General features: G+C 59.1%; 49 protein-coding genes and 1 pseudogene (1 of these 50 cut by a window edge). 22 read left to right on the top strand and 28 right to left on the bottom strand.

Features of this window, described 5'->3' with window-relative positions:
- Positions 1–217, top strand: a pseudogene (locus RMR13_RS06095) (transposase); the annotation flags it as partial.
- A 50-nt stretch (positions 218–267) separates the two neighbouring features.
- On the opposite strand, the gene RMR13_RS06090 reads toward RMR13_RS06095, so the two are convergent.
- Entirely contained in the window at positions 268–1,161 is an 894-nt protein-coding gene (locus tag RMR13_RS06090; protein WP_310599748.1) for a hypothetical protein, read from the bottom strand.
- Between the two features lie 105 nt (positions 1,162–1,266).
- On the opposite strand from RMR13_RS06090, the gene RMR13_RS06085 reads away from it, so the two are divergent.
- Positions 1,267–1,653 (top strand): DUF1992 domain-containing protein, encoded by a 387-nt coding sequence (locus tag RMR13_RS06085; protein WP_310599747.1) that lies wholly within the window; start codon positions 1,267–1,269, stop codon positions 1,651–1,653.
- A 14-nt stretch (positions 1,654–1,667) separates the two neighbouring features.
- On the opposite strand, the gene RMR13_RS06080 is transcribed toward RMR13_RS06085, so the two are convergent.
- The 4 genes from RMR13_RS06080 to RMR13_RS06065 are packed head-to-tail and all read right to left on the bottom strand — an operon-like array spanning position 1,668 to position 6,378.
- Complete coding sequence (locus tag RMR13_RS06080; RefSeq protein ID WP_310599746.1) at positions 1,668–4,601, bottom strand: insulinase family protein; 2,934 nt, start codon at positions 4,599–4,601, stop codon at positions 1,668–1,670.
- Between the two features lie 12 nt (positions 4,602–4,613).
- A complete protein-coding gene (gene dtd / locus RMR13_RS06075) occupies positions 4,614–5,063 on the bottom strand; it encodes a D-aminoacyl-tRNA deacylase (RefSeq protein WP_310599745.1) in 450 nt (149 codons plus the stop codon).
- Positions 5,060–5,815 carry an RsmE family RNA methyltransferase gene (locus RMR13_RS06070; RefSeq protein ID WP_310599744.1) on the bottom strand — a complete coding sequence of 252 codons (756 nt, stop codon included), beginning with the start codon at positions 5,813–5,815 and terminating at the stop codon, positions 5,060–5,062. The genes dtd and RMR13_RS06070 overlap by 4 nt, the downstream gene beginning before the upstream one ends.
- Positions 5,816–5,868: 53 nt before the next feature.
- On the bottom strand, positions 5,869–6,378 hold the full coding sequence (locus tag RMR13_RS06065; RefSeq protein WP_310599743.1) for a dihydrofolate reductase: 510 nt from the start codon (positions 6,376–6,378) through the stop codon (positions 5,869–5,871).
- Between the two features lie 41 nt (positions 6,379–6,419).
- On the opposite strand from RMR13_RS06065, the gene RMR13_RS06060 reads away from it, so the two are divergent.
- The gene (locus tag RMR13_RS06060; RefSeq protein WP_310599742.1) at positions 6,420–7,376 is read left to right on the top strand and encodes a ketopantoate reductase family protein; all 957 of its coding nucleotides are present in this window, start codon (positions 6,420–6,422) and stop codon (positions 7,374–7,376) included.
- Between the two features lie 27 nt (positions 7,377–7,403).
- Here the strand turns inward: RMR13_RS06060 and RMR13_RS06055 are convergent, their stop codons facing one another.
- From RMR13_RS06055 to RMR13_RS06030, 6 genes are all read right to left on the bottom strand, one after another.
- Positions 7,404–8,093 (bottom strand): glutamine amidotransferase-related protein, encoded by a 690-nt coding sequence (locus RMR13_RS06055; RefSeq protein WP_310599741.1) that lies wholly within the window; start codon positions 8,091–8,093, stop codon positions 7,404–7,406.
- A 57-nt stretch (positions 8,094–8,150) separates the two neighbouring features.
- The gene (recA, locus tag RMR13_RS06050; RefSeq protein WP_310599740.1) at positions 8,151–9,182 is read right to left on the bottom strand and encodes a recombinase RecA; all 1,032 of its coding nucleotides are present in this window, start codon (positions 9,180–9,182) and stop codon (positions 8,151–8,153) included.
- A 24-nt stretch (positions 9,183–9,206) separates the two neighbouring features.
- Entirely contained in the window at positions 9,207–10,439 is a 1,233-nt protein-coding gene (locus RMR13_RS06045; protein WP_310599739.1) for a nicotinamide-nucleotide amidohydrolase family protein, read from the bottom strand.
- A 110-nt stretch (positions 10,440–10,549) separates the two neighbouring features.
- Positions 10,550–11,884 (bottom strand): tRNA (N(6)-L-threonylcarbamoyladenosine(37)-C(2))-methylthiotransferase MtaB, encoded by a 1,335-nt coding sequence (gene mtaB / locus RMR13_RS06040; protein WP_310599738.1) that lies wholly within the window; start codon positions 11,882–11,884, stop codon positions 10,550–10,552.
- The gene (gene mnmA / locus RMR13_RS06035; protein WP_310599737.1) at positions 11,881–12,933 is read right to left on the bottom strand and encodes a tRNA 2-thiouridine(34) synthase MnmA; all 1,053 of its coding nucleotides are present in this window, start codon (positions 12,931–12,933) and stop codon (positions 11,881–11,883) included. The genes mtaB and mnmA overlap by 4 nt, the downstream gene beginning before the upstream one ends.
- A gap of 85 nt (positions 12,934–13,018) precedes the next feature.
- Positions 13,019–13,390: a helix-turn-helix transcriptional regulator gene (locus tag RMR13_RS06030; RefSeq protein WP_310599736.1), complete on the bottom strand. Its 372-nt coding sequence runs from the start codon at positions 13,388–13,390 to the stop codon at positions 13,019–13,021.
- A 225-nt stretch (positions 13,391–13,615) separates the two neighbouring features.
- Between RMR13_RS06030 and RMR13_RS06025 the strand changes: the two genes are divergently transcribed.
- Entirely contained in the window at positions 13,616–13,987 is a 372-nt protein-coding gene (locus RMR13_RS06025) for a diacylglycerol kinase (protein WP_310599735.1), read from the top strand.
- A 37-nt stretch (positions 13,988–14,024) separates the two neighbouring features.
- On the opposite strand, the gene RMR13_RS06020 is transcribed toward RMR13_RS06025, so the two are convergent.
- Together RMR13_RS06020 and RMR13_RS06015 are read right to left on the bottom strand one after the other, a co-directional pair.
- The gene (locus tag RMR13_RS06020) at positions 14,025–14,963 is read right to left on the bottom strand and encodes a stomatin-like protein (RefSeq protein ID WP_310599734.1); all 939 of its coding nucleotides are present in this window, start codon (positions 14,961–14,963) and stop codon (positions 14,025–14,027) included.
- Positions 14,963–15,430 carry an NfeD family protein gene (locus RMR13_RS06015; RefSeq protein WP_310599733.1) on the bottom strand — a complete coding sequence of 156 codons (468 nt, stop codon included), beginning with the start codon at positions 15,428–15,430 and terminating at the stop codon, positions 14,963–14,965. Before RMR13_RS06015 ends, RMR13_RS06020 begins: the two co-directional genes overlap by 1 nt.
- Positions 15,431–15,755: 325 nt before the next feature.
- Here RMR13_RS06015 and RMR13_RS06010 point away from each other — a divergent pair, with 325 nt between their 5' ends.
- On the top strand, positions 15,756–17,624 hold the full coding sequence (locus RMR13_RS06010) for a L,D-transpeptidase family protein (protein ID WP_310599732.1): 1,869 nt from the start codon (positions 15,756–15,758) through the stop codon (positions 17,622–17,624).
- Complete coding sequence (locus RMR13_RS06005; protein ID WP_310599731.1) at positions 17,605–17,799, top strand: hypothetical protein; 195 nt, start codon at positions 17,605–17,607, stop codon at positions 17,797–17,799. The genes RMR13_RS06010 and RMR13_RS06005 overlap by 20 nt, the downstream gene beginning before the upstream one ends.
- Before the next feature lie 105 nt (positions 17,800–17,904).
- Here RMR13_RS06005 and RMR13_RS06000 read toward each other — a convergent pair whose 3' ends face one another.
- The 6 genes from RMR13_RS06000 to RMR13_RS05975 all read right to left on the bottom strand — a co-directional run bounded on the left by RMR13_RS06000 (position 17,905) and on the right by RMR13_RS05975 (position 23,533).
- Positions 17,905–19,128 (bottom strand): LL-diaminopimelate aminotransferase, encoded by a 1,224-nt coding sequence (locus RMR13_RS06000; RefSeq protein WP_310599730.1) that lies wholly within the window; start codon positions 19,126–19,128, stop codon positions 17,905–17,907.
- A gap of 41 nt (positions 19,129–19,169) precedes the next feature.
- Positions 19,170–19,739 (bottom strand): LPS export ABC transporter periplasmic protein LptC, encoded by a 570-nt coding sequence (gene lptC, locus RMR13_RS05995; RefSeq protein WP_310599729.1) that lies wholly within the window; start codon positions 19,737–19,739, stop codon positions 19,170–19,172.
- Positions 19,736–20,377 carry an HAD hydrolase family protein gene (locus RMR13_RS05990; protein ID WP_310599728.1) on the bottom strand — a complete coding sequence of 214 codons (642 nt, stop codon included), beginning with the start codon at positions 20,375–20,377 and terminating at the stop codon, positions 19,736–19,738. Before RMR13_RS05990 ends, lptC begins: the two co-directional genes overlap by 4 nt.
- Complete coding sequence (gene kdsA / locus RMR13_RS05985; protein ID WP_310599727.1) at positions 20,370–21,218, bottom strand: 3-deoxy-8-phosphooctulonate synthase; 849 nt, start codon at positions 21,216–21,218, stop codon at positions 20,370–20,372. Before kdsA ends, RMR13_RS05990 begins: the two co-directional genes overlap by 8 nt.
- Before the next feature lies 1 nt (position 21,219).
- Complete coding sequence (locus RMR13_RS05980) at positions 21,220–22,881, bottom strand: CTP synthase (protein WP_310599726.1); 1,662 nt, start codon at positions 22,879–22,881, stop codon at positions 21,220–21,222.
- 181 nt (positions 22,882–23,062) lie between these two features.
- Positions 23,063–23,533, bottom strand: coding sequence for a hypothetical protein (locus tag RMR13_RS05975; RefSeq protein WP_310599725.1), 471 nt, complete (start codon positions 23,531–23,533; stop codon positions 23,063–23,065).
- Positions 23,534–23,744: 211 nt separating this feature from the next.
- Between RMR13_RS05975 and pal the strand changes: the two genes are divergently transcribed.
- The 5 genes from pal to rd all read left to right on the top strand — a co-directional run bounded on the left by pal (position 23,745) and on the right by rd (position 26,573).
- Complete coding sequence (pal, locus tag RMR13_RS05970; protein WP_310599724.1) at positions 23,745–24,368, top strand: peptidoglycan-associated lipoprotein Pal; 624 nt, start codon at positions 23,745–23,747, stop codon at positions 24,366–24,368.
- A gap of 185 nt (positions 24,369–24,553) precedes the next feature.
- Positions 24,554–25,204 (top strand): transcriptional repressor, encoded by a 651-nt coding sequence (locus RMR13_RS05965; protein WP_310599723.1) that lies wholly within the window; start codon positions 24,554–24,556, stop codon positions 25,202–25,204.
- 46 nt (positions 25,205–25,250) lie between these two features.
- Positions 25,251–25,844 carry a peroxiredoxin gene (locus tag RMR13_RS05960; protein ID WP_310599722.1) on the top strand — a complete coding sequence of 198 codons (594 nt, stop codon included), beginning with the start codon at positions 25,251–25,253 and terminating at the stop codon, positions 25,842–25,844.
- Between the two features lie 171 nt (positions 25,845–26,015).
- Complete coding sequence (locus RMR13_RS05955; RefSeq protein WP_310599721.1) at positions 26,016–26,390, top strand: desulfoferrodoxin; 375 nt, start codon at positions 26,016–26,018, stop codon at positions 26,388–26,390.
- 24 nt (positions 26,391–26,414) lie between these two features.
- Positions 26,415–26,573 (top strand): rubredoxin, encoded by a 159-nt coding sequence (gene rd, locus RMR13_RS05950; RefSeq protein ID WP_310599720.1) that lies wholly within the window; start codon positions 26,415–26,417, stop codon positions 26,571–26,573.
- Positions 26,574–26,888: 315 nt separating this feature from the next.
- Here the strand turns inward: rd and RMR13_RS05945 are convergent, their stop codons facing one another.
- From RMR13_RS05945 to RMR13_RS05910, 8 genes are all read right to left on the bottom strand, one after another.
- On the bottom strand, positions 26,889–30,200 hold the full coding sequence (locus RMR13_RS05945; RefSeq protein WP_310599719.1) for a response regulator: 3,312 nt from the start codon (positions 30,198–30,200) through the stop codon (positions 26,889–26,891).
- Between the two features lie 540 nt (positions 30,201–30,740).
- Positions 30,741–31,442, bottom strand: coding sequence for a (d)CMP kinase (cmk, locus tag RMR13_RS05940; RefSeq protein WP_310599718.1), 702 nt, complete (start codon positions 31,440–31,442; stop codon positions 30,741–30,743).
- Positions 31,429–32,547, bottom strand: a complete 1,119-nt coding sequence (gene hisC, locus RMR13_RS05935; protein ID WP_310599717.1) for a histidinol-phosphate transaminase — start codon at positions 32,545–32,547, stop codon at positions 31,429–31,431. Before hisC ends, cmk begins: the two co-directional genes overlap by 14 nt.
- Before the next feature lie 2 nt (positions 32,548–32,549).
- Entirely contained in the window at positions 32,550–34,010 is a 1,461-nt protein-coding gene (gatA, locus tag RMR13_RS05930) for an Asp-tRNA(Asn)/Glu-tRNA(Gln) amidotransferase subunit GatA (RefSeq protein ID WP_310599716.1), read from the bottom strand.
- A gap of 40 nt (positions 34,011–34,050) precedes the next feature.
- Entirely contained in the window at positions 34,051–34,338 is a 288-nt protein-coding gene (gene gatC / locus RMR13_RS05925; RefSeq protein WP_310599715.1) for an Asp-tRNA(Asn)/Glu-tRNA(Gln) amidotransferase subunit GatC, read from the bottom strand.
- Positions 34,339–34,394: 56 nt separating this feature from the next.
- On the bottom strand, positions 34,395–35,450 hold the full coding sequence (locus RMR13_RS05920) for a response regulator (RefSeq protein ID WP_310599714.1): 1,056 nt from the start codon (positions 35,448–35,450) through the stop codon (positions 34,395–34,397).
- A gap of 208 nt (positions 35,451–35,658) precedes the next feature.
- The gene (locus RMR13_RS05915) at positions 35,659–36,282 is read right to left on the bottom strand and encodes a 5-formyltetrahydrofolate cyclo-ligase (RefSeq protein WP_310599713.1); all 624 of its coding nucleotides are present in this window, start codon (positions 36,280–36,282) and stop codon (positions 35,659–35,661) included.
- Between the two features lie 87 nt (positions 36,283–36,369).
- Positions 36,370–37,638: a YeeE/YedE thiosulfate transporter family protein gene (locus RMR13_RS05910; RefSeq protein ID WP_310599712.1), complete on the bottom strand. Its 1,269-nt coding sequence runs from the start codon at positions 37,636–37,638 to the stop codon at positions 36,370–36,372.
- Between the two features lie 318 nt (positions 37,639–37,956).
- Here RMR13_RS05910 and RMR13_RS05905 point away from each other — a divergent pair, with 318 nt between their 5' ends.
- The 4 genes from RMR13_RS05905 to RMR13_RS05890 are packed head-to-tail and all read left to right on the top strand — an operon-like array spanning position 37,957 to position 39,148.
- Positions 37,957–38,214, top strand: a complete 258-nt coding sequence (locus RMR13_RS05905; protein ID WP_309413372.1) for a sulfurtransferase TusA family protein — start codon at positions 37,957–37,959, stop codon at positions 38,212–38,214.
- Between the two features lie 40 nt (positions 38,215–38,254).
- Entirely contained in the window at positions 38,255–38,587 is a 333-nt protein-coding gene (locus tag RMR13_RS05900; RefSeq protein ID WP_310599711.1) for a hypothetical protein, read from the top strand.
- Positions 38,588–38,599: 12 nt separating this feature from the next.
- Positions 38,600–38,947: a hypothetical protein gene (locus RMR13_RS05895; protein ID WP_309413374.1), complete on the top strand. Its 348-nt coding sequence runs from the start codon at positions 38,600–38,602 to the stop codon at positions 38,945–38,947.
- Between the two features lie 27 nt (positions 38,948–38,974).
- Complete coding sequence (locus RMR13_RS05890) at positions 38,975–39,148, top strand: hypothetical protein (RefSeq protein ID WP_309413375.1); 174 nt, start codon at positions 38,975–38,977, stop codon at positions 39,146–39,148.
- Between the two features lie 81 nt (positions 39,149–39,229).
- Here RMR13_RS05890 and RMR13_RS05885 read toward each other — a convergent pair whose 3' ends face one another.
- On the bottom strand, positions 39,230–40,342 hold the full coding sequence (locus tag RMR13_RS05885; RefSeq protein WP_310599710.1) for a serine hydrolase domain-containing protein: 1,113 nt from the start codon (positions 40,340–40,342) through the stop codon (positions 39,230–39,232).
- Between the two features lie 283 nt (positions 40,343–40,625).
- On the opposite strand from RMR13_RS05885, the gene dnaN reads away from it, so the two are divergent.
- From dnaN to RMR13_RS05850, 7 genes are all read left to right on the top strand, one after another.
- Entirely contained in the window at positions 40,626–41,756 is a 1,131-nt protein-coding gene (gene dnaN, locus RMR13_RS05880; protein WP_310599709.1) for a DNA polymerase III subunit beta, read from the top strand.
- Between the two features lie 45 nt (positions 41,757–41,801).
- Entirely contained in the window at positions 41,802–44,210 is a 2,409-nt protein-coding gene (gyrB, locus tag RMR13_RS05875; RefSeq protein ID WP_310599708.1) for a DNA topoisomerase (ATP-hydrolyzing) subunit B, read from the top strand.
- A 51-nt stretch (positions 44,211–44,261) separates the two neighbouring features.
- On the top strand, positions 44,262–46,754 hold the full coding sequence (gene gyrA, locus RMR13_RS05870; protein ID WP_310599707.1) for a DNA gyrase subunit A: 2,493 nt from the start codon (positions 44,262–44,264) through the stop codon (positions 46,752–46,754).
- A complete protein-coding gene (locus tag RMR13_RS05865) occupies positions 46,747–47,763 on the top strand; it encodes an NAD(P)H-dependent glycerol-3-phosphate dehydrogenase (RefSeq protein WP_310599706.1) in 1,017 nt (338 codons plus the stop codon). The genes gyrA and RMR13_RS05865 overlap by 8 nt, the downstream gene beginning before the upstream one ends.
- A gap of 78 nt (positions 47,764–47,841) precedes the next feature.
- Positions 47,842–48,483: a rubredoxin-like domain-containing protein gene (locus RMR13_RS05860; RefSeq protein ID WP_310599705.1), complete on the top strand. Its 642-nt coding sequence runs from the start codon at positions 47,842–47,844 to the stop codon at positions 48,481–48,483.
- 126 nt (positions 48,484–48,609) lie between these two features.
- Positions 48,610–49,110 carry a rubrerythrin family protein gene (locus tag RMR13_RS05855; protein WP_310599704.1) on the top strand — a complete coding sequence of 167 codons (501 nt, stop codon included), beginning with the start codon at positions 48,610–48,612 and terminating at the stop codon, positions 49,108–49,110.
- A gap of 111 nt (positions 49,111–49,221) precedes the next feature.
- Positions 49,222–49,230, top strand: the 5' portion of a protein-coding gene (locus RMR13_RS05850) for a hypothetical protein (protein WP_310599703.1). 1,302 nt of this gene lie beyond the right edge of the window; the window shows 9 of its 1,311 coding nt (coding positions 1–9); it begins with the start codon at positions 49,222–49,224; the stop codon falls past the right edge of the window.

Genomic DNA, 49,230 nt, shown 5'->3' with positions numbered 1-49,230 from the left:
CATCTTGCTGTTCAAGATTCTCATCCTGCAGTCGTTGTACAATCTGTCGGATGATGCGATCGAATTTCAAATTCTCGACCGGCACTCTTTTGGCCGCTTTCTCGATCTGCACATCAGCCAGAAGGTGCCGGACGCCACCACCATCTGGCGTTTCCGGGAAGATCTGGCCAACGCCGGGATAGTGGAGCATCTCTTTGCGACCTTCGATGCGCACCTTTGACACGGCCCCGAAAGAGTGTTCTTTCGGGGCCGTTGTCCGTATTTGGTCTATTTAGCCGGCTGTTTCGCCTTCTGCATCTGCTGCATGGCCTCATTGAGCTGCCGCATCGCCTCCTGCTGCTGCTCGGGGCTCAGCCCCTGCTCCTTCATGCTGTCCTGTAAATGTTGCTGCATGTTGGCGCCTTCCATCATCCCCATGGGTCCGGCTTGCTGCATCAGCTTGGCTCCGTCCGGCTTGGCCAAGGTGGCCACCGTGTCCTTGACCATGCGGGTCATCATCAAATCCGTCTGCTGATCGAGCATCGGCACAATACCTGTAGGCGGCGCAAAGACCTTGTCGGGCACCGAGGTGGCGGTATCGATCTTGGTGGCATTGAGGACATTGCTCATGCCCATGACCGTGGTTTCAGACCGCAGGGGAATATCGCTGCCGTGGAGAATGTAGACGGTGGACATGCCGCCAACCGTGGCAACATCGCAGTCGTAGCCCAGGACCTTGGCGTTCTTCTGCTTGACCGTGGCGCCGAACTGGCCCATCATGCCGGTTCCCAGCTCCTTGGCGTTTTTCTCAAAATTCTTTTTACCCTCGGCAGACAATTTGCTGTATTCTTCGCGGTATAACTTGATGGGATTGGTGGTCTTGGTTCCTTTCTTCTCGACAAGATCGAAGGTATAAATCCAATCCGGATCGGTGAGTTGCACGGTATCGGTCTTTTTGGTCGTGCCCATCATGCTCATGGCAGAGACATGCAGCCGGGCCTGACGCTTGCCGTATTCCTGCACGTACAGGGTTTCCGTGCCCTTGTCCGAGCCGGTCAGTTCGTACTGGATGGTCGCCTCCTTGAAGGGCAGCTTCTTTTCCCATGGCAGATCGTCCGCACAGGCACGGCCAACCAGCAGCAGGATCATCGGGGTCAGCCATAACAGGCTTTTTTTGTTCATCGGTCTTTCCTCCTTGATTCGGTTTGCGCAGCAACGACGGCTGCAGGTTTATTACTCTTTCCCGCCGCCCACCTGGGTGGCGGGAACAACACGAACAACATCGCCATGCTCTCAATTATCCAGACCATCGCCGAACGGAAGATTCAGCAAGCCATGACCGAGGGGACGATTCCGGACCTCTCCCATTGGAAGAACAAACCGCTGCCGCCAGACGACATGGCCCATGTTCCCGAAGACTTGCGCATGGCCTACCGCCTGCTGAAAAACGGCGGCTATGTACCCGAGGAAGTTGCGGTGCAGAAAGAAATCACCCGGTTGGAGCAGCTGATCACCACCTGCACGGACGAGCGGGAAAAGATCAGGCAACTGCGCAAAATCAGCTGTCTCAAGACCAAGCTGGAGGGCAAGCTCGGGCGTCCCATGGAGCTGGGCGAAGAGACGCCCTATTACGATCGGGTCGTCGACCGGCTGTGCACGCCCAAAAAAGGGTGACGGTCGACCGGAGACTATAACTCGGTCGTCTCGCCGAACAGATCGCTGTCTTGTTCGATCTTCTCTCGGCTACCGATGGTTGCTCGGTACCGAGTTGCCTGCAACTGTTGAAATAAAGGCGCAAAAGCGAGCAGATCAGAAGGAGTGGTCCGCACGATTTCCTCGATCCGCTGCTGGCGGAAGGCGGGAGTGATTCCGGCCAGATAGTCGTTGCGGGCAGCAGCCCCCCTGGTACCCGGCCCCTGATGCGGATTGGCGGAACCATAGGCGCCGATAACCAGCTGCTGCAGCGATTCCGCCGACAAACTGTCCAGGCCGTTGATTGCCGCGGGTAGCGCTTCGTAGGCCTCGAATGTCTTCCGCACCTGCGGGTCGCGGTAGCTGACCATGCCGAAGTTGCCGGTGAGGTGGTTGAACTGGATGAAGCAGCCGTAGGCGCCGCCCATCTGCCGCACCGTATTCCAGAGGTAATCCCGCGACATCCAGGTACGAAGCACCTCGAACGAGCCATTGTACTGGCTGGAATCGGGAAACAAATTGCACACCTGGACATTGTACACCACCTCTGCCGAGGTGGTGAAAGCCTGGGTGGCCGGTATCCGGTCGAATTGCGGCCGGACCGGCAAGTGCAGCGTCTCCGGAAGCGCATTGACCACCCCCTGCCCCAACCGTTGGAAGCGGCGGATGTCGCCGTCCTGGGCGGTGATCGCCACCACCATCCCCTGCCGTTGGAACAACAGCTCGCGGAGTCGGCGCAGGGCATCGTGGAGCTTGGCCTCGTTGTCCAGGTAATGGCCGCTCAAATGGCGCAGGTGCAGGTAGGCGTGGATGCCATGCACGTGCTCGTAATATTTGCCGGCCCGGCTCAAATGGGAAAAGGCGCGGGTCGCAGCCAGCGAATAGCCGTCGCTTTGGGCCGAATGCTCGGCCCAGGCGAATTCGCGGTGGACGATCTCCTCGATGTGGTGCTCGTCGGAAAAGTCGATCTCGGTCAACACCTCGGTCAACAGGGCCAGGGCTTGCTCCAGATAGGAGGACAGCGCCTTGACGTGCAGCCAGAGAATCGGCCGGATCTGACTGCGGTCGTCGGCCCGGACATGGACCTGGAAGGAATGGGAAAAGTCGCCGGTGCACAGGTTGATTGCCTTGGCGAATTGCATGTAATCCTTCTTCGCGGTCCCGATCTCGGTGACAATGGTGCCGAACAGGTCGAGATAGGGCAGCAGATCCGCCGGCACCGCCGAGCAGTCGAAGCCGAAATCCAGGTAACAGATGCCGTTGGTCTCCAGGTCGCTGACCAGCAGTTCGGCTCCGGCCAGGAGATCCGGCTGGACGGCGTGGAACGGCGGCCGCGGGTCCAGGTCGGCCAGAGTCAGGCTCGGCAGCAGCCGCAGATCCGCAGCCGAGTTAGGCGTCGCCTGCAGGGCCATCAGCTCGCGGGTACGCTCCATCAGCCGAATGCGGCCTTCCTGGTCGAGCGAATGGGAAAAGGTGTCCAGACGCTCCTGCTCCTCTTGCAGATTCTTGCCCATCTTTTCGGGATCGGGCGCCAGCGAAACCGTGACCGTGGCCGGATTGTCGAGCAGATAGGTGCGGATCAGGCGCTCGAAATAACCGTTTTCCGTGGCCTCCTTACGGATCTCGGCCAAAAGGACGTCGATCCGCAGGGCGTCGAAGGGTTCGATGCCGCCGTGCTTGAGCGCGGGCAAGGCCTTGTTGATCAGATCCAGGCCGCGCTGGGCCTTGTTCATCTCCTCCCGCACCGCAAACTCGTACTTGTTCAATTCAGACAGCATCAGATCTCGATCCAGGCCCTGCTCGACCATCCGTGTCAGGGTGGCCTTGTACAGGGCGAGGAAATGGTCGCGCTTTTCCGGATCCGTGCCCACCAGATAGGTAATCATCAAGGTTTTAAAGCTGGCGTTCGTCAGGAACAACCCTCCGAAATCCTTGCACAAGGCCGCGTTGAAGATCGCCTTTTTCAACGGCGAGCCGTCGGAGTTGAACAGGATGTTGGCAATGATCTGAAACGAGGCGTTGAGCTTGCGGTCGCGCACCGTGCCCACCGCCGAACTAATCGCCAGAAAGGTCTTCTGTTCGGTCGGGCTGCCGGGCTGCACCGGGTAGGTGTCCTCGATCACCTGCGGCGCGGTGATGCCGGGACCCTCCTTGATGATGGCCTTGTCGACCGGCCGGTCGAACTGTGCCAGGAATCGCTCCTGGACAAAGGCCAGCTCTTGGTCGAGTGGGGCATCGCCGTAAAAAAACAGGGTGCAGTTGGACGGATGGTAGTGCAGTCGATGGAATTCGACGAACTGCTCGTAGCTGAGGTCGGGGATGCGCCGGGGATCGCCGCCCGATTCGTGGGCATAGGTGGATTCCGGCATCAGGCCCTGGTAGGTGTGATGGAACAGCGCCCGGATCGGATCGGAGTAGGCGCCCTTCATCTCGTTGAGCACCACGCCCATGAACTGCACCGGATCATCGGCGTTCTCGAGGTGGTAATGCCAGCCTTCCTGCTCGAAGGTCGAGCGGAGCAGGAGCGGGTTGAACACCACATCGCAGTACACGTCCATGATGTTGAAATATTCCTTGAGGTTCCGGGTGGCAAAGGGATACCACGTGGTGTCCGCCCCGGTCATGGCGTTGAGAAAGGTCATCAATCCGCCCTTGTTGATCTCGCCGAACACGTCCCTGACCGGATATTTTTTCGAGCCCATCAGCACCGAATGCTCAAGGATATGGGCCACGCCGGTCGAATCCTCGGGCACGGTCATGAACGAGGCGCAGAAGGTTTTGTTGGCGTCCTCGTTCTTGATCGCCAGGGCCTGGCAGCCAAGCACCGCGTGCGTGAAGAGAAAGGCGGTGGAATTGATCTCGGCGATGTATTCCTTCTGTGTGAGCAAAAAACCGTGGTACGTCGAGCCGATGGCAAATGCAGTGGTCATAACGCTCCGTCCTCAGAATGTTTTGTGGGAGTCCAACAAAATGGTGACCGGCCCGGAATTTGTCAAGGTAAGCTCCATTTCGGCCTGAAACACCCCCGCCTGGACCGCGACGGACCGCTCTCGGCACAAGTCGAGAAAGCGGTCGTAGAGCGGGCGGGCCAACTCGGGCGGGGCTGCCTCGTTCCAAGACGGGCGGCGGCCCTTGCGGCAGTCGCCATGGAGGGTGAATTGGGAGACGACCAGCAGCTGGCCGCCAACCTCGGCAAGGGCACGGTTCATGATCCCCTGCTCGTCGTCGAAAATGCGCAGGTTGAGCATTTTGTCGACCATCCACCCCAGGTCTTTTTCGGTGTCGGCGCGATGGATGCCGACCAGCGCCACCACGCCTGAACCGATGGCGCCGGCAACCTGGCCGTCAACCTCGACCCGGGCTCGACTGACTCGTTGCACAACCGCTCTCATGAACGATCCTCCTCAGAAGCCGGCTCCATTTCCGGGTGCAAGGAGCCAACGAGATATTGAACAATGGCGGTGGCGGCCAGGGCGGCGGTCTCGCCGCGCAAAATCCGCGGCCCGAGGGAAAAGGTGGTGCATCGCCGCTGCCGCAACGCGGCCAGATCGTCGGCATGCAGGCCCCCTTCCGGCCCCAGCACCAGACAGATCGGCCCCGGCCGTTCGCCCAGTCCGACCGGCAAAGGCGTTGTCCGCTCCCCTTCCCAGGCCACCAGGCAATGAACGTAGGCAGCGGTGTCGAACCGGGCCAGGGGCGTGACCGGCAGGATGTGCATCGGCGTGGCCCGATGGCACTGTTTGCAAGCCTCGAACATGATTCGCCGCCAGCGTTCGTGTTGATGTTCGCGGTCGCCGCGGTTTTCGCAGTAGCGGGATTCCAGCGGCACAAAGGCATGCACACCCAGCTCGGTGGCCTTCTGCACCAATAAATCCATTTTCTTGCCCTTGAGCAGGCACTGGGCCAGGGTCAGCGGCGAGGCGGCCGCCGGCCGTTCGTGCCGGGTGGCGGTGATCTCGGCAATCACCCGATCGCGCTCCACGGTCTGGAGCAGCGCGGTGTGAATCGCGCCCTCACCGTCGAACAGCTCCACGGTCTGGCCGGGCGCAAGCCGTAGGACCACGGCCAGGTGATGGGCCTCGGGTCCGCGGAGAACCAAAAGGTTGCCGGTCAGGGCCTGGGAAGGCAGGAAAAAGCGTCGCATGGTTTTTCTGTACCACAAATTCGGGGCCAATGCATCCATTGCCCCGAAATCGATCAGGAAATCGGACAGGCGCCCTGCCGCCGGTAGGTCTCGACAATCAGGGGGATCGCTGCCGGCAGGATCTTCCGCTCGATGCATCGATAGGACAAATCGGAAAAATCGGGGAAAAAGACGTCGCCCTCGTAATCCCGGCCGATCACCGTCAAGATCAGGGTATCGGCCAGGGGCAGGGCCTCCCGGTACAACTGGGAGCCGCCGGCGACAAAGGCCTTGGCGGCGCCGGCGCAGAGGCCGATGGCCACCGCCAGGGAGGCAGCGACCGCGCAGTCGGGATGGGGCCGGAATGCCGGATTGCCGCTGACCACGATCATTTTGCGACCAGGCAAGGGGCCGCCGATGGACTGGTAGGTTTTGCGGCCCACGATCAACGGATAGCCCATGGTGGCCGCTTTAAAATGGGCCATCTCTTCCGGTATCCGCCAGGGAATGGTATTATGCAAGCCGATGACCCGATTAGCGGCCATGGCCGCGATGACGATCAGTTCCATGCCGGCCGGCGGCAAGGGGCCGCCTGTCTTGGGCTGTTGGCAGAAAGGAGGTGACAATGCATATTCTCATTTACGGGGCGGGCGCCCTGGGCCAGGCGATCGGCTGCCTGCTGGCTGAAGACGGCCACCGGGTCGATCTGGTGCTGCGGCCTAGATTTGTCGAGGCGGTGCAGACCTCGGGATTGTCGGTGACCGGCATTTTCGGCGACCACCACGCGCCCCCGGAACGGCTCGGTCCGCTCACCCACCTCAGAGCCCGTAACGGCGAGCACTACGACATCGTCCTGCTCACCACCAAGACCTATGACACCGATGCGGCCCTGGCCGATATCGCCGGCTTGCATCGCTGCTACTGCCCGGTGGTGTCGATGCAGAACGGCTGCGGCAACCTGGAAAAGCTGGAAGAGCGCCTGGGGCGCGAGCGCAGCCTGGCCGCCAGGGTGATCACCGGGTTTGAAATCGAGCGGCCCGGCGCGGTTCGGATCACGGTGTCGGCGGATGCCATCCACGTGGGCGGCTGCGTGCGCGGCGTTATTCCGGCGGCGGCCAAGCGGCTGGCCGAGGCGTTGAGCCATGCGGGCCTGCCCAGCATCGCCGTGCCCGACATCTACCAGCCGCTTTTCGCCAAGCTCCTCTACAACTGCGCCCTCAACCCGTTGGGCGCAATCCTCGGGGTCCATTACGGCGCGCTCGCCGACAACGCCGAAACCAGGGCGCTCATCGACCAGGTGATCGACGAGACCTTTGCCGTCATCACCACCATGGGCGGGTCCACGCCCTGGCCCGATGCGGGCTCCTATCGCAAGGTCTTCTACCGCGAACAGGTTCCCGCGACCTACAACCACCGGCCCTCGATGCTGCAGGATCTCGAACACCACAAACCCACCGAGGTCGACGCCATGGTCGGCTATGTCGCCGCCCAAGGCCGCAAATACGGCGTGCCCACGCCCTGCTGCGAGTTTCTCGCCGCCCTGGTCCGGTTCAAGCAGGAACAGGCGCGGCAGGCACCTTGATCTTCTTCCGCGCTCCGCCTACTTCCCTTACCCCAGCCGGTCGAGCAGGGTTTCCAACAGCCGGTTGATCGCGGGAAAATGGGCCGACCCGCTGGCGCGGATATAGGCCTCGCTTTGGATGTAGCGCCCCGGCACCAACTCGTCGCCGCAGCGGGCGACAATGGCGGCCACGGTCTCCGGAGTCGATTCGAGATGGAATTGGAGGCCGAGGATACGGTTGTCATAGACAAAGGCCTGGCTCGGGCAGCCTTCGCTGGCAGCCAGGTGGATGGCGCCGGCCGGGATGTCGAAGGTGTCGCCGTGCCAGTGGAAAACCACGGTCTCTTCCTCCACGCCGGCAAGCAGGCCGCTGCCCTTGCCGGCCTCGGTCAGCCGGATCGGCCACCAGCCGATCTCCTTATCGATACCTGAAAACACCGGCGAGCCCAGGGCATCGGCCAGCAACTGTGCCCCCAGGCAGACCCCGACCGCCGATTTGCCCGCCGCGATCGCCTCCCGGATCAAGGCCCGCTCGGCCGCCAGCCAGGGGTAGCGGGCGTCCTGGTAGATGTTCATCGGTCCGCCCATGACCACCAGCCGGTCGAAGGCCGCCGGACTGGGCAGGACCTCACCGGCGTACAGCCGGGTCAGGCTCAGGACATGGCCCCGGTCGGCGATCCACCGGCCGATATGGCCCAGTCCCTCGAATTCCACGTGCTGCAGGGCATGGACGCGCATGGTGCTCTCCTTGGGTCGCGCCCGCCGGTGCGGCAGGCCGGAAACGATGCCGGTCGATCAGTCGGCGCTGGGCTCGCCGTCCACCGGCATGCCGAAAGCCAGGCGGAGCTTGCGCTCCAGGTCGGCCATGGTTTCCGGATGTTCCTTGAGGTATTTCTTGGCATTTTCCCGCCCCTGGCCGATGCGGTCGTCCTGGTAGCTGTACCAGGCGCCGCTCTTGTCGACCATCCCCTGGGCCACGCCGAGATCGAGCAGATCGCCGGTCCTGGAGACGCCCTCGCCGTAGACGATGTCGAACTCGGCCGCCTTGAACGGTGGCGCCACCTTGTTCTTGACCACCTTGACCTTGACCTGGTTGCCGATGGCGTCCTGGCCATCCTTGATCTGGGTGGTCTTGCGGATGTCGATCCGGATCGAACTGTAGAACTTGAGGGCGTTACCGCCGGTGGTGGTCTCGGGGTTGCCGAACATCACCCCGATCTTCATTCGGATCTGGTTGATGAAAATCAGCACGGTGTTGGTGCGCGACAGCACACCGGTAAACTTGCGCATGGCGTGGCTCATCAGCCGGGCCTGGAGGCCGACGTGCTGGTCGCCGACATTGCCGTCGATCTCCGCCCGGGGAACCAGCGCTGCCACCGAGTCGATGACCACCACGTCGATACCGCCGCTGCGGATCAGGATTTCGGCGATTTCCAGCGCCTGCTCGCCGAAGTCGGGCTGGGAAATAAGCAGGTTGTCGACATCGACGCCCAGCCGTTCGGCATAGGCGGTGTCGAGGGCGTGCTCGGCGTCGATGAAGGCGGCGTTGCCGCCCCGGCGCTGGGCCTCGGCGATCACGTGCAAGGCCAAAGTGGTCTTGCCCGAGGCCTCGGGACCGTAGATCTCCGTGACCCGCCCGCGCGGCAGGCCGCCGACGCCCAGGGCCAGATCCACCGAAAGGATGCCGGTGGGGATGACCGGAATGTTCTCCCGCTCGGTCGATCCCAGGCGCATGATCGCACCCTTGCCGAACTGTCGGTGAATCTGGGTGATGGCGTTGTCCACGCTTTTTAGGCGGCCTTCACTGTTTTCGGTGGCGCTTGTCATGCATTTCTCCTTTGCAACGTGCTGTTAACGGGCAAGAAGGGCCCGACGCACCATATCCACGGCGGCTTGGGCGGTCTTCTCCTGAATCTGGCGGCGGGAGCCGGTAAAACGGCAGAGCCGGTCAATCACGGTGTCGCGGGTTGCCAGGCCGAGATACACCGTGCCCACCGGTTTGTCCGGGGTGCCACCGTCGGGTCCAGCAATGCCGGTTGCGGCCACGGCGATGTCGCAGTCGAGCCGCCGCAGGGCGCCATCGGCCATGGCCCGGGCCGTCTCGCCGCTCACCGCGCCATGGCGGGCCAACAGGTCCGGATCGACACCCAGAAGCCGCTCTTTGACGGCATTACCGTAGGCGATCACTCCCCCCTTGAACCAGCGGGAACTGCCCGGAGTTGCGGTCAGGGTGGAGCCGATCAATCCGCCGGTGCACGATTCTGCGGTCCCGAGCATCCAGCCCCGTTGCTCAAGCAGGCAGCCTGCGGCCGAGGCCAGGGTTTCCCCGCCCATTCCGTAGAGATTGTCGCCCAGGACCTTGCGGATAAAAGCATCGGCCGCCTGCGGGGAGGAATCGGCGTCGCCATCCGGTGCCGGTCCGGTGGTCAGGCTGACATGGACCTCGCAGCCCACCGGATAGTAGCCGATCGCCAGTCCCTGCTCCTCGAGCGGGCGCAGGCGTTGGTTGATCTCGATCTCGAACAGGCCGCAGGTGCGATAGACGGTCTGGCGAACCGGGCGGGCGCGATTGCGGTCGAAGTCGCGCAGACCGGGCAGCACCTTGGTCCGCAGCAGGATCTCCATCTGCGGCGGCACGCCGGGAAGAAACCAGATCGGTTTGCCCCGGTGCCGGAGCAGGTAGCCGGCCATGCGGCATTCGGGGTCCAGAACCTCCGCCCCCTCGGGCAGCCAGGCCAGTTTGACCAGGAACGCGGCGGCATCGCCGTCCTTGTCCCGGCGGGAGGCGATGTTGGCCTCCACTCCGGGGTGCACGGTGCCGATCAGGCCCAGCGCCTCGATCACGGCCTCATTGGTCATGTCGTCGGAGGTGGCTCCCAGTCCCCCGGTGACGATGACGAAATCGCACCGGGCAACGACGGCCCTGAGGGTGTCGCCGATCAGGGCCGGTACGTCGCCAATGGTGTGCATGGCCCGGATTTCATGCCCCAGCAGAAACAACTCCCGGGCGGCCAGGCCGCTGGTGGTGTTGACGATCCGGCCCGAGGTCAGTTCGTCGCCGATGGCGATAATTTCTCCGATCATTGTCGTTCTCGTCAAAACTCCGGAGGAAGGGCCTGGGCCCGGATCATCCCCTGCCGCACACGCGGAAGCCGGGCGACAGCCGTCGCGGTCCTTGCAATCGGGTGGAGAGCTTACCTGGTTTGCCGACTTTCCTCAAGCAGGTCTTCGGCAATGATCCCCACCGGTTGCCCGTCCTTAACCGCGATCAGCCGCACCGGCACCACCCGCCGGATCAGCTGGGAGCCGCCGGCAACCAGCACCGGCAGATAGTTTTCGGAAAATCCTTGAAGCAGGCCGTCCTTGGCCTGCCGCCGCTCGACCAAAACCTGGAGGACCCGGCCGATGTTGGCCCGGTAGAGGGTCTGCCGCTTGGCCGCATCCAGGGTCCGCAGCCGGCGCACCCGCTCCTCCTTCACCGGTCCGGGCAGGTGGTCCGCAAACGAAGCGGCCAAGGTGCCGGACCTGCGGGAGTAGGGAAAGACATGGAGATAGTCCACCGGCAGCTCGGCCAGCAGATCGTAGGTGTTGGCGGCCTCCGCGTCCGTTTCGCCGGGAAAGCCGCCCAGCACGTCGCAGCCGATGGTGACCGCGGGCAGGCAGGCGCGCACCCGGCGGATCACGGCGGCGAATTCGGCGCGGCTATATCTGCGGTTCATCCTGGCCAGCACCGCGTCGTCGCCGCTTTGCAGGGGAATGTGCAGGTGGGGCATCAGGTTGGTGTGGCGGGCCAAAAGGTCCAGAAGCTGGTCGTTCACCTCGGTGGGCTCGATGGAACTGAGGCGGATGCGGCAGGCCGGAAAGTCGCGGCACAGCCGGTCCAGCAGGCTGTAGATGGTTTCGCCCTCGTCCAGGTCGAGCCCGTACTTGCCGACATTGATGCCGGTGACCACGATCTCGCGGTACCCTTGGTCATTGAAAACCGCGGCTTGTTCGAGCACGCCGGCCACATCCAGGCTGCGACTGGGACCGCGGGTATAGGGTACGATGCAGTAGGAGCAGAAGTTGTTGCAGCCATCCTGGATGCGGAGAAAGGCACGGGTGCGGTCGGGAAAACGACTGACCGGCAGCGGGCAAATGTGCTTGTTCTCGCGGATCTTGCCCATGAGCAGAACCAGGTCGGGCGGATTTTCCTCCAGGGCCGCTTCCACCAGGCGGTGTTTGTTGCCGTTGCCGACGATGGTCATCGGTTGTTCGGTCAGGTCGAGCACCGTGCCCGGATCCATCTGGGCATAGCAGCCGGTGACGATCAGCCGGGCGGTGGGATGCTCTTGCAGGACGCGCCGGATCAATTGCCGCGACTGCTGCCCGGCCTTGGCGGTAACCGCACAGCTGTTGATCACGTAGACGTCGGCCTCGGCCCGAAACGGCACCAGCACGCAGCCGCGGGCCTCGAAACCGCTGGCAAAGGCGGCGGACTCGAATTGGTTGACCTTGCACCCCAAGGTGGTGATGGCTATCCGTTTCACCGTGCTCGCTCCGCCTCGGTCTCCGCCGCGATCACGGCGCTGCCCAGCACCAGGTCGTCCTCGTAGAAGACGGCGAACTGGCCGGGGGCGATGGCACGCTGGGGATTGGCGAACGCCAGCTGCCAGGTGTCGACGCCGGCAGCGGTCAATTCGGCCGGTGCCGGTTGATGGCGGGAGCGCAACTGCACCAGGCCGCGCCAGGGCAGCTCCGGCGGCTCGTGCGTCCACCGCAGGGAATGCACGGTACAACGGTCGGCAAACAGTTCGTCGTGCTTGCCGACGATCACCCGGTTCGCGGCGCCGTCCAACCCCACCACATACCATGGCGTGGCATCGGGCAATCCCAATCCCCGCCGCTGGCCGATGGTGTACTGCCACACGCCCCGATGTTCGCCAAGCCTCCGGCCGTCGCGGTTGACCATCGGTCCGGCCTGGTCGCCGATGCCCTGGGCGTTCAAAAAGGCGGGCAGGCCCGCAGCCAGAAAGCAAACGTCCTGGCTCTCCTGGTCCTCGAAGCGAAATCCCAGACCGGCGGCCCGTTCGTACATGTGTTCTTTGGTCCAGGCACCCACGGGAAAGAAAATCCGCTCCACCTGTTCCGCATCCAGGCGGGCAAGAAAATAGGATTGATCCTTCTGGCGGTCGATGCCCCGGGCCACGAATCGCCGGCCGTGACGCCGGCCGATGCGGGCATAGTGGCCGGTGGCGATGCGGTCCATGCCATGGCTGCGTATGGCCTCGGCCAACAACCCGAATTTGATGGCATGATTGCAATGGATGCAGGGATTGGGAGTCAAGCCGGCTTGATAGGTGGCGGTGAAATATCCGACGACCTCGGCGGTAAAGTGCCGGCGCAGGTCGATCAGTGTCAGGGGAATGGCCAGTTGTCCGGCCACTTGGCGGACGCGCGCCAGTTGGGCGTCCAGGTCGGGAAGCGGCAGCAGCATGAAAAAACCGTGGACCTCATGCCCCTGCTCCCGCACGAGCGAGGCGGCCATGGTCGAATCGACGCCGCCGCTCATGGCGACACCGATCTTCAACCGAACCATGGCCAGGGGCGCGCTGCCTGTCGACAATGACAAGCAACGGAAGAACAAGCAAACAACGAAAAGAACATGGCTGCCAACAACAAAATCAGAACAGGGAGGTGAGAACCTCGCACTCGCGGCAGACGGTCATCTTTTCCTTCCAGCCCTTGGCTGTGGCGCACTCGCACCGGGTGCCGCTGAGAAACCAGCAGAGATGCCCGGCCTGGAATTCCCACGCCGGGCATTCCTTTTTGTGCTCGCACCGCTTGATGGCCCAACAATCCTTGCGCTTGGGCTGGCCGCTGTTTCGTTGGTTGGCGGCCAGAAAATAGAGTTGCCGCTCGACATGGAAAGGGATGGAACGCCACCCCTGCTCGTAACTTTGGACGGCCTTGAGCGAAACCCCCAGCAGCTCGGCCAGCGCCTTCTGGGTTTTTCCCAACTTCGCTCGTAACTTAATAAATGTTTCACGGCTCATTGCAAAGCCCTCGTTGCGTCAACTGATAATTTTTTCGGAAAAAATACCACATAGTGATGAAAGCGGCAATCGATTTTGCCGAGCCTGCCGGGCCGGCGGAATTGCGTCTGGCAAAGCAAGGCCAAATAGTGTAGTTTCGCCCAAAAATAATGGGAACGCTTACGCCTGCGCGTTGGCCCACCCCCGAATCCGTATCCGTCAACCCGCAGCCGAGACACGACAGGAATGAGCGAACAGGAGAAAGTGAACGGAACCGGCCTGGCCCGGATCGTGCGGGCCATGCGCTGCACCGGTGTCGGCTTGGCCGCCGCCTATCGCAACGAAGAGGCCTTCCGCCAGGAAGTGCTCGCCTGCCTGGCACTGTTGCCGGTGGCCTGCTGGCTTGGCCACAGCAGCGTCGAGCGGGCTCTGCTGGTCGGCAGCCTGATCCTGCTGCTGATCGTCGAATTGCTCAACACCGCCGTCGAGGTGGTGGTCAACCGGATCGGCCCCGAACGGCATGAGCTGTCGGGCCTGGCAAAAGACCTCGGCTCGGCGGCCGTCTTCATGGCCATTGTCCACGTGGTGGTTGTCTGGTCCCTGGTGCTTTTCTTCTAAGCCACCCGGACACGGCCTTCCGGGTGGCCTGTCCGGTTCATCCTGCCGTTCGTTCGCTTTTTTTCGTGTGCTCCAGGGTGGTCATCACCGTGGCCACCATGGAGGAGACATCGGTCAGGTTGGCGGGCAGGATCATGGTGTTGCCTTCCTTGGCCAGTTTGCCGAACTGATCGAGGTATTTTTTCGCCACTTCCAGATTGGCCGCATCGTGGCCTCCGGGCGAGTTCAGGGATTCGGCCACCTTACGGATGCCTTCGGCGGTCGCCTCCGCCACCTTGAGGATCTCCTGCGCATGGCCCTCGGCCTCGTTGATCCGCCGCATCTTCTCACCTTCGGAAAGGGCGATGGCCTCGGCCCGCTCGCCTTCGGCCCGGTTGATCACCGCCTGCCGCTCGCCTTCCGACTTGGCGATCTCGGCCCGCTTTTCCCGTTCGGCCCTCATCTGTTTTTCCATGGCCTCCAGCACGCTGCGCGGCGGCTGGATATCCTTGATTTCATAACGGAGCACCTTGACCCCCCAGTTCTGCGAGGCCTCGTCCAGGGCCTCGACCACCTGCCGATTCAGGATCTCGCGGGCTTCGAAGGTATTGTCCAGGGTAATCTTGCCGATGGCCGAGCGCAGGCTGGTCTGGGCCAGCTGCGCCACGGCGAAATGGTAGTTGTCGATGCCATAGGCGGAGAGCCGCGAATTGACCACCTGGAGATAGAGACAGCCGTCTATTTCCATGGAGACGTTGTCGGCGGTGATGCAGGACTGGGCCGGAATATCGATGGATTCCTCCTTGAGGCTCCGTTTGTAGGCCACCTTATCGAAAAAAGGAATGAGGACATGAAATCCGGCCTCCAAGGTGGTGCGATACTTGCCCAGCCGCTCGATCACATATTCGTATTGCTGGTCGACCACCACCGCGGTCTTGACCAGGATGACAATGACAAAGACGACCAAGACCACCACGCCGATCAATAAGTTGTCCATCAGACTTCTCCTTCCGGGGTTACCGGGCTGACCTTGACGGTCAGGTTTGATTTTTCCATGATTCGTACCACTGTCCCCTTGGCCAGGGGCATGTCGGCCGTGGCCTGCCAGAACGAACCGCCGTACTTGACCGTGCCCGGTGCCGGCGGCTGGATATCCTCGATCACTTCGCCGGTGGCTCCGGACAGCACGCCGTTTTGCATGGCGTCGGTGTCGAGCGTCCGGCCGAGAAAGACCTTTTTGATGGTGGATCGCAGCAGCACGAGCGACAGAACGCTCGCCGCCAGAAACACCATGAACTGGCCGGCGAGCGGCACGGGATAGAGTGCCACGGCCAGGGCGGCGCACCAGGCTCCGACCCCGAAAAAGAAGACCACCAGGCCGGGAAGCACCAGTTCCAGCGCCAGAAAGACAATGCCGGCGAGAAACCAAATCAGAACAGGGGAAAAGGCGGACAGAGAAGGCATCGGTAAGCTCCTTGTTAATATTCTTTCCGAAGGATAGCACAGGGTTGCCGGGACGGTCAAACAAGAAGCGGTTTTCGATCATCGCACCGCTCGCTGGCTCAGGGCGAACCGGACTCCTCCCCGCCTCGTCACCATCCGGACCGTGCCGGACAATTCCATCGATTTTTTCCGGATCGTAGGTTTAACCGCTTGTCAACGACGCAATTTTTACGTAAGAGATTATATTGTCGTCAGTGCCCAAGTACGAACCTCCCGGTGGCTTTCCAGTCAATCTCAACCTGATTCCATCCGAAAGAAGTCAGCCCGCACCCAGGAAAACCCTTCCATGTCTGATCATTGTCGATTGCATTCCTCCGGCTTCACACTGTCCGGAATTCTGGCCTTTTTGTCCCTGTTACTCGCGGCCTGCGCCTTTGCCGAAAACGGTCCCCCCCTCCCGCAGCCGCAGCCGCCGGCCCAAGTCGAAAACCAGCAGCCGGACCTGGTCACTCACGAACAGGAACAACAGCAGCTGCTCCAGCAACAACTCGAGCAACTCTATTTCGAGGTATCGGACAGCATTGGCAGGGAACCGGTTTACACATCAAGCTATCTACTGGATTTATATAGAAAAAACCAGTTCAATCTCCTTTGGGACAACAAGGACAACATCGCCCAGTTGATGGGTGCCATCGTTGCAAGCGCCGAGGAAGGCCTGACCCCCGACGACTATCACCTCAAGGCCCTGACCCATTACGGCAACGAGTTGCAGGATCATGGAGGGAGCACGGCCAGGAAAGTGGAGTACGACATCCTCCTTTCCGATGCCCTGGTCCTGCTGGGACAGCACAAACGGTACGGCAAGGTCGACCCGGCCAAGGTCGAGGAAAAGCAAAACCTCGCCGCCACCACGCCAAGGCTTTCGCCCATCGACGCCTATTTGGGCGCCATCCGCACCGGGACCGTGCGGGTCACCCTGGACAAACTCTCGCCCCACCACCCGTCCTACCTCAACCTCAAGGAGGCCCTGAGCCAATACAAGAAGTACGCCGGCAAGGGGGGATGGCATTCCGTGCCGCTGGGGCCGAGCCTCAGGCCGGGCATGGTCGACCAGCGAGTTGCGGCCATCCGGAACCGCCTGGCCGCAACCGGTGAATACCGCCCCAAGGGGGGTGGGGAATCGAACCTGTACGACGACCAGTTGAAGACAGCGGTCCGGGCTTTCCAGGCCCGGCACCATGTCGAACCCGACGGCGTGGTCGGCAAGGGTACGGTGAGTGCCATGAACGTCAGCGTGAGCGACCGGATCAACCAGATTCGGGTGAATCTCGAACGGACCCGCTGGGTGGTCCACGACATGCCCAGCTCCAGCCTCATCATCGATATCGCCGGCTTTGCCCTGCAGTACTACCACGACAACCAGCAGGTCTGGAATACCAAGGTCATGGTCGGCCAGCCCTATCACCAAACGCCCATTTTCCGCTCGGCGATCACCTACATCGTGCTCAATCCGACCTGGACGCCCACCCCGGACATCGTCAAGAACGAAACCGTGCCCAGCATTGTCAAGGATCCGGATTACCTTGCCAAACAGCGGCTGCGGGTCTTTGACAGCAGCGGCAGCGAGATCGATCCCCACTCCATCCGCTGGCAGCAGTATCAAGGGAGATACCTGCCTTACACCCTGCGGCAGGATCCGGGGCTGGACAACTCACTGGGGGTCATCAAGTTTCTGTTCCCCAACCCCTACCATGTCTATCTCCACGACACCCCGAGCAAATCGCTGTTCGGCCGCACCCAACGCGCTTTCAGCCACGGCTGCATCCGCGTCCAGAACCCCTTGGAACTGGGACGGTTGATTCTCACCAACGATCCGGGCAATCCGATCACGATCGATAAAATGAACCAAATCCTGGCTTCGGGCAAGACCACCACGGTGATTCTCAAGCAGCCGTTGCCGATTTACCTGATGTATTTGACCACCAATGTTCGCGACGGCAAGGTGATGTTCAAGCCCGACCTCTACAGCCGCGACGGGGGCATTCTCACTGCGCTCAACGCCCCTCCCTCCAGGCTGGAATCGGCCATCCAGGTGCCTGAATCCAAAAACGGCGTCTCGTCCAATCAACACGTCACGGTCGAAAAAACCGTCAAGTTCGTGCGGGCGTCCGATCAACAAAACCAGGCGGACCCCAATGCGAAAGATTCCCTGTGAGTTGACCCTGGGCAACGGCGGCGATGTGATCGCCATGGTCGAGTTGGACCACGACGGCACACTCCGAATTCCGCGCCATGCCCTGTACGGCTCTTTCCAGGAAGGCGTGCTTGCCTGCCGGGTGATGCGGCCCGAGGACCAGACCTGCGTGCAACGGGAGATCTGGGTGGATTGAGAAAGCCGCCTGGCCGCCGGATTGCGGCGAACCAAAAAAGCCCCCATCCGGTTCCCAGCTCCGGATGAGGGCTTTTTTTGTCGATTCGCTTGCGCGTATCAGGTATCAGGCCAACGCTTCCCGAATCCTTGCCATGGCCTTGACCACATTGGCCTCGGAGTTGAACGCCGACAGGCGGATATAGCCCTGGCCGCACTTGCCAAAACCTGCCCCTGGGGTGCAAACCACCCCTGCCTTGTTCAGCAGCAGATCGAAAAACGCCCACGAATCCCCCTTGGCCTCGATCCACACATAGGGGGCATTGTCGCCGCCAACCGTGTGGTAGCCCAGTTCGTTCATGGCCTGGCGGATGATTTTGGCGTTGGCCAGGTAGCCGTCGATCAGGGCAGTGCATTGGGCCCTGCCTTCGGACGAATAGACCGCCTCGGCCGCCCGCTGCACCGGATAGGAAACGCCGTTGAACTTGGTGCAGTGCCGCCGGTTCCAGAGCGGGTGAATGGCCTGTTTGGCTCCGGCCGAATCGTGGGCCACGCACTCTTTTGGCACCACAGTGTAGGCGCAGCGGGTACCGGTGAAGCCAGCGCTTTTGGAATAGCTGCGGAACTCGATCGCCACTTCGCGGGCGCCCTTGATCTCGAAAATCGAATGCGGCAGCGAGGGATCGCGGATAAAGGCCTCGTAGGCGGCATCGAAGAGAATGAGCGCCTTGGCGTCGCGGGCAAAATCTACCCAGACCTTCAATTGCTCCCTGGTGATGGTCGATCCGGTGGGGTTGTTGGGAAAACAGAGATAGATCAGGTCCACCGGCTCCTTGGGCAGGTCGGGGACGTAGTTGTTGGCCCTGGTCGACTCCAGGTAGACAATCCCGCGGTAGCGGCCGTCTTGGAAGTCGCCGGTGCGCCCGGCCATGACGTTGGTGTCGAGGTAAACCGGATAGACCGGGTCGGGAATGGCGATTTTGGCATCGCCGGCGAACAATTCCTGAATATTGCCGGTATCGCACTTGGCGCCGTCGGATACAAACACCTCGTCGGCCTGGATGTCGGCGCCGCGGGCCTGGAAATCGTGCTCGGCAATCGCCTGGCGCAAGAATTCATACCCTTGCTCCGGCCCGTAGCCGCGAAAACCGCCGGCGGTGGCCATCTCGTCGATCGCTTTGTGGAAGGCGGCAATGCATGCGCTGGGCAGCGGCTGGGTCACGTCGCCGATGCCCAGCTTGATCACCTCGCGCTCGGGATGGTCGGCCTGAAAGGCCGTCACCCGCTTGGCGATATCGGAAAAAAGATAAGAGGCCTGCAACTTCAGGTAATGCTCGTTTATTTTCAACATGGCTGATTCCTTCGCGCATGCGTCCGCCCATGGGGCGACGGTTAGAGGTTGACCTTGACTCGGTCGCTGAATTCGAATCCTTCCGTGGAAAAATCGTAGTCCATCCGGCCGGCATTCAGCTTCATGCCCGGTGCCAGGATGGTCACCTTGCCCGGACTGACCAGCACCTTGTCGGCATCGTCATATTCCAGCCGCTCGGAAAGCATCACCTGGTTGCGGAGCGGCTTGACCACCTTGACGTGGTCGGTGAGCACCAGGTGCCGCTTGTCGATGAGATAGAGGCCCTTGCGGCTTTCGATGTTGATCGGTTCCCGTTCAGAGCCGATGTACATGGCGCTGACCTCCTCCATCTCGATCTCGTGGTCGTCGCCCTGGGTGTAGGCGCGGTTGGCATCGATCTGCCACTCCTCCTTGCTGTTGCTGGTCATGGTGATGGCCACCGATTCGAGAATGAAATTCTGGATGGGGCTCTCTTCCTGGGGCTGCGCCAACTTGGGATTGTAGCCGCCGCGGGGGGCGAGGAAGGCGGCCAGCGGCGGCCGCCACAGCGGACTGGTGACAAAGAGCAGTACCGGCAGCAGCCAGAGGAGGTTGCGGGGATTTTTGATCATCGATCGAACTTGGCCTGCATCCGCGCCAGGTTGCCCTGGGCCTCGAGGATGAGATCGCAGACCTCGCGCACCGCTCCCCGGCCGCCGCTGCGCTCGGTGGTGTAATGGACCCGCCGATGGATTTCGGCCACCGCATTGGCGGGCGCGACAGCGAATCCGACCCGGTTGAGCAGGGGCAGGTCCATGAAGTCGTCCCCCATGTAGGCGGTCTGCGGCGGCCTCAGGCCGGTGGCCTTGAGGATGGACTCGTAGGCGGTCAACTTGTCCTGTTGCCCTTGCAGCACATGGGCCATTTTCAGATCGTGGGCGCGGCGCTCCACCACCTCGGAACTGCGGGCGGTGATGATCCCCACCGCCACCCCGCTGTCCTGCAGCAACCTGATGCCCAAGCCATCCTGGGAATTGAAGCTCTTGGCCTCGCCGCCGCCGGGGAGATAGATCAGGGAACCATCGGTGAGCACGCCGTCGACGTCGAGCAGCAGCAACTGTACCTGCCGAGCCCTGGCCAGGGCATCCTGCCAGGCAACGCTGCGTTCCAGGGGACGGCTCCGCTGCATGGCCCGGTCGCGCAACGCCTCGGTCAGTTCGCAGTCGGTCGGATACGAAGCTCCGGGTCTGCCGCAATCCTGCTCAGCCATCGATGACTCCCGCCACTGCCCGGCGCACCGCCAGCAGCTGTTTGAGCAGGGGTTCCACCTCGGCCAGAGGCAGGGAATTGGGCCCGTCGCACAAGGCTTGGTCCGGGTCGGGATGGACCTCGAGAAAGAGGCCGTCGATGCCCACCGCCATCGCCGCCCGCGCCAGGACAGGGATGAATTCGCGCTGACCGCCGGAGCGCGAGCCGGCACCGCCGGGCAACTGGACCGAATGGGTGGCGTCGAACACCACCGGAAAGCCCAGGGAGCGCATCACCGGCAGGGAACGCATGTCCACCACCAGGTTGTTGTAGCCGAAGCTGGCGCCGCGCTCGGTGAGCAGGATCCGCTCGCTGCCGGCGCCGCGCACCTTGTCGACCGCGTTGGCCATGTCCCAGGGGGAGACGAACTGCCCCTTCTTGATGTTGACCACCTTACCGGTGCGGGCAGCTGCCACCAGCAGGTCGGTCTGGCGGCAGAGAAAAGCGGGAATTTGCAGGATGTCGAGCACATCGGCCGCCATTTCCGCCTGGGCCGGTTCGTGGATGTCGGAAACCACCGGCACCCGCACCTCTTCGCGCAGCCGGCCGAGAATGCGCAATCCCTTCTCCGGTCCGGGGCCGCGGAACGAGGCGAGCGAGGTCCGGTTGGCCTTGTCGAACGAGGCCTTGAACACGTAGGATACCCCCAGGCGGGCGGCCACGGCCTGCATCTCCAGGGCAATTTCCCGGGCGAGCTCGGCGCTTTCCAGCACGCACGGACCGGCGATCAGCAACAGGGGGGCACCCGGTCCGACGTCGATGGGTCCGGCGGGAGTGGGAGCGATGCGAACGGTGGCCGTCATGTCAGCAGCGGCTCCCTTTGCCGGAGGCCATGGCGGCCTTGATGAAATCTCGGAACAGGGGGTGGGGCTGCATCGGTTTGGACTGGAATTCGGGATGGAATTGGCACCCCAGGAACCAGGGATGGCCGGCCAGCTCGACGATCTCCACCAGGTTGCCGTCCGGCGAGGTGCCGCTGACGATCAAGCCGGCCTCCTCCAACTGCGCCCGGTAGGTGTTGTTGAATTCGTAACGGTGGCGGTGGCGTTCGCTGATCTCTTCCTGGCGATAGGCGGCGGCGGCAAGGGTGTCGGGCGTCAGCACGCAGGGATAGGCCCCGAGCCGCAGGGTGCCGCCCATGTCGGAATTCCGGTCGCGCTTCTCGATCTTGCCGGTGCGGAAATCGAACCATTCGGTCATCAGGTAGATGACCGGGTGCGGGGTGGCCTGGTTGAACTCCACCGAGTGCGCTCCCTCGATTTTTGCGATATTCCGGGCAAATTCGACCACCGCCAGCTGCATGCCCAGGCAAATCCCAAAAAACGGGATCTTGCGCTCGCGGGCATAGGTCACGGCCCGGATCTTGCCTTCCATGCCGCGGCTGCCGAAACCGCCGGGGACCAGAATGCCGTCGCAGCTTTCAAGCTGCTCCAGATCCGTGCCCTCTTCCAGGCCGTCGGCGCTGATGTACTGCAGGGCCACCTTGGCGTCGTTGGCGATACCGCCATGGATCAGGGCCTCGTGCAGACTCTTGTAGGACTCCTTCAGGTCGACATACTTGCCGGTGATGCCGATGGTCACCGTGCTCTTGGGGTTCCTGATCCGGCGCACCAGTCGTTCCCAGGGCTCGATATTGGGCGCCCCGGTCCAGATGCCCAACTTTTCGAGGATGCGATCGTCGACCCCTTCCTGCCTGATCTTCAGCGGCAGCTCGTAGATGCTTTCCACATCCACCGCCGAAATGACCGCGTTGGCGTCGACATTGCAAAACAGGGCGATTTTTTTCTTCAGGTCGTCGGTGAGCGGCTCCTCGGTCCGGCACATGAGGATGTCGGGCTGGATGCCCGAGGCCAGCAGTTCCTTGACCGAGTGTTGGGTCGGCTTGGTTTTCACCTCGCCGGCGGTCTTGATGTAGGGCACCAGGGTCAGGTGGATGAACAGGGTGAATTCCCGGCCCAGGTCGGTGCGGAGTTGGCGGATCGCCTCGATGAAGGGGAGGCCCTCGATATCGCCCACGGTGCCGCCGATCTCGATGATGGCCACGTCGGCGCAGCCGTCCAACTGAACAACCGCCTCCTTGATCTCGTCGGTGATGTGGGGGATGACCTGGACCGTGCCGCCCAAATACTCGCCCCGTCGCTCCTTCATGATCACCGAATAGTAGATGCGGCCCGAGGTGTAGTTGTTTTTCTTTCCCATCACCGCGTTGGTGTAGCGCTCGTAATGCCCCATGTCGAGGTCGGTTTCGGCGCCGTCGTTGGTGACATACACCTCGCCGTGCTGAAAAGGGTTCATGGTGCCGGGATCGACGTTAATATAGGGATCGAGCTTCTGGAAGGTCACGGTCAGGCCGCGGGATTCGAGCAGCGCCCCGATGGAGGCCGCCGACAGGCCCTTGCCCAGCGAGGAAAGGACTCCGCCGGTTATGAAAATGAATTTGGTTTTCTTACTCAGGGAAGCTTGCATACCGTATACCTTTCAGGCGCAGGAGAACAACGAGGGAGGCAGCCAGGCTGCCGGACGAACGATTGGACCGAAACTATACACGATCCCCCCCCTCTTTACAAGTCGGGGCGGGGGGAAAACCAATCGGAAAACATACTGATTTTATTATCGAAAGAAAAAAAACATCCCGGACGTCCGTCGCTCAAACCTCGCTCCACAGCAGGCGGGTCAATTCGACCAGGCGGCGCTGCTGGACATCGGTCAAGGGAGTGAAGGGAGAGTTGTCGTAGGTGGTCTCGCGGTTCTCCACCACCAGCACCTTGGCATCCAAACTCAAGGTATGGGTGTGCCAGACCGCTTGCCGGACGTTATACGCGCGCCCCGGCTGGAGATCCTCGGCATGGATGCGGGTGACCGTTTCTTGTCCTTCACCCACAAACAGGATGCAGCGGCCAGCCAGCAGGACGAACACCTCGTCGGTCTCGTTGTGGCGCTGCATCCGGGTGAGGTGCTCCGGCAGCAGGTCGGCGCTGTAGTTGAGAACCGCCACCCGCCAGGCGCCGAAATCGACCAGGGGTTTGTATCCCTCGCCGCTGTACTCGCATATTTCCAGAAGTTCGCGGTTCATGGCGATGGCCGGCAAGTCGGCCGGATTCGAGGGGTTGATGGACATGGTTGCTCCGGTGATAGCGCGAAAGACGAGTGTTTCTATCATCCCCGCCCAAGGGCCGCAAGGAAAAGGTGCCGCCATCTGGCGGGAGTGTGGCGCCGCTGGTTCCGATCTCTTGGGAATGTTAGGTTTTTATTGACGTTGTCGTCCGGTTGCAGGTATACATCGACAATCGTTACCACCTTGTCCTTCTTTCTCTTTTCGAGGCCGATCTATGAGTACATATTCCCGTTTTTTTCTGGCCGCCACCCTGGCTGGCGCCCTTCTTTTCCAAGGAGGCTGCGCCCCGAAACCGGTTTCGCCCTACGCCGGTGGAGGCACGGGCACCGCCGATAGCACGAGCGGCAACCGCATGGGCAACATTACCGAGGAGATGGGGCCGGGAACCGATGGCGGTAATGGCGGCGTCGAAGGGCTCGACTCCACCGGCCGCGGCGGCTCCGGCAGCCTGGGCAGCGATGCCGACTCCAAGAGCGATGCCTACAAACGCGAACACGGCCGCTGTTCGCCCGAGTTCAAGCCGATCTATTTTGACTACGACCAGTCCAAAATCAAGGGCGAGCAGATTCCGATCATGGAGCAAAACGGCACCTACCTGAGGAACAATCCCTCTGCCAGGGTGCTGATCGAAGGCAATACCGACTATCGCGGCACCAACGAATACAACATTGCTCTGGGCGAGCGCCGTGCCGAAGCCGCCAAAAGATACCTGCGCGAATTCGGTATCGAGGAAAGCCGCATGCGCACCGTTAGCTACGGCGAGGAGCGGCCGCTGTTCACCGGCAGCAGCGAGGACGATTACGCCCACAACCGGCGCGACGACTTCATCCTCGAATAAACGCTTTCCCCACTCATCCACCCAAGCCTGGAGCGCGACCGAACGGCCGCGCCCCAGGCTTCTTTTTTTCTACTCAACTTTTCTTCCCGTTCCGGCCCGCCTTTTCTCAAGCATGAGGCTTTTATTTTCGCTTGACATGCAAATAATTCTCAAATACATTTAGTAAAAATTTTCAATGAGCGAATATGGACAAGCTGTTGCGCATGACGCATCAACGCGAACTCATCCTCGATGAGTTGCGGCGGGGTAAGACCCATCCGACGGCCGACGAACTGTACGAACGGATCAAAAAAAAGCTGCCACGGGTGAGTTTGGCCACGGTCTACCGGAACCTGGAAATCCTGTCGGCGGCGGGCCTGATCAAAAAATTGGAGATCAGCGGCCGACAAAAACGATTCGATTGGGACCCGGAAAACCACGACCATGTGTACTGCATCCAATGCCAACGGGTCGACAACATCACCCTTGCCGCACCGGTACCCCAGGTCGAAGCAACACACACCCAGGGATACCGGATCACCGGACGCCGGGTCGAATTCTCCGGCCTCTGTCCCAACTGCGCGCGTCAGCAAGAAAATCATCAATCAAAAGGAGAACATTCCATGTCCTGCCCATCCTGCAGCGCCGGCAAACTCAGCGACAACCAACGACAAGTCCTTCAAGCCCTCGCCAACAGTTCCGAGGCCTGTGGCAGCAAGGAGCTGGCAGCCGCAACCGGCCTGGAGGCCAAACAAATCAGTTGCCAGATTACCGCCCTGAAAAACAAGGGATATGTCGACAGTCCGGTTCGCTGCAAATACGCCATCACCGATCAGGGCAAGCAAGCGCTCGGATAAGTATCCCTCTTTTCCTTTTCTAACGTTTTTATCAGGAGATCGTCCCATGAGTTTTTTAGTGACCCGCAAGGCGCCGGATTTTTCCGCCACCGCCGTCATGCCCGACAATTCCATGAAACCTGATTTCAACCTTGCAGATTATCGTGGAAAATACGTTGTTCTGTTTTTCTACCCCTTGGATTTCACTTTCGTGTGCCCGTCGGAAATTCTGGCCTTCGACAAGTCCCTGCCGGAATTCAAGACCAAGAACTGCGAAATCATCGGCGTTTCCATCGATTCACAATTTTCCCATTGGGCATGGAAGAACACCCCGGTCGTCCAGGGCGGCATCGGTAACATCCAGTTTCCGCTGGTTGCCGATCTCGACAAGAACATTTCCCGCCAGTACGGGGTGCTGCTCGAAGCAGGCATGGCCCTGCGCGGCACCTTCCTGATCGATCGCGACGGCATTGTCCGCCACGCCGTCGTCAACGACCTGCCCTTGGGGCGCAATATCGGCGAGGCCCTGCGCATGGTCGACGCCCTGCAGTTCCACGAAAAGCACGGCGATGTCTGCCCGGCCAACTGGGAAGAAGGCAAGGAGGCGATGAAACCCACCGCCACCGGGGTCGCCGATTACCTGTCCAAACACAACGGATGACCCTGCGTCGATTCCGCTGTCAAATTTCGGCATAAATTTGGGAAAGGGGGAAAGTCCCCTTTCCCCGCTGGACAAGATTGTTTATTGTTTGGCGTGTTCATGCCTGTTTTTGGGGCCTATCGTGCCCCGTGTCCGCACAATTTTCTCAAACCACCAGGAGGAAAAAGAGCCATGACCCAGAAAAACGAAGTGTACAAATGCGCCCTCTGCGGCAATATTGTCGAGATTCTTCATGCCGGGGCGGGCGAATTGGTCTGTTGCGGCCAGCCCATGGCCATGATGGCTGAAAACACCGTCGATGCCGCCAAGGAAAAGCATGTACCCGTGATCACCAAGGTTGCCGATGGCTACAAGGTATCGGTCGGCTCCGTTCCCCATCCCATGGAAGAAAAACACTGGATCGAGTTCATCGAGCTGATCGCCGACGGCAAGGTCTATCGCCAGAATCTCGCTCCGGGCCAAGTTCCGGAAGCCATTTTCTGTATCAAGGCGGACCAGGTGTCCGCCCGTGAGTATTGCAACCTGCACGGCCTGTGGAAGGCCTGATCCCATCTAACCAAGGAGAACACCATGAAAAAATATACCTGTGTCGTCTGTGGATACGAATATGATCCGGCCAATGGAGATCCCGACAACGGCGTTGCTCCCGGCACTGCCTTCGAGGATATTCCCGAAGATTGGACCTGTCCGCTCTGCGGTGCCGGCAAGGACCAGTTCGAAGAAGCCTGATCTTCTGCGTATCAAAGAAAAAGGAGGTATCCCGGCCGGCATGCCGAACCGGGATACCTCCCAAGCTGTGGCCGCGCCCTCCTTTCTCCCTTCTCTCTTCCCGCCCGTAGATCAGTCGCGCTGACGCCGCCCCAGGCGTCGGCCGGGTCGAACCAAACAGCCGCTTGCATTGTGCCGATCGTCGAATCCCGGTCGATTGCCGCTTGGACGGCGCACCGGGCAGGCCGACAGCTCCTCCCGAGAACCGCTCAAAAGCACGTTTGACTTCCCGGCCGGACCGCCGGGCAAAAAAACACGCGGTCGTTCCAGCCGCAATCAGGCTGCGGATACGCGCTGCAGAACCAGGCTGATTTTTGCCAAAACCACCTGTTCGTCGATGGGTTTGGCCATATGGTCGTTCATGCCGCTGGCCATGCACTTGTCGATGTCTTCCTTGAAGACGTTGGCGGTCATGGCGATAATCGGGATGTTTTTGGCGCGTGGATGCCCCATCTCCCGAATGGTGCGGGTCGCCTCGTATCCATCCATCACCGGCATTTGCAAATCCATGACGATGAGGTCGTAGCGTTCGGGCTGCCGCTCGAACATCCGGGTCGCCTCAAGGCCGTTGATGGCCGTGTCGATCTGGATGCCCGTCTGCTCCAGCAAGGCGATGAAAATTTCGCGGTTGAGGGCCACGTCCTCGGCCAACAGCAAGGTGTAGCCGGAAAAGTCGGGAACGGCCGGAGCGGGTTGCCGCTCCGCAGACATTACCTGGTATTCACCGCCTTCGACCGTCTCCCGCACAGCCCTGGTAATCAGGGTGGGAAAGAGGGGAACGGCCAGAAAACGGTGGAGGCCGAGTTCCGCCGCGGCCTGTTCCATGCCGGACCACGCCGAGAACGGCGCCGTCACCGTCACGGTTTCCGGGCGCACCCGCCCCTGCAGCCGTCGCAAGAGTTCCAGGCAGGACACGTCGGGCAGCTGGGCGTCGATGAACACGACATCGTAGGGCTGTCCGGCCGCGTGCGCTTCGCCGAGCAGCCTGGCGGCCGTATCGCCGGTTGCGGCGGTGCGGCAGTCACCGATTTCAAGCGTTTCCGCAACCGTCCGAAACAAGGCTCTTGTTTCCTCATCGCCGCTCGCTGCGAACAGGCGCAAATTTCTGGGCCGCGTGTCCCCTGTGAACGACAGGGGGGTATGGGACGGGCGGCGTTCCAGTTCCACCTCGAAAAAAAAGGTTGAACCTTGCTCCGGCTGCGACTCGACCCACATCCGGCCGTGCATCTTCTCCACAATGGTCTTCGAGATGGCCAGTCCCAGACCCGTGCCGCCAAAACGGGCGGCAATGCTGGTGTCCGCCTGTTCAAAGGGGTTAAACAGACGGGCGGTCTGCTCCTGGGTCATGCCGATGCCGGTATCCGACACCATGAACCGCAGAATGCTGCTGTCGCCCTTGCGAAGCAATTGCGTCACCGACAGGCTGATCTCGCCACGGTCCGGCGTGAACTTGACCGCATTGGCCAGCAGATTGGTGATCACTTGGGAAAGGCGGAGTTCATCGCCGCTGTAGTTCAGGTGGAGATTCTGACCAAGCCGCACCCGGAGCCGCTGCTGTTTTTGCTCGGTCTTGTCGACGATCAGGTTGCAGATCTTGATCAGCATCTCCTCAAGATTCAGCGGCCCGTGGCTCAATTCAAACTTGCCGGCCTCAATCTTGGACATATCGAGAATGTCGTTGATCAGGCCGAGCAGGTGGGCGGCCGACGCGCCGATGGCATCGAGACAGTAACGAAGCTTCGACGTGTCGTCGGAGAGTTCGGCGATCTTGCCCATGCCGATGATGGCATTCATGGGCGTCCGCATCTCATGGCTCATGCGGGAAAGGAAATCGCTTTTCGCGCGGCTGGCCTGTTCCAGTTCACGAGTACGCACCGCGACAATGGTCTCCAGGTTTCTGCTCATTCTCCGATTCTTGACCAGCAAAAAGAAGACGGAAGAAAAGCCCAACACCAACAGCAGAAGGGCGGCGAGCATGTACGGCATCACGTCTTTGAGCAATTTGCTGTTGTAATCGAAAACCTTGCGTTTCCAGCGTTCCGCCGTGGCGTCCAGATCGATGTAGCGCTGCGCTTTATTGAGGATGGATTGCAGCACCACCTCGTTATTGTTGAGGCCGAATTCGGAATAGGAGGGATACTGGAACACAATGTTGGCCTTGAATCCTGGCTTTTCCAGGTAGTTGGTCAGGGAGAGCAGCAGGTTCTGGGTCCCCATCAACAGATCGATCTCTCCTTGTTCAAGCGCCAGAAAGGCATCGTAGTAGGTGAGGTAGGTGCGGGTGTGCATGCCCTCCGGAAACCATTCGTGAAACAGTTCGGCATGGGCCGATTCCTTCACCAGCCCCACGTTCATGTTCATGATTTCGTTAATGTCCGCGTCGGGGAAGTCGGACCTGGACAACAAGGCATAGTTGTCCAGGCAATTGGGCTCGTTAAGCCAGAGAAAGCGGCCCTGCCGACCTTTGGAGCGGAGCAACTCGGAAACCAGGGCCACGTCGCCCCGCTCAAGCCAAGCCAGCAACTCCTCCCAAGCGGTCTCCGGTGCATTGGCCACCCTGAAGCGCAGGCCGGTAAGGCGCGAGACCTCTCGCAGCACGTCAACAGCAATACCTTGAAAGGCATCGTCTTTTTCGTTGTAGAACGAAATGGGATAATTGTCGTTTTCAAAACCGACTGGAATCGCAGTAGCGATCGTGCTGTGTTGCTCTATATATTTTTTTTCTTGATCGGTAAGAAACTTTTTAATTTTGTATCTCTGGTAATCCTCAGCTCCTTGCTTGTACAAGGCCGATATATCGTACAGGCCGTCGGCATCGAGGTATTTTTGGATAACAGAGATAAATGGTTTAAGATCCTGATTATTTGTTGTTACAGATAACGGAGAGTACGTAATGGGAAAATAATTTTCAGTTTTTATGAAATCATACTCATCAAATATTGATTCAACGGAACTCTCGTCTATGTAACAGTCTATGGAGTTATTTTTGAGAAGATCGATTGCCTCGTTTTCATTCGATACAAACACGGGCTCAAACTGATAATTCCACGATATTTTCACCATATCGTACGTTGTACTTCCCACAAGAAAAGCAGCTTTTATCAACCTCTCCTTGGATATGACGAATATTTTGTCAAAATTTCTATTCGTAAATATTTTGATAGTCCTTTGTATCATCGGACTTGTCATGTGATATATTTTCGTTCTTTCCGGGTTAGGACTCAGTTCTCCGGTAAAATCTATTTCATTTTCTTTTAATTCGACATTAAGGTCATCCCACCCGTACATGCGTGGCGAAAAACGAATACCAAAAAGATAAGAAAACCGGTCGCACAAGAGCTTCGAAAATCCTTCAATTTGGCTATTTTCACCCACAAACGATTCAGTTGTCCGGTTTACTCCATAAACAAATTCTTTTCTGCTGTTCTTAATAGCCTCTATAGAGGCGATCTCATGCTTGGTAATCCCAGGAATATCCCGATATGTTTCATATGAAAAATACGTTTTTTTACCTATTTTTTGTTCTGCACGACACGATCCGAGTAAAAAAATAAAAATTATGGATAAAACGATATGCACTATGCGCATCGAGGTTCCCCGGAACAATGCCACCAAAATGAATTTTTATCTCTTGCCCTTTACTCCAGCACGACAACCTACCCCGGAGGGACAGTGTTTGCAGAGAAAGAAATCGGTTTATCCCAGTGTCACCAACTTTTGTATCGGCCTTTCCAATTTTTCGGCCACAAGCCGAACAGATTATACCACATAGAGACAAGCGGAATCGCCTCTTATTTCGTTTAAAGCGCAGAGCTATGCAAACACACTCCTGTGCACAGTCAGCAACACGATTTTTTGTAGAAGAATACAGGCCGATTCGCGATATTCTTGCCCACCAAATTCAAAGTTCTTTGAACAGATAATTGATTTGCAAGGAGGTCGAGTAGATACCAGGAGAAGAGAAGCTTTGGCAGGCGAGCGAGGAGGTGCGTCGCGCACCGGAATTGAAGATCAGGAGAGAGCGGCAACCTCAAGGAAGTCGGGATGCGGTCGGCAGGGAACGGTTTGCGGCTCAGCTGGTGGAGGAGATAGGCGCGATGCCGCTTTTTGCAAGAGATGCCTGCGGTGTTACTGTCGGCCGCAGCAGGGGGTGGCAAGGATTCTGTCATACATCCGCCGCACCACTTCCTCGACCGCCAGGCCGGTGGAATCGATGCTGAGGGCGTCAGGGGCAGCCTTGAGCGGGGCGATGGATCGTTCCCGGTCGTCCCGATCGCGTTGGATGATCTGGGCCAACAGCTGTCGTTCATCCACCTGCTCGCCCTTGCCCCGCAACTGGGCGGCCCGGCGCCGGGCCCGCACCTCGGGGCCGGCGTCGAGAAAAAATTTCCAGGCCGCCTTGGGAAAGACCACGGTCCCGGTATCGCGGCCCTCGGCCACGATGCGGCCGCCGGCACCGATTTCCCGTTGGAGGCGAGTCAGGGTCTGCCTGACCAGGGGCAGGGCCGACACCCTGGAAGCCAGCATCCCCATTTCCGGGGTGCGCAACTGGTTGCCCACCTCCTGGCCGTCGATTAGCACGCGAACATCGTCCTCTCCCGGATCCGGCGGCAGCAGTTCGATGCAAAACGTCGCCAGCAAGGCCCCCAGCCGGTGATCGTCGGCCGGGTCGATCCCTTTTTGCCGGCACTGGAAGGCCACGGCCCGATACATCGCCCCGGTGTCGAGATAGGTGAAGTGCAGCTTGGCGGCCAGAGCGCGCGACACGGTGGATTTGCCGCCGCCGGACGGACCGTCGATGGTGACAATCCGCTGTTTATCCACGACCATATCCCAAATCTTGCCGGCACTTGCCCAAAGCGGTGACAAATCGTTGGTTTTCCGCAGCCGTGCCCACCGTAATCCGGATGAATTCCGGGTAGCCGTAGGCCTTCATCGATCGCACGATCACCCCTTGGTACAGCATGGCCTCGTACAGGCGGGTGGCGTCGCCGCCGACATCGATCAGGAAAAAATTGGTGTGCGACGGATACGGGCGGCACCCCAATTCAGCCACCGTCTCGCTCAGCCAGGCACGACCCTCCGCGGTCCCACGCAGGGTCGCGTCATAGTGTTCCCGGTCGTCCAAGGCGGCCAAGGCGCCGGCTTGGGCCGGAAGGTTGATGTTGAACGGCTGCCGGACCCGATGGAGCAGGTCGGCCACCTGCCGGTGCATCACCCCGAACCCGACCCGCAGGCCGGCCAGGCCGAAGGCCTTGGAAAAGGTGCGCAGGCTGACCACCGCCGGAATCCCTTCCGGATTGCGAATGAAACCCAGGATGTCGATGCGCTGGCCCGGATCGACAAAATCGACATAGGCCTCGTCGACCACCACGATCACCGATTCGGGCAGACCCGCCAAAAACCGGGAAAACCGCTCGCGGCCAATCAAGGTACCGGTGGGATTATTAGGATTATCGATAAAAATCAGGCGAGTACGGTCGGTGACCGCCCGGGTGATCGCCTCCAGGTCATGCTCCATTTCCTTCAGTGGAATGACCACGTTGTCGCCGCCCCGCACCTGGACGAACTTCTGGTACATCAAGAAGGACGGATGGCTGGTGATCACCGCGTCGACGGTGCCGACAAAGGCCTTGACCAGAAATTCGATCACCTCGTTGGAACCGTTGCCGAGCACGATTTCCTCCGGTGCCGCCCCGATCCAACGGGCCACGGCCTCTGCCAGGTAGTAGCTCGACCCGTCCGGATAGCGATGCAGATTGTGCAGCATGGCGCCGATGGCGGCAACCGCCTTGGGCGACGGTCCCCAGGGATTCTCGTTGGAGGCCAGCTTGATGGCGTTGGTGATACCGTACTCCCGCTCCAGCTCATCCATGGGTTTGCCGGGTGGGTAGGGGACGATGGCCGCGATGTGTTGGGGTACTGGAAGCTGCATGATCAGGCGAGCGCCGGTTTTTTTCCAACAACGCCGGCACGTTGCTCAAGGTTATGGGCCGCGCGCAACAAAACGGCCTCGTTGAAGTGGGCAGCCTGTAACTGCATGCCGATCGGCAGCCCGTCCCGGCTGAAGCCGCAGGGCACCGACATGCCGGGTATGCCGGCAAGATTTGCCGAAAGGGTGAGGATGTCGGAAAGATACAGCGCCAGGGGATCGTCGGCCTTGTCGCCGATCTTCCAGGCCGGGGTGGGGGTCACCGGCGAAACCATCAGGTCGCAGGCGGCAAAGGCCTTGGCGAAATCCTCCTTGATCAGGGTGCGCACCTGCGACGCCTTCTTGTAAAAGGCATCGTAATATCCGGACGACAGCGCATAGGTGCCGATCAAAATCCGCCGCTTGACCTCGTCGCCGAATCCGTGGGAGCGGGTCCTATTGTACATCTCGATCAGGGAATCGGCGGAACGGTCGCGAAAGCCGTACCGCACCCCGTCGAAACGCGCCAGGTTGGAGCTGGCCTCGGCCGGGGCGATCAGATAATAGACGGCCACGCAATAGTCGGTGTGCGGCAGGGTGACCTCGACCAGTTGGGCTCCGGCCTCTTCCAGCATGGCCATACCCCGGCGGACCGCCCGGTCCACCTCGGGGTCGAGTCCCTGGCCGAAATATTCACGTGGAATCCCTATTTTGATCCCCTTGAGCCCATCCTGCAGGGCGTGGCAATAGTCGGGCACCGGTTGGTCGATGGAGGTCGAATCCAGCGGATCGTGGCCGCTGATGGCGTTCATCATCAAGGCGCAGTCGCGGACATCCTTGGTCAACGGGCCGACCTGGTCGAGCGAGGAGGCAAAGGCCACCAGGCCGTAACGCGATACCCGGCCATAGGTGGGCTTCATCCCCACTGTGCCGCAGAGCGAGGCCGGTTGGCGAATCGAACCGCCGGTGTCGGAGCCCAGCGAGGCGAAGCATTGGTCGGCGGCCACGGCTGCGGCCGAACCGCCACTGGAGCCACCGGCCACGTGGCCCGGCTTCCAGGGATTGTGTGGCACCTTGAAGGCGCAGTTTTCACTGGTGGACCCCATGGCGAATTCATCCATGGCCAGCTTGCCGAGCAGAACCGATCCGGCCTGGGCCAGCCTGGTGACCACGGTGGCGTCGTAGGGGGCGACAAAATGCTCGAGCATGCGGGAACCGCAGGTGGTGGGCATGGTGGTGGTGCAGAGCACATCCTTGATCGCCAGGGGGATGCCGCACAGTGGGCCGGCCTGGCCTTTTTTGCGCGCGATATCTGCCTGTTCGGCCTGGCGTAGCGCTCCTTCGCGGTCCAAGGCCAGATAGGCCTGCACTTTGGGCTCGACCGCGTCGATCCGGGCCAGCACCGATTCGGTGAGGGCCATCGAGCTGACCTCGCCGGTTTCGAGCATCCGCAGCGCCTGCTGGACGGTTAACGAAAAATATTCCATGGGAAATAGATAGTTAGAAAATGCGGGAAGGGGGCCTTTTTCAACCGATGACTCGCGGCACCACGAAGGATTCGCCGTTCTGCTCGGGTCCGTTGGCCAGGGCCTGTTTCCGGGGAAGGGAAGGGCGCACCTCGTCGTCGCGAAACGCGTTGACCACCTGCTGGGTGTGGGTGGTGACCGCCACGCCGTCGGTATCCAACTCGTCGAGCTTGGCCACGTAGTTGAGAATGACGTTGAGTTGTCCGGTCATCCGGTCCACTTCGGCGCCGCTCAGGTCGAGGCGGGCCAGTTTGGCCACATGCCGAACTTCGTCTCTGGTTATCTTCATGGGCTGCTGTATAGGGGAAGAACGTTGAACAGTTGCGTTTATCCGCAGACGAACGGCTACTGTTTATACAGCGAATAGGTGGAAAGAACAACCCCTGCAAAAATTTCAACCAGTTCGACGTCGAATTGGGTGCCGGCACAGCGGCGCAGTTCTCCCACCGCTTCGGCCGGGGTGAGGTTGTTTCGATAGTTGCGGCGCGAGGTCATGGCGTCGTAGCTGTCGGCAATGGTGATGATGCGGGTGAGGGTGTCCAGCTCGCCGCCGCCGATCCCATCCGGGTAGCCGGAGCCGTCGAGCTTTTCATGGTGATGGCGGATGATGTCCCGTTCCCGATCCATGAAGGTCAGGGGCTCGATGATGCTCGCCCCGATGCCGGGATGTTTCTTGATCAGCTCCCATTCCACCGGGGTCAATGCCCCGGCCTTCTGGATGCAGGAAAGGTCGATCACCAGTTTACCGATGTCGTGGAATTGAGATGCCCGGCGCAGCACGACGATGTCTTCGTTGCTCAGGCAGGCTTCTTGGCCGAGCAGCAGGGCCAGCTCCGTTACCCTGTAGGTATGGCCGGCGGTGTATCCGTCCTTTTCCTCCATGGCGACCTGCAGGCTGGTCATGATCTGTACGGTCGCGTTTTCCAGATGGCTGCTGTACTGCTCCAACAGGAGATTTTTTTCGGCCAATTCGTGGGTCTTGGCCTGGACCTCGATTTCAAGCTGCCGCTTATAGGCCTTCTCCTGCAGGAGAAAGTGCCGCTTTTCCGCCGCCCGCTTCACCTTGATGTGAAACAACTCGATATCGACAATGGGTTTGGTGAGAAAATCGTAGGCGCCAAGATGAATGGCCTTGACCGCGTATTCCATGGACCCGGCACCGGTCAGGAAAAGCACGGGGATATCGACCTGTTGCTGGTTCAAACGCTCCAGGGTCTCGAAACCGTCCATACCCGGCATGTTGATATCGAGCACTATGACGTCGAATTCATCCGAGACATATTCCAGCACCTGGCGGCCCGATTCGACCGCTACGACATCGTGGTGGAACATGTGGAGAATCTTCTGGATCGCCGACCGAACCAGGGTGTCATCATCCGCTATGAGAATTTTCGATCTCATATTCCCGAATTATTGCTGTTAATGATTTTGGATCGGTTTTTTCCTGGGAAAGGTCTCTTATAAAAATGCCGCAAAAAAAAGTATTATTCAACCATTGGTTTCGTCGAACAAAAAAAACAGAATGGAAGGCTGTGAGGTACAAAATTTTATATACAAACAAAGATGGGGAAAGCGGGAGGGGAACCGTCGTTCCAGGGGAAAAATGAGGTTATCGGCCGTTGCCCGCTGCCCGGAGTCTGCCGGGCCACAGCATCACCTCATCTTCGGTGACGATCATGTCCATGGGGATGTCATGGTCCTGGGCCGGCAGACACTCCACCATCTGGCAGGAAAAAGCGAGTCCGATCCTGATGGCTTGCGGAGCGCGGACCAGAAAGCGATCGTAAAATCCCATGCCGTAGCCGAGGCGGTGGCCGTTGCGGTCGAAAACCGTTCCCGGAATCACCGCCGCTTCAATCAAGGCTGGCTCCATCCTCCGGGAGTGGACCAAATGGGACAGGGGTTCGGGAATTCCCATGTAGCCGGGGGCAAGATCGCGGGCCGGGTCGGTGATGGTCACCACCATCATGTCCGATTCTTCCGGCACGCTCACGGGAACACAGACGGTTTTGCCCTGTGCAAGCCAGTGGTCGATCATCGGGAAGGTCTGCACTTCGCTCCGAAAATGGCAGTAGGTAAAGACGATTATTTTTGGGATCAGCAGCCAGTGAGCCAGCAGGGAGGCGGCAATCCGCTTGCTCCTGGCTTGCCGTTCCGCTGGAGGCAGAAGGTCGCGGCGCGCCATGATCGTCTTGCGCATCCGGCCGCGTTCGCGGGAAAGGGCGTCAACCATGCCTGGCTCCCATGCGTAGAACGTAGAACGGGAATAAAAAAGGGCGGCATCTTGCGAATGCCGCCCCCGAATCGATCGACTTGGCGATTACATCGGCAACAATAGCTTGTTGGTGTCTTCGTTCCAGGTGACCACCAGGTACCAGATGGTGCAGAATGCGAGGATCAGGGCCATGGTGTAGCCGTATCCCAAGGCATCGGGCAGATAGAGATATTTGCCCAGGTAGCCCTTTTCCTCGAAATTGTAGGCGGAAAACCAGGCCACCATCAACGAGTTGCTGATGGAGAAGAAGGGCACGACCACCCAAAGCTTGATCTGGCCTTCGCCGACCCGCCAAAGCGCGCCCGAGCCGCAGCCGCCGGCCAGCATGGCGCCCAGGCCGAAGATAAAACCGCCGACCACGCCGCCCCAGCCAAAGGTGCCGCGGACATAGTTCATCGGGTCGAGCACCGGATCGCCGCCCAAACGGGTGGCCACGCCGTATTTCAGCACCGCGGCGCCGACGGCGACAATCAGGATCGAAAGTGCCACCGATTTAGCCATCTTGCAGTCGCCGGTCATGTGCGGTTCGCGAAAGCCTTGGATCATGCACCAGCGGCCGCGCTGCATGGTGTAGCCGAGCCCGACGGCGATCAGCAGGATGCCGGACAGCGAGGTGATGTATTCGACGAAATCCTCGCCCTTGAAGGTGGCATAATAGTGGGCACACCACACCACGCCGACCAAGCCGGCGATGCCGAAAATCAACTGAATGAAAAACGGAATTTCCAGGGTCCAGGAACCGCCGCTGCCCCAGCTGATATGCTCCATTTCCTTGTACAGCAGCCACAGGCCGAGCAAAACGCCGGGCAGCAGGCCAACCCACATGGCAAAGCCGTTGGCGGCGAGGTTGCCGATGGCGTTATACATGCCGCCGACGTTGCAGCCGCCGGCCAGGGCAGCGCCGATACCCATCAAGATGCCGGCGATGATGCCCTTGACATATTCCCGGATCGGGGGAAAACGGAAGGCGAACTGGCCGCCCAGACAGGCGGAAATGAAGGCGCCGGCGATAAAGCCCAAACCGATGACCGAGCCGGTGTTGAACAGGATCGACTTGGTCAGGATCTTGTCGCCGTCTTCGTTGACGAAACCGACCAACTCCGCCAGATCGCCGTTGAAGATACCCGCATGCCACAACATCCAATCGCCCCAGTTGCGGATCGCGCCCACCGCGCCCCAGGGGCGCCACCAGGCCATAATCAGAATACTGAGCAGGGCCACGAGAATGCCGGTCATCGTCGGATTCCATTCCTCCTGACACAGCACTTTGTATAAGTGTTTGATTTTTTGCCACAATACCTTAAGATCTTCCATTTTCTTTCAACAGCCTCCTTTTCCCTGAAATGATAACTGCTCCCAAATAAATATCTTTCAACAAACCAACTTAACTTTGCTTCAAATCGGCAAAAATACCGTTGCCCTTCGCATTTGTCAACACATGCAGCCGCACTGATTGCACGGGCGTGCTTGCTGACACTCATCCTCTTCCGTTCGCCTTTTTTCCCGTCTGGAAACAGTGCCGTCCGTCCATGTTTCTATCTTGACAACCTAATTTTTTATCTATATTCTAAATCGTCTTTTTTTGTGTAAAAACGATTCTTGCCAAAAAGTATTTTCTTTAAGGAGAACACGATGAGTGACGTAAAATTAGCACCTGAAGGTCTGGCTGTCGCTTTGGTTTTGGATGCTCGTGGATTGAGCTGCCCCATGCCGCTGCTGCGGACCAAGAAAGAAATCGGCAAAATCAAATCCGGTGAGATTCTCCACATCCAGGGAACCGACCCCGGCTCCCGTAACGACATTCCGGGTTGGTGCGACCGTGCCGGCCACGAGTATCTTGGTGAGAAGGAAGAAGCTGGCTACATGAGCTTTTATATCAAAAAAGGATGATCACACATCTTTACAATCCTTTTGAAGGAGGAAAAAGCCAATGGCTGCCGATCCAAACAAATTAGGGATTTTCGTCACCAGCCCGCAACACATGCGCCACATCTTGGGTATTGCCAAGGCTGCGGTGCGCGCCGACAAGAAGGTAATGGTCTTCTTTACCTTCAAGTCCATCCACCTGACGAAAAATCCTCTTTTCTATGAGCTGACCCAACTGTGTGCCGTCGAAGATATCGCCATCTGCGCCGACAGCTATATATGTGAAGGGTTTGACAACGTCAACGATGTTCCCCGTGGTCTGATCGACAAGCAAATGCGGACCCAAGCTTTCCATGGTGCCATTCTTGACGAATGTGCCAAATATATCGTCATGTAAGGAGATGCGAAAATGGAATCATTGAAAGTATATATCCTGATCGCCAACCGTGTTTACAATGACGGTATTCGCTCCGGTCTTGGTCTTGCCGTGGAAAACCATTACGCCTTTCCCGTCATCATGAATGGCGAATTTCCCCGTTTTTCCAACTATATGTCGGAAAACATTGCCTGGATCGCCGACATGGAAGGCCAAGTGTTCAGCTGTGGCGCCGAAGCCCCGACCGATCTGCCCGAGGGAACCGAGATCGCCAATATCTCCCTTGAAGAGCTTGGCGAGCGGATGAGAGAGGCCGATTTCATCATTCCGTATGGTCTTCCCAAGCAATCCCATGAGCCGCCCGCGGCTTGCAGCGAATAATTGAGAACACTCTGGAATGGTGATGCCATGAAAATATTGCAAGTATACAAATCCGAGCCCACCGAGGATGTCAAAAAACTGGTCGAGATCCTCAATCGCGACCGCGTTGCCGATGAATTCAAGCTGTATATCGGCGAGCCGAATTACGACATTCTTGTTCAGAAAATTTTTGCCAACGACAAAACCGTTTGCTGGTGGTAAACACCGGTCCAACGGCAATTGCAGTCAAAACCCCCGCCAATTGCATGTTGGCGGGGGTTTTTTTTGTGCCTGGCTCCTTGTCTAAGCCATCCCCATTTTTTCGAGGAGATAATCGTGAAAAAATGGGCGAAAGGATCTAATTTTCAGGTTTTCCCTGGAAGGATGCACCCTGTTGGTCAGCAGTACAACCACCAACTCCCGTTCGGGATCCATCCACAGCGAGGTGCCGGTGAACCCCAAATGTCCCACACTGTTGGGTGAAAAATGGCGGCCGCTGCTTGATTGGCCGGGTGTCGGCCGGTCAAAACCCAGTGCCCACTGGCCTGAATCGTCGCTCCATTCAAGCGCATAACGCAGCAGCTGGTGGGAAAAGGCCGGGTGATGTGTCTTGCCCAGCCAACAATCCAGCAAACACTCGCCCAGCGTCAAGACAGCTTCAGCCGTGCCGAACAGGCCGGCATGGCCGGCCACGCCGCCCATGAGCCAACAATGCTCATCGTGCACCTCCCCCTGAATCACCCTGTGCCGCCATGGGCACAGCTCGGTTGCCGCTATTTTCTCTTTTTCGCCTTGGTCGATCGAACCGACCGGTAAAAAGCCGAGACACCGGTCCAGCCGCAGCGGGCCGGTTACTGTTTGTTGAAAAAAAAGCTCGAGCGGCTGCCGGGCTTTTTGTTCAAGCAGTCGTCCAAGCAAGATAAAACCGAGATCACTGTACAGACATTTCGATCCTAGGGGGTGAACCAGGGTTTCGGCCAGGATATGGCGATGGAGGCATGGAATATTTTCCGGAGTTGCATAAGGTTCGAATCGCTGAAAATACGGCTGATAGGCAGGTAAACCGGATGCGTGATGGAGGATATCGCGGATGGTGATGGCCGACTTTTCAGGAGAGGTGTCAGCGGACAATTCCCTGAGAGCTGTACTTTCCCAGCGAAGCCGCCCAGCATTGATGAGGGCTAGTGTACACAATGTGGTGCATAAAGGTTTGGTCAGCGAAGCCAGATCAAACAAAGTGGTTAAATCCACCTGCCTGGCTAAATGATCGGACCGGGTCGAGCCACAGGCAAACATGCCTCTATACCGCAGCTTGTTGCCGACCACGCTGACCGCGGCCGAAACCCCGGAACATACCCCATCCGCCACTCCACTCTCACAGGCGTTTTTTAAGGCTGTATTTAACTGTTTTTTCATATTTTTGTTGAATGGAAAATCCTATTATTTGTTTGAAATTTCAGGTAGTTTCGAGTAGATTGGTCGGCTTGGGATGTTAATAAATTTGTTCACAACATGTGTATGTACATGTTGAAAAAAAACCACAGCGCCTTTCCCCATTGTTCCCAGCAAGGGACAAACCACCAACCCACACGATTGCCAACATAAAATATATAAAAAAATCAAACCAATAGTTCCTTAATCAACATCCTCACAGCCCTAACATCAACAACAATATATCTTTAAAAAAAGGAATAATCTTATGGCCTTCCAGTTCAATGTGAGCAGAGAGGATTTTCTTAGGGCCATCAGTGCTCAGCAAAATATAACCAGCAAAAAAGGGACGCTGGCCATCTTGGCCAACGTATTGCTCGATGTCAGGCCCGATCATATCGTCCTGACCTGCACCGACCTGGAAATCGGCCTCAAGCAAACCATACCGGCCGAAGTTTTTGAAACCGGAATATTGACCCTGCCGGCGAAAAAACTCTTCGAACTCGCTCGCGAATCCGGATCGACGACAATCTCCTTCAAGGAAATCGACAACCATTGGGTCGAGATCAGCGCCGGGTCGAGCCAGTATCGCCTGGCTGGCATGGTCGCGGACGAGTTTCCGCAGTTTCCGGCCTACAATGAAGACAACATGGTCGGAATCGAAAGCGAAATATTGGCAGATATAGTCGATAAAACAATATTCTCGATTGCACAAGACAAGGAGAATATGTTCACTTTGACTGCCGGTTTACTGCAGAAGGTGAAAAAAGATGACCGCCTGTACCTGAAAATGATAACCTCGGACGGCCATCGACTGACCATCATGACCAGGGAAGTAGAGGAGAATTTTGAAAACCTGCAGCTCAATCCGGTCACCCTTATTCCGCGCAGGGGCGTGCAGGAAATTCGAAAGTTTTGCGAGAATAAGACCAATTTTCTCTTTGGCGTTGAAGAAAAACAAGCGGTGTTGAAAAGCGACGATTCGCTGCTCATCATTCGCCTGCTGGAAGGAGATTTTCCCGATTTTCAAGGGCTGCTGAATATGCTGTCGAAGGAAAACTCCATTCATGTCAGCCGACTTCGCTTTCTGGAAGGATTGAAACGAATAAATTTGTTTACCGAGGATCTCTTCCATGCCATAAAAATGGAGGTTCAAGAAAACAAAATGGTGCTCACCTCGCAAAATGCTGATTTTGGATCGGCAAAGGATGAATTTGAAATCGACTATGCGGGCAATCCTTTGTCCCTGGGTTTTAATTGTCGATATTTTATAGAAAGCCTCCAGGTCATGGAAGGAAAGACCATTACCGCCAGCATTAACAATCAGGAAAGTCCCTGCATGATCACTTCGGAAGAGGACGAAGGCTTCCTTAGTGTGATAATGCCCATGAAGATCTGACATCAGATCTGTTTTTTTTCCGTTATCCAAGCAAGAAGGAAGAATGTGAAGGAACAAACAGAAAATTCTTATAGTGCCGAACAGATAAAAGTTCTGGACGGACTGGAAGCGGTCCGCAAAAGACCTTCCATGTATATCGGCAATACCGCCTCGGAAGGGTTGCACCACCTTATTTACGAAGTGGTCGACAACTCCATTGACGAGGCCTTGGCCGGTTTCTGTAGCGCGATCAGCATCGTTATCCACGAGGACAACTCGGTGACCGTGACCGATAACGGCCGCGGTATTCCGGTGGACATGCATCCCACCGAGCAGATGTCCGCCCTGGAACTGGTCATGACCACTTTGCACGCCGGCGGCAAGTTCGATCATTCCACCTACAAGGTTTCCGGCGGCTTACACGGTGTCGGAGTGTCGGTGGTCAATGCCTTGAGCGTGCGGACCGTGGCCGAAGTGAAGCGCAACGGCAAAGTCTATCGCCAAAGCTATGCTTACGGTGTCCGGGCGGGTGATTTGGAGATAATCGGCGAAAGCAGCGAAACCGGCACCACCATTTATTTCAAGCCCGACCCGGAAATTTTTACCGAAACCACCGAATTTCAGTATGAAATCGTAAAAAACCGGATGCGGGAGCTGGCCTTTCTCAACAAAAACATCCGCATCACCCTCAAGGACGAACGCGACGGGGCGGAGAACGATTTTTATTTCGACGGCGGCCTGGTCTCCTATGTCGAATACCTCAACCGTAACCGAACCTGCATTCACCCTGCCCCGATTCTCATTTCCGGCGAGCGGGACAATGTTCAGGTCGATATCTGTTTTCAGTATTTCGATGGCTATTCCGAACGCCTTTTTTCTTTTGTCAACAATATCAATACAAAAGAAGGAGGGTCCCATGTCGCTGGGTTCAGAGCGGCCCTGACCAAGTGCATCAACCGCTATGCCAGCGACGACGTGGTGCCCAAACATCTCAAGGAAAAGATGGGTGGCGACGATGTCCGCGAGGGCTTGACCTGCGTCATCTCGGTGCGGGTTCCCAACCCCCAGTTCGAAGGCCAGACCAAGACCAAGCTGGGTAATTCGGAGGTCAAATCGATCGTCGAATCGATCGGCAACGAAAAGCTGGGCGCCTACCTCGAGCAAAATCCAGCCGTGGCCCGCGGCATTCTCAGCAAGGCGGTGGAAGCGGCCCGGGCTCGGGAAGCGGCGCGCAAGGCCCGCGATTTGTCGCGCAAGAAGGGCAGTTTGTCGGTGTTGATGGCCGGCAAGCTGGCCGAGTGTCAAAGCAAGATCCCGGCCGAGCGCGAATTGTTCATCGTCGAGGGCGATTCGGCCGGCGGTTCGGCCAAGCAGGGCCGCGACCGGGCGATTCAGGCCATCCTGCCCCTGCGCGGCAAAATCATGAACGTGGAGAAAGCGCGCTTCGATAAAATTCTCGGTTCCGAGGAGATCAAGCAGTTGGTGGCCTCGCTGGGAACCGGGATCGGCAACGAGGAATTCGATATCGAAAAACTTCGCTACCACAAGGTCATCATCATGACCGACGCGGATGTAGACGGCGCCCACATCCGCACCCTGTTGCTCACCTTTTTTTACCGGCAGATGCTGCCGCTGATCGAAAACGGGCACATTTACATCGGCCAACCGCCGCTCTACCGCCTGGGTAAGGGGAAAAAGGAGCAATATTTCCTCAATGACGAGGCCTTGAACACCCACCTTTATTCGCAGGCAAGCCAGTTGATGCGCGTTCAGGCGGATCAGGGGCTGGCCATCGCCGAGGCCGACATGGTGCAGGTGCTGCGCAAGCTGTCCGCCTTTGACCGGGTCCTGGCCCATCTGGAGCGGCTGAACATTCCCGAGCAACTGGTTCTGCTGCTGCTCGAGCACGATGTCCATTCGGCCCGCCAATTCGGCGAGCGGGAATTCGTCGAACAGTTGGTCGGCCGTTTGGCTGAGCGCAATATCAAGGCCGGAGCCCTCAGAACGTGTGTCTGGCGTCCGGCCTGCCTGGAGTGCGAAGTCATGGTCCAGGGCCAAGGTCACCTGACCGCCACCCTTGGCCCCAACATTCCCCTGCTCAACGAATACCGCCACGCCCTGGAGCTGTACAAGACCATCAAGCCTTATCTGCAAGGTGGATTCACGGTGTTCAGGGCCGGGGCCAGCCAGGAAATAGCCCTGGCCGCGGACGACTGGCGGCGGCTGATCGAGTTGGTGCGGGAGGAGACCTTCAAGGGAAGCCACTTGCAACGATACAAGGGATTGGGTGAAATGAATCCGGAACAGCTGTGGGATACCACCATGAATCCCGCCAACCGGACCCTGATCCAGGTGAAGATCGACGACGTGGAACAGACGGACGATCTGTTCACCACCCTCATGGGCGACAAGGTCGAGCCGCGGCGCGATTTTATTCAGAATCACGCCCTTGAAGTCGCCGATCTCGACATCTAGCGGCCGCTCGTCGTCCGACCCCCTTCTGAAAGAATTGCTCAGGAAGTAACAATGACGGAACAATCGATAGAAAGTGGCCAGCAACCGGCCATAGCCATTTCCAGGGAGTTGCGAAAATCATACCTGGACTATGCCATGTCGGTCATCATCGGCCGGGCCCTGCCCGATGTCCGCGACGGCCTGAAACCGGTCCACCGCCGCACCCTCTTTGCCATGCGCGAGCTGGGCAACACCTATAACCGGCCGTATATCAAATCGGCCCGCATCGTCGGCGATGTCATCGGTAAGTTTCATCCACACGGCGACACTGCCGCCTACGACACCCTGGTGCGCATGGCCCAGGATTTTTCCATGCGCTATCCCCTGGTGGACGGGCAGGGCAACTTCGGCTCCATGGACGGCGATTCGGCCGCGGCCATGCGGTATACCGAAGCGCGAATGACCCGGCTCGACCAGGAACTGGTGGCCGATCTCGACAAGGAAACCGTCGATTTCGTGCCCAACTACGACAATTCCCTGCAAGAACCCTCGGTTCTGCCCTCTAAAATCCCCAATATCCTGATCAACGGTTCCGAAGGCATTGCGGTGGGCATGGCCACCAAGATCCCGCCGCACAACCTGACCGAGGTGATCGACGGCCTGATCGCCCTGGTGGACAACCCCGAGATCACGGTTCACCAGCTGATGGAAACCATCACCGGCCCCGATTTCCCCACCGGCGGCTTCATCTGCGGCCGGGCCGGTATCCGCGAGGCCTACGAGACCGGGCGCGGGGTGATCGTCATCCGCTCCAAGACCCATGTCGAACAGCGCGGCAACCACGGCGAATCGATCGTCATCACCGAGATCCCCTTTCAGCAGAACAAGGCGGCCCTGGTGGAAAAAATCGCCCTACTGATCAAGGAGAAACGAATCACCTCGATCGCCGACATCCGCGACGAATCGGACCGGCACGGAGTGCGGGTGGTGCTCGATCTGCGCGCCAACGAAATTCCGGACGTGGTCATCAACCAGCTGTACAAAATGACGCCGCTGCAAAAGAGCTTTGGCATCATTTTGCTGTGCATCGTCAACAACAAGCCGGAAATTCTCAATCTCAAGCAGATCCTCCAGTACTTTCTCGCCCATCGCAAAACCGTGGTCTACCGGCGGACCGCCTTTGAGCTGCGCAAGGCCGAGGAGCGGGCCCATATCCTTCTCGGCCTCAAGATCGCCATCACTCACCTGGACGAGGTGGTCGAACTGATCAAGGGTTCGGCCAACCCCGGCGTGGCCAAGGAGGGGTTGATCCAGCGTTTCGAGCTTTCCGAGATCCAGGCCCAGACCATCCTCGATATGCGCCTGCAACGCCTCACCGGCCTGGAACGTGATAAAATCGTCAGCGATTACAACGAAATCATCGATAAAATCACCTGGCTCAAACAGGTGCTCAGCGACGACAACCTGGTGATCCAGATCATCCGCGAGGAATTTGCCAAAATCCGGGAGGAATATGGCGACGTCCGCCGCACCGAAATCATCGATGCACCGGATGAGATCCTGCCCGAGGATCTGATCGCGCCCGAAGAAATGGTGGTGACCGTTTCCCATTCGGGCTACATCAAGCGCAATCCGATCAACCTGTATCGGGCCCAGCGGCGCGGCGGCAAGGGCGTCAAGGGCATGGTCACCCTGGACGACGACTTTGTCACCAGCCTCTACACCGCCTCCTCGCTCGATACCTTCCTGTTCTTCACCAACAAGGGCCGGGTGTTCTGGCGCAAGGTCTACGAGTTGCCGCTCGCCGGCCGTACCGCGCGGGGCAAGGCGATCATCAACCTCCTGGAACTGGGCGAGGGGGAAAAGGTGGCGGCCATCCTGCCGGTGGCCGATCTGGCCAACATGGACGACAGTGTCTCGGTGCTCACGGTCACCAAATTGGGCCGAGTGAAAAAAACCTTTATTTCCGAGTATAAACGCCCCTTGCGCAAGGGCAAGTTCGGGCTGACCATCCGCGACGACGATGAAATCCTATCGGCGGCCATCACCTCCGGCAACGACGAGATCATCCTGGTGACCCGCAATGGTTTGTCGATCCATTTCCATGAGAGCGATGTCCGGGCCATGGGCCGGCTCGCGGCCGGGGTCAAGGGAATCACCCTGGGCGAAGGCGACGAGGTGGTGGGCGTTGCCGTGCTGCAAAACGGCGATTCCATCCTCACGGTCACGGAAAACGGCTACGGCAAGCGAACGGCGGTGGCCGAGTATCCGCTGCAAAGCCGGGGCGGCAAGGGCGTGTTCACCATCAAGACCAGCGAACGCAACGGCATGGTGGTCGGCGTTCTCGTCGTGGACGACGAGGACCAGGTGATGCTGATCGCCAATTCCGGCCAGATCATCCGCATGCCGATGGACACGGTCCGGATTATCGGCCGCAACACCCAGGGCGTCCGCCTGATCAACCTGGCGGAAGACGAACTGGTGGTCGACCTGTCGATGCTTGCCCGGGAAGAGGGAGTCGATGGCGAAGACGACGATTTTGTCGAGGAGTACGACGATGAATAAGATCGCGATGATCGGGGCGGGAAGCTGGGGCACCGCCCTGGCGCTGCTGCTCGCCCGCAAAGGGATGCCGGTCGTGCTCTGGGACCACGACGCGGACCATGTGGCCCGGCTGGCCGCGGACCGTGAAAACAAAAGGTATCAGCCCGGCCACCCCTTTCCGGCTGAATTGCAGGTCACCGATTCCCTGGCCGCGGCGGTCAAGCAGGCCGACTGCGTGGTGATGGTGGTGCCCTCGCACGGATTCCGGGCGGTGTACCGCGCGGCCCTGCCCGAGATGCAGCAAGGAGCCCTGGTGGTTTCCGCAATCAAGGGGATCGAGATCGAGTCCGGCATGACCATGACCCAGATCATGCAGGCGGAAAACGATGCGAACAAACGACTGCAATTCGGGGTGCTGAGCGGCCCCAGCTTTGCCTCCGAGGTGGCCGAACGGCAGCCCACGGCGGTGACCGTGGCCTTTGCCGAGCCGCAGGCGGCGGAAACCGTGCAGCGATTGTTCTCCACCGATTATTTCCGGGTCTACACCTCCGGCGACGTCATCGGCCTGGAGATCAGCGCGGCGATGAAAAACGTGATCGCCATCGCCGCCGGGATCTGCGACGGGCTCAACTACGGCTTGAACACCCGGGCCGCGCTCATTACCCGCGGTTTGGCGGAAATTGCCCGGCTGGGAGTCGCCATGGGAGGAGAACCCCAGACCTTTGCCGGCCTGGGCGGCCTGGGCGATCTGGTGCTGACCTGCACCGGCAATCTCAGCCGGAACCGGACCGTGGGGCTGAAACTGGGGTCCGGGCTCAGCCTGGAGCAGGCCCTCAGCGAGATGAAAATGGTGGCCGAAGGGGTCAAGACCACCAAATCGTGCTACCAATTGGCGTCCGGTCTCGGGGTGGAGATGCCCATCCTGGAGCAGATGCATCAAATCCTCTACCACGGCAAACTCTGCCAGGATGCGGTGGTCGAACTGTTCCAACGCGACCTGAAGCAGGAGGCCGATGTGGCGAATCGTTGATCGCTTGGTAGAAGCACAACGATTTTAAGATCAAAGCGGGTGCGACACCCCCATGAAACCAGTCAGGGAGGTCCAATCATGAAGAAGTGGGAATGTACGGTGTGCGGCTATATCCATGTCGGAGACGAACCGCCGGATGAATGCCCGGTGTGCGCGGCCGACAAGAGCATGTTCGTCGAGGTGGTCGAGGAGCAAAACCCCGTCGAAGCGGCCGCACCACCGGAAGCCGCACCCCAACCGCAACCGGCCGTCCCGCCATCCCTGCCCGCCAGGATCTATGCCCTGGCCTCGGCCCTGACCGTGCGGTACCACCTCCATCCGATCATGGTCCACACCCCCAACGGGGTGGTACCGATGGCCCTGGTTTTCATGCTGGTCACCGCCTGGTTCGGCTTGCCGCTTTTCGAAACGGCCGCGCTGTACAGCTTGGTGTTCGTCCTGGTTTCCATGCCGCTGGTGCTGTTCACCGGCTACGTAATGTGGCAGCAACGCTACCGGGGCGCGTTCACCCCCATTTTCAAGATCAAGATCAGTGCCTCGATCGCCGCCGTGCTCCTGCTGTTGGGCCTGATCATCTGGCGGGCCGTCCAACCGGACATCGTCAGTTCGGCTTCGACCGGCCGCTGGATCTACTTATTTTGCTGTCTGCTTTTGGTCGGGGTCGTGGGAACGGCTGGGCATTTTGGCGGCAAGCTGGTTTTCGGCAACCGAAAGGATTAATTCTTGATAAAGAATATCAAGTGATTTTAATTCCCATTCTACTTGCCTCTTTCGGAAGTGTGAGTTATCTTTGTCGAGATCCCATGGGATAATGAACCACTAACTCAATCAACACGGAGGAATGCAATGGCCACGACCAAAGACAATCTGAAAGAAGCGTTTTCCGGGGAAAGCCAAGCGAATCAAAAATATCGCGCATTTGCCAAAAAGGCGGAAAAGGACGGTTTTACCAATATTGCCAAACTGTTCAGAACCACCGCCGAGGCCGAGCGAATCCATGCCGAAGGGCATCTCAAGGCCCTGGAGATGATCGCATCCACCGCGGAAAACCTGCAGGCTGCCATTGACGGTGAAACCTACGAGTTCACCGAAATGTATCCGCCGATGGTCGATCTGGCCGTGGCCGACGGCCACAAGGCAAAAACCATGTTCAAGTTTGCAGTCGATGCGGAAGCCGTCCATGCCAAGATTTACGCCAAGGCTCTGGAAGCCGTGAAAAAAGGAGTGGATCTCGATGTCAGCGAGTTCTATCTCTGTCCGGTGTGCGGTTACATCGAGTTGGGTGCGGCTCCGGAAAAATGTCCGGTCTGCGGTGCCAAAAAGTCGGTGTTCGAACAGGTCGCCTGACGCCGGGCGGGTGGGCGCATCCCTTCCCCATTCTCACCCGGGGATGCTCACCCGTCGCCCCATGCGGGGAGCGGCACTGCCGTTCCCCGCGTTTTTTCTTCCAGCCCGCCCATGAGCCTT

It is taken from the genome of Desulfobulbus sp., from assembly GCF_031547805.1.
Classification (GTDB): domain Bacteria; phylum Desulfobacterota; class Desulfobulbia; order Desulfobulbales; family Desulfobulbaceae; genus Desulfobulbus.
Note: the sequence above shows the minus strand (reverse complement) of the source record. Positions and strands in the feature narration are given on the sequence as shown.

What these genes read in the sequence shown, in the direction of transcription:
- RMR13_RS06090 (WP_310599748.1), bottom strand. Translation starts at nt 1,161, where the DNA reads ATGAACAAAAAAAGCCTGTTATGGCTGACCCCGATGATCCTGCTGCTG.
- RMR13_RS06085 (WP_310599747.1), top strand. Translation starts at nt 1,267, where the DNA reads ATGCTCTCAATTATCCAGACCATCGCCGAACGGAAGATTCAGCAAGCC.
- RMR13_RS06080 (WP_310599746.1), bottom strand. Translation starts at nt 4,601, where the DNA reads ATGACCACTGCATTTGCCATCGGCTCGACGTACCACGGTTTTTTGCTC.
- dtd (WP_310599745.1), bottom strand. Translation starts at nt 5,063, where the DNA reads ATGAGAGCGGTTGTGCAACGAGTCAGTCGAGCCCGGGTCGAGGTTGAC.
- RMR13_RS06070 (WP_310599744.1), bottom strand. Translation starts at nt 5,815, where the DNA reads ATGCGACGCTTTTTCCTGCCTTCCCAGGCCCTGACCGGCAACCTTTTG.
- RMR13_RS06060 (WP_310599742.1), top strand. Translation starts at nt 6,420, where the DNA reads ATGCATATTCTCATTTACGGGGCGGGCGCCCTGGGCCAGGCGATCGGC.
- RMR13_RS06055 (WP_310599741.1), bottom strand. Translation starts at nt 8,093, where the DNA reads ATGCGCGTCCATGCCCTGCAGCACGTGGAATTCGAGGGACTGGGCCAT.
- recA (WP_310599740.1), bottom strand. Translation starts at nt 9,182, where the DNA reads ATGACAAGCGCCACCGAAAACAGTGAAGGCCGCCTAAAAAGCGTGGAC.
- RMR13_RS06045 (WP_310599739.1), bottom strand. Translation starts at nt 10,439, where the DNA reads ATGATCGGAGAAATTATCGCCATCGGCGACGAACTGACCTCGGGCCGG.
- mnmA (WP_310599737.1), bottom strand. Translation starts at nt 12,933, where the DNA reads ATGGTTCGGTTGAAGATCGGTGTCGCCATGAGCGGCGGCGTCGATTCG.
- RMR13_RS06030 (WP_310599736.1), bottom strand. Translation starts at nt 13,390, where the DNA reads ATGAGCCGTGAAACATTTATTAAGTTACGAGCGAAGTTGGGAAAAACC.
- RMR13_RS06025 (WP_310599735.1), top strand. Translation starts at nt 13,616, where the DNA reads ATGAGCGAACAGGAGAAAGTGAACGGAACCGGCCTGGCCCGGATCGTG.
- RMR13_RS06020 (WP_310599734.1), bottom strand. Translation starts at nt 14,963, where the DNA reads ATGGACAACTTATTGATCGGCGTGGTGGTCTTGGTCGTCTTTGTCATT.
- RMR13_RS06015 (WP_310599733.1), bottom strand. Translation starts at nt 15,430, where the DNA reads ATGCCTTCTCTGTCCGCCTTTTCCCCTGTTCTGATTTGGTTTCTCGCC.
- RMR13_RS06010 (WP_310599732.1), top strand. Translation starts at nt 15,756, where the DNA reads ATGTCTGATCATTGTCGATTGCATTCCTCCGGCTTCACACTGTCCGGA.
- RMR13_RS06005 (WP_310599731.1), top strand. Translation starts at nt 17,605, where the DNA reads ATGCGAAAGATTCCCTGTGAGTTGACCCTGGGCAACGGCGGCGATGTG.
- RMR13_RS06000 (WP_310599730.1), bottom strand. Translation starts at nt 19,128, where the DNA reads ATGTTGAAAATAAACGAGCATTACCTGAAGTTGCAGGCCTCTTATCTT.
- lptC (WP_310599729.1), bottom strand. Translation starts at nt 19,739, where the DNA reads ATGATCAAAAATCCCCGCAACCTCCTCTGGCTGCTGCCGGTACTGCTC.
- RMR13_RS05990 (WP_310599728.1), bottom strand. Translation starts at nt 20,377, where the DNA reads ATGGCTGAGCAGGATTGCGGCAGACCCGGAGCTTCGTATCCGACCGAC.
- kdsA (WP_310599727.1), bottom strand. Translation starts at nt 21,218, where the DNA reads ATGACGGCCACCGTTCGCATCGCTCCCACTCCCGCCGGACCCATCGAC.
- RMR13_RS05980 (WP_310599726.1), bottom strand. Translation starts at nt 22,881, where the DNA reads ATGCAAGCTTCCCTGAGTAAGAAAACCAAATTCATTTTCATAACCGGC.
- RMR13_RS05975 (WP_310599725.1), bottom strand. Translation starts at nt 23,533, where the DNA reads ATGTCCATCAACCCCTCGAATCCGGCCGACTTGCCGGCCATCGCCATG.
- pal (WP_310599724.1), top strand. Translation starts at nt 23,745, where the DNA reads ATGAGTACATATTCCCGTTTTTTTCTGGCCGCCACCCTGGCTGGCGCC.
- RMR13_RS05965 (WP_310599723.1), top strand. Translation starts at nt 24,554, where the DNA reads ATGGACAAGCTGTTGCGCATGACGCATCAACGCGAACTCATCCTCGAT.
- RMR13_RS05960 (WP_310599722.1), top strand. Translation starts at nt 25,251, where the DNA reads ATGAGTTTTTTAGTGACCCGCAAGGCGCCGGATTTTTCCGCCACCGCC.
- RMR13_RS05955 (WP_310599721.1), top strand. Translation starts at nt 26,016, where the DNA reads ATGACCCAGAAAAACGAAGTGTACAAATGCGCCCTCTGCGGCAATATT.
- rd (WP_310599720.1), top strand. Translation starts at nt 26,415, where the DNA reads ATGAAAAAATATACCTGTGTCGTCTGTGGATACGAATATGATCCGGCC.
- RMR13_RS05945 (WP_310599719.1), bottom strand. Translation starts at nt 30,200, where the DNA reads ATGCGCATAGTGCATATCGTTTTATCCATAATTTTTATTTTTTTACTC.
- cmk (WP_310599718.1), bottom strand. Translation starts at nt 31,442, where the DNA reads ATGGTCGTGGATAAACAGCGGATTGTCACCATCGACGGTCCGTCCGGC.
- hisC (WP_310599717.1), bottom strand. Translation starts at nt 32,547, where the DNA reads ATGCAGCTTCCAGTACCCCAACACATCGCGGCCATCGTCCCCTACCCA.
- gatA (WP_310599716.1), bottom strand. Translation starts at nt 34,010, where the DNA reads ATGGAATATTTTTCGTTAACCGTCCAGCAGGCGCTGCGGATGCTCGAA.
- gatC (WP_310599715.1), bottom strand. Translation starts at nt 34,338, where the DNA reads ATGAAGATAACCAGAGACGAAGTTCGGCATGTGGCCAAACTGGCCCGC.
- RMR13_RS05920 (WP_310599714.1), bottom strand. Translation starts at nt 35,450, where the DNA reads ATGAGATCGAAAATTCTCATAGCGGATGATGACACCCTGGTTCGGTCG.
- RMR13_RS05915 (WP_310599713.1), bottom strand. Translation starts at nt 36,282, where the DNA reads ATGGTTGACGCCCTTTCCCGCGAACGCGGCCGGATGCGCAAGACGATC.
- RMR13_RS05910 (WP_310599712.1), bottom strand. Translation starts at nt 37,638, where the DNA reads ATGGAAGATCTTAAGGTATTGTGGCAAAAAATCAAACACTTATACAAA.
- RMR13_RS05905 (WP_309413372.1), top strand. Translation starts at nt 37,957, where the DNA reads ATGAGTGACGTAAAATTAGCACCTGAAGGTCTGGCTGTCGCTTTGGTT.
- RMR13_RS05900 (WP_310599711.1), top strand. Translation starts at nt 38,255, where the DNA reads ATGGCTGCCGATCCAAACAAATTAGGGATTTTCGTCACCAGCCCGCAA.
- RMR13_RS05895 (WP_309413374.1), top strand. Translation starts at nt 38,600, where the DNA reads ATGGAATCATTGAAAGTATATATCCTGATCGCCAACCGTGTTTACAAT.
- RMR13_RS05890 (WP_309413375.1), top strand. Translation starts at nt 38,975, where the DNA reads ATGAAAATATTGCAAGTATACAAATCCGAGCCCACCGAGGATGTCAAA.
- RMR13_RS05885 (WP_310599710.1), bottom strand. Translation starts at nt 40,342, where the DNA reads ATGAAAAAACAGTTAAATACAGCCTTAAAAAACGCCTGTGAGAGTGGA.
- dnaN (WP_310599709.1), top strand. Translation starts at nt 40,626, where the DNA reads ATGGCCTTCCAGTTCAATGTGAGCAGAGAGGATTTTCTTAGGGCCATC.
- gyrA (WP_310599707.1), top strand. Translation starts at nt 44,262, where the DNA reads ATGACGGAACAATCGATAGAAAGTGGCCAGCAACCGGCCATAGCCATT.
- RMR13_RS05865 (WP_310599706.1), top strand. Translation starts at nt 46,747, where the DNA reads ATGAATAAGATCGCGATGATCGGGGCGGGAAGCTGGGGCACCGCCCTG.
- RMR13_RS05860 (WP_310599705.1), top strand. Translation starts at nt 47,842, where the DNA reads ATGAAGAAGTGGGAATGTACGGTGTGCGGCTATATCCATGTCGGAGAC.
- RMR13_RS05855 (WP_310599704.1), top strand. Translation starts at nt 48,610, where the DNA reads ATGGCCACGACCAAAGACAATCTGAAAGAAGCGTTTTCCGGGGAAAGC.